49 protein-coding genes and 2 tRNA genes (1 of these 51 running past the window's edge) are annotated in these 57,671 nt (G+C 70.9%); 39 read left to right on the top strand and 12 right to left on the bottom strand.

The genetic code is table 11. The annotated features are described in order from the left end of the window. Positions 1-72 precede the first annotated feature (72 nt). The 10 genes from ACLHRZ_RS25690 (at position 73) to ACLHRZ_RS25735 (ending at position 7,576) form a co-directional block, all read left to right on the top strand. The gene (locus ACLHRZ_RS25690) at positions 73-462 is read left to right on the top strand and encodes a DUF6507 family protein (RefSeq protein WP_490420884.1); all 390 of its coding nucleotides are present in this window, start codon (positions 73-75) and stop codon (positions 460-462) included. Continuing rightward, complete coding sequence (locus tag ACLHRZ_RS25695) at positions 459-2,720, top strand: hypothetical protein (protein WP_490420885.1); 2,262 nt, start codon at positions 459-461, stop codon at positions 2,718-2,720. The genes ACLHRZ_RS25690 and ACLHRZ_RS25695 overlap by 4 nt, the downstream gene beginning before the upstream one ends. After that, complete coding sequence (locus ACLHRZ_RS25700) at positions 2,717-3,571, top strand: hypothetical protein (protein WP_490420886.1); 855 nt, start codon at positions 2,717-2,719, stop codon at positions 3,569-3,571. Before ACLHRZ_RS25695 ends, ACLHRZ_RS25700 begins: the two co-directional genes overlap by 4 nt. 97 nt (positions 3,572-3,668) lie before the next feature. Further along, the gene (locus ACLHRZ_RS25705; RefSeq protein ID WP_490420887.1) at positions 3,669-4,193 is read left to right on the top strand and encodes a hypothetical protein; all 525 of its coding nucleotides are present in this window, start codon (positions 3,669-3,671) and stop codon (positions 4,191-4,193) included. Positions 4,194-4,240: 47 nt separating this feature from the next. Then, the gene (locus ACLHRZ_RS25710) at positions 4,241-4,720 is read left to right on the top strand and encodes an SUKH-3 domain-containing protein (RefSeq protein WP_490420888.1); all 480 of its coding nucleotides are present in this window, start codon (positions 4,241-4,243) and stop codon (positions 4,718-4,720) included. A 13-nt stretch (positions 4,721-4,733) separates the two neighbouring features. Continuing rightward, positions 4,734-4,979, top strand: coding sequence for a hypothetical protein (locus ACLHRZ_RS25715; RefSeq protein WP_490420889.1), 246 nt, complete (start codon positions 4,734-4,736; stop codon positions 4,977-4,979). Continuing rightward, complete coding sequence (locus ACLHRZ_RS25720) at positions 4,969-5,250, top strand: hypothetical protein (RefSeq protein WP_490420890.1); 282 nt, start codon at positions 4,969-4,971, stop codon at positions 5,248-5,250. Before ACLHRZ_RS25715 ends, ACLHRZ_RS25720 begins: the two co-directional genes overlap by 11 nt. After that, the gene (locus ACLHRZ_RS25725) at positions 5,250-5,573 is read left to right on the top strand and encodes a hypothetical protein (protein ID WP_490420891.1); all 324 of its coding nucleotides are present in this window, start codon (positions 5,250-5,252) and stop codon (positions 5,571-5,573) included. Before ACLHRZ_RS25720 ends, ACLHRZ_RS25725 begins: the two co-directional genes overlap by 1 nt. Before the next feature lie 164 nt (positions 5,574-5,737). Next, positions 5,738-6,862, top strand: coding sequence for a DUF4132 domain-containing protein (locus ACLHRZ_RS25730; RefSeq protein WP_490420892.1), 1,125 nt, complete (start codon positions 5,738-5,740; stop codon positions 6,860-6,862). Between the two features lie 147 nt (positions 6,863-7,009). Then, complete coding sequence (locus ACLHRZ_RS25735) at positions 7,010-7,576, top strand: hypothetical protein (RefSeq protein WP_490420893.1); 567 nt, start codon at positions 7,010-7,012, stop codon at positions 7,574-7,576. A gap of 97 nt (positions 7,577-7,673) precedes the next feature. Here ACLHRZ_RS25735 and ACLHRZ_RS25740 read toward each other — a convergent pair whose 3' ends face one another. After that, positions 7,674-8,363, bottom strand: a complete 690-nt coding sequence (locus tag ACLHRZ_RS25740) for a TetR-like C-terminal domain-containing protein (protein WP_490420894.1) — start codon at positions 8,361-8,363, stop codon at positions 7,674-7,676. Positions 8,364-8,489: 126 nt separating this feature from the next. Here ACLHRZ_RS25740 and ACLHRZ_RS25745 point away from each other — a divergent pair, with 126 nt between their 5' ends. The 6 genes from ACLHRZ_RS25745 (at position 8,490) to ACLHRZ_RS25770 (ending at position 17,403) form a co-directional block, all read left to right on the top strand. Continuing rightward, positions 8,490-8,858 carry a hypothetical protein gene (locus tag ACLHRZ_RS25745; RefSeq protein ID WP_490420895.1) on the top strand — a complete coding sequence of 123 codons (369 nt, stop codon included), beginning with the start codon at positions 8,490-8,492 and terminating at the stop codon, positions 8,856-8,858. A gap of 224 nt (positions 8,859-9,082) precedes the next feature. Continuing rightward, complete coding sequence (locus ACLHRZ_RS25750; protein ID WP_490421076.1) at positions 9,083-9,421, top strand: hypothetical protein; 339 nt, start codon at positions 9,083-9,085, stop codon at positions 9,419-9,421. Positions 9,422-9,464: 43 nt separating this feature from the next. Continuing rightward, on the top strand, positions 9,465-10,802 hold the full coding sequence (gene eccD / locus ACLHRZ_RS25755; RefSeq protein WP_490420896.1) for a type VII secretion integral membrane protein EccD: 1,338 nt from the start codon (positions 9,465-9,467) through the stop codon (positions 10,800-10,802). 9 nt (positions 10,803-10,811) lie between these two features. Further along, a complete protein-coding gene (locus tag ACLHRZ_RS25760) occupies positions 10,812-11,975 on the top strand; it encodes a nucleotide-binding protein (protein WP_490420897.1) in 1,164 nt (387 codons plus the stop codon). Further along, on the top strand, positions 11,972-15,964 hold the full coding sequence (gene eccCa, locus ACLHRZ_RS25765) for a type VII secretion protein EccCa (RefSeq protein ID WP_490420898.1): 3,993 nt from the start codon (positions 11,972-11,974) through the stop codon (positions 15,962-15,964). The genes ACLHRZ_RS25760 and eccCa overlap by 4 nt, the downstream gene beginning before the upstream one ends. Further along, positions 15,964-17,403 carry a DUF6177 family protein gene (locus ACLHRZ_RS25770; RefSeq protein ID WP_490420899.1) on the top strand — a complete coding sequence of 480 codons (1,440 nt, stop codon included), beginning with the start codon at positions 15,964-15,966 and terminating at the stop codon, positions 17,401-17,403. The genes eccCa and ACLHRZ_RS25770 overlap by 1 nt, the downstream gene beginning before the upstream one ends. Here the strand turns inward: ACLHRZ_RS25770 and ACLHRZ_RS25775 are convergent. Next, complete coding sequence (locus ACLHRZ_RS25775; protein WP_490420900.1) at positions 17,384-18,454, bottom strand: acyltransferase family protein; 1,071 nt, start codon at positions 18,452-18,454, stop codon at positions 17,384-17,386. The two genes, ACLHRZ_RS25770 and ACLHRZ_RS25775, sit on opposite strands and share 20 nt — an antisense overlap. Positions 18,455-18,665: 211 nt before the next feature. Here ACLHRZ_RS25775 and ACLHRZ_RS25780 point away from each other — a divergent pair, with 211 nt between their 5' ends. Beyond that, on the top strand, positions 18,666-18,860 hold the full coding sequence (locus tag ACLHRZ_RS25780; protein ID WP_490420901.1) for a hypothetical protein: 195 nt from the start codon (positions 18,666-18,668) through the stop codon (positions 18,858-18,860). A 72-nt stretch (positions 18,861-18,932) separates the two neighbouring features. On the opposite strand, the gene ACLHRZ_RS25785 is transcribed toward ACLHRZ_RS25780, so the two are convergent. Next, positions 18,933-19,003 (bottom strand) — tRNA-Gly (locus tag ACLHRZ_RS25785). A 153-nt stretch (positions 19,004-19,156) separates the two neighbouring features. Here ACLHRZ_RS25785 and ACLHRZ_RS25790 point away from each other — a divergent pair. The 5 genes from ACLHRZ_RS25790 (at position 19,157) to clpX (ending at position 23,831) form a co-directional block, all read left to right on the top strand. Further along, positions 19,157-19,233, top strand: a tRNA-Pro gene (locus ACLHRZ_RS25790). Positions 19,234-19,369: 136 nt separating this feature from the next. Then, positions 19,370-20,752, top strand: coding sequence for a trigger factor (tig, locus tag ACLHRZ_RS25795; RefSeq protein WP_490420902.1), 1,383 nt, complete (start codon positions 19,370-19,372; stop codon positions 20,750-20,752). A 284-nt stretch (positions 20,753-21,036) separates the two neighbouring features. Beyond that, a complete protein-coding gene (locus ACLHRZ_RS25800; protein WP_490421077.1) occupies positions 21,037-21,642 on the top strand; it encodes an ATP-dependent Clp protease proteolytic subunit in 606 nt (201 codons plus the stop codon). A gap of 55 nt (positions 21,643-21,697) precedes the next feature. Next, positions 21,698-22,378, top strand: coding sequence for an ATP-dependent Clp protease proteolytic subunit (locus ACLHRZ_RS25805; RefSeq protein WP_490420903.1), 681 nt, complete (start codon positions 21,698-21,700; stop codon positions 22,376-22,378). 163 nt (positions 22,379-22,541) lie between these two features. Further along, a complete protein-coding gene (clpX, locus tag ACLHRZ_RS25810) occupies positions 22,542-23,831 on the top strand; it encodes an ATP-dependent Clp protease ATP-binding subunit ClpX (RefSeq protein WP_490420904.1) in 1,290 nt (429 codons plus the stop codon). Between the two features lie 70 nt (positions 23,832-23,901). Here clpX and ACLHRZ_RS25815 read toward each other — a convergent pair whose 3' ends face one another. The 3 genes from ACLHRZ_RS25815 to ACLHRZ_RS25825 form a co-directional block, all read right to left on the bottom strand. Continuing rightward, entirely contained in the window at positions 23,902-24,894 is a 993-nt protein-coding gene (locus ACLHRZ_RS25815; protein ID WP_490420905.1) for a hypothetical protein, read from the bottom strand. Between the two features lie 289 nt (positions 24,895-25,183). Continuing rightward, the gene (locus tag ACLHRZ_RS25820) at positions 25,184-25,582 is read right to left on the bottom strand and encodes a PIN domain-containing protein (protein WP_490420906.1); all 399 of its coding nucleotides are present in this window, start codon (positions 25,580-25,582) and stop codon (positions 25,184-25,186) included. Next, positions 25,579-25,845: a hypothetical protein gene (locus ACLHRZ_RS25825; protein WP_490420907.1), complete on the bottom strand. Its 267-nt coding sequence runs from the start codon at positions 25,843-25,845 to the stop codon at positions 25,579-25,581. Before ACLHRZ_RS25825 ends, ACLHRZ_RS25820 begins: the two co-directional genes overlap by 4 nt. A 98-nt stretch (positions 25,846-25,943) precedes the next feature. Between ACLHRZ_RS25825 and ACLHRZ_RS25830 the strand changes: the two genes are divergently transcribed. After that, positions 25,944-28,565, top strand: a complete 2,622-nt coding sequence (locus ACLHRZ_RS25830; RefSeq protein WP_490420908.1) for a valine--tRNA ligase — start codon at positions 25,944-25,946, stop codon at positions 28,563-28,565. 159 nt (positions 28,566-28,724) lie between these two features. On the opposite strand, the gene ACLHRZ_RS25835 is transcribed toward ACLHRZ_RS25830, so the two are convergent. The 5 genes from ACLHRZ_RS25835 to ACLHRZ_RS25855 all read right to left on the bottom strand — a co-directional run bounded on the left by ACLHRZ_RS25835 (position 28,725) and on the right by ACLHRZ_RS25855 (position 34,643). Beyond that, positions 28,725-29,933 (bottom strand): hypothetical protein, encoded by a 1,209-nt coding sequence (locus tag ACLHRZ_RS25835; protein WP_490420909.1) that lies wholly within the window; start codon positions 29,931-29,933, stop codon positions 28,725-28,727. 117 nt (positions 29,934-30,050) lie between these two features. Then, entirely contained in the window at positions 30,051-31,415 is a 1,365-nt protein-coding gene (locus ACLHRZ_RS25840; RefSeq protein ID WP_490420910.1) for an XrtP-associated glycosyltransferase, read from the bottom strand. 51 nt (positions 31,416-31,466) lie between these two features. Continuing rightward, complete coding sequence (gene wecB, locus ACLHRZ_RS25845) at positions 31,467-32,594, bottom strand: non-hydrolyzing UDP-N-acetylglucosamine 2-epimerase (RefSeq protein ID WP_490420911.1); 1,128 nt, start codon at positions 32,592-32,594, stop codon at positions 31,467-31,469. Between the two features lie 208 nt (positions 32,595-32,802). Then, positions 32,803-33,489 (bottom strand): response regulator transcription factor, encoded by a 687-nt coding sequence (locus ACLHRZ_RS25850; RefSeq protein ID WP_490420912.1) that lies wholly within the window; start codon positions 33,487-33,489, stop codon positions 32,803-32,805. After that, positions 33,486-34,643 (bottom strand): sensor histidine kinase, encoded by a 1,158-nt coding sequence (locus ACLHRZ_RS25855; RefSeq protein WP_490420913.1) that lies wholly within the window; start codon positions 34,641-34,643, stop codon positions 33,486-33,488. Before ACLHRZ_RS25855 ends, ACLHRZ_RS25850 begins: the two co-directional genes overlap by 4 nt. A 101-nt stretch (positions 34,644-34,744) precedes the next feature. Here ACLHRZ_RS25855 and folC point away from each other — a divergent pair, with 101 nt between their 5' ends. The 15 genes from folC to obgE all read left to right on the top strand — a co-directional run bounded on the left by folC (position 34,745) and on the right by obgE (position 55,227). Beyond that, positions 34,745-36,283: a bifunctional tetrahydrofolate synthase/dihydrofolate synthase gene (gene folC / locus ACLHRZ_RS25860; RefSeq protein ID WP_490420914.1), complete on the top strand. Its 1,539-nt coding sequence runs from the start codon at positions 34,745-34,747 to the stop codon at positions 36,281-36,283. A 1-nt stretch (position 36,284) separates the two neighbouring features. Further along, positions 36,285-36,641 carry a DUF4233 domain-containing protein gene (locus ACLHRZ_RS25865; RefSeq protein WP_490420915.1) on the top strand — a complete coding sequence of 119 codons (357 nt, stop codon included), beginning with the start codon at positions 36,285-36,287 and terminating at the stop codon, positions 36,639-36,641. 160 nt (positions 36,642-36,801) lie between these two features. Further along, entirely contained in the window at positions 36,802-37,215 is a 414-nt protein-coding gene (gene ndk / locus ACLHRZ_RS25870) for a nucleoside-diphosphate kinase (protein ID WP_490420916.1), read from the top strand. A 287-nt stretch (positions 37,216-37,502) separates the two neighbouring features. Next, complete coding sequence (locus tag ACLHRZ_RS25875; protein WP_004950903.1) at positions 37,503-38,522, top strand: rod shape-determining protein; 1,020 nt, start codon at positions 37,503-37,505, stop codon at positions 38,520-38,522. A 163-nt stretch (positions 38,523-38,685) separates the two neighbouring features. Beyond that, complete coding sequence (gene mreC, locus ACLHRZ_RS25880; RefSeq protein ID WP_490420917.1) at positions 38,686-39,618, top strand: rod shape-determining protein MreC; 933 nt, start codon at positions 38,686-38,688, stop codon at positions 39,616-39,618. Positions 39,619-39,631: 13 nt separating this feature from the next. Further along, positions 39,632-40,375, top strand: coding sequence for a rod shape-determining protein MreD (gene mreD, locus ACLHRZ_RS25885; protein ID WP_490420918.1), 744 nt, complete (start codon positions 39,632-39,634; stop codon positions 40,373-40,375). Between the two features lie 5 nt (positions 40,376-40,380). Continuing rightward, the gene (gene mrdA, locus ACLHRZ_RS25890; RefSeq protein WP_490421078.1) at positions 40,381-42,582 is read left to right on the top strand and encodes a penicillin-binding protein 2; all 2,202 of its coding nucleotides are present in this window, start codon (positions 40,381-40,383) and stop codon (positions 42,580-42,582) included. Next, entirely contained in the window at positions 42,579-43,778 is a 1,200-nt protein-coding gene (gene rodA, locus ACLHRZ_RS25895; RefSeq protein WP_490420919.1) for a rod shape-determining protein RodA, read from the top strand. Before mrdA ends, rodA begins: the two co-directional genes overlap by 4 nt. 40 nt (positions 43,779-43,818) lie before the next feature. Then, positions 43,819-45,339: a CYTH and CHAD domain-containing protein gene (locus ACLHRZ_RS25900; protein WP_490420920.1), complete on the top strand. Its 1,521-nt coding sequence runs from the start codon at positions 43,819-43,821 to the stop codon at positions 45,337-45,339. A 70-nt stretch (positions 45,340-45,409) separates the two neighbouring features. Continuing rightward, the gene (locus ACLHRZ_RS25905; RefSeq protein WP_490421079.1) at positions 45,410-47,335 is read left to right on the top strand and encodes a TIGR03960 family B12-binding radical SAM protein; all 1,926 of its coding nucleotides are present in this window, start codon (positions 45,410-45,412) and stop codon (positions 47,333-47,335) included. A 217-nt stretch (positions 47,336-47,552) separates the two neighbouring features. After that, positions 47,553-48,332, top strand: coding sequence for a TIGR03936 family radical SAM-associated protein (locus ACLHRZ_RS25910; protein WP_490420921.1), 780 nt, complete (start codon positions 47,553-47,555; stop codon positions 48,330-48,332). Between the two features lie 224 nt (positions 48,333-48,556). Continuing rightward, a complete protein-coding gene (locus tag ACLHRZ_RS25915) occupies positions 48,557-52,780 on the top strand; it encodes an Rne/Rng family ribonuclease (protein ID WP_490420922.1) in 4,224 nt (1,407 codons plus the stop codon). Positions 52,781-53,028: 248 nt separating this feature from the next. Continuing rightward, the gene (gene rplU, locus ACLHRZ_RS25920; RefSeq protein ID WP_018538042.1) at positions 53,029-53,349 is read left to right on the top strand and encodes a 50S ribosomal protein L21; all 321 of its coding nucleotides are present in this window, start codon (positions 53,029-53,031) and stop codon (positions 53,347-53,349) included. 14 nt (positions 53,350-53,363) lie between these two features. After that, positions 53,364-53,618, top strand: coding sequence for a 50S ribosomal protein L27 (gene rpmA / locus ACLHRZ_RS25925; RefSeq protein WP_114036862.1), 255 nt, complete (start codon positions 53,364-53,366; stop codon positions 53,616-53,618). Positions 53,619-53,784: 166 nt separating this feature from the next. Then, positions 53,785-55,227, top strand: a complete 1,443-nt coding sequence (gene obgE / locus ACLHRZ_RS25930) for a GTPase ObgE (RefSeq protein WP_490420923.1) — start codon at positions 53,785-53,787, stop codon at positions 55,225-55,227. 70 nt (positions 55,228-55,297) lie between these two features. Here obgE and ACLHRZ_RS25935 read toward each other — a convergent pair whose 3' ends face one another. Beyond that, entirely contained in the window at positions 55,298-57,343 is a 2,046-nt protein-coding gene (locus tag ACLHRZ_RS25935) for a hypothetical protein (RefSeq protein ID WP_490420924.1), read from the bottom strand. Between the two features lie 256 nt (positions 57,344-57,599). On the opposite strand from ACLHRZ_RS25935, the gene proB reads away from it, so the two are divergent. Further along, positions 57,600-57,671: the beginning of a glutamate 5-kinase gene (proB, locus tag ACLHRZ_RS25940; protein ID WP_490420925.1), read on the top strand. Its footprint extends 1,092 nt past the window's final position; 72 of the gene's 1,164 nt are visible here — the first part of the coding sequence; it begins with the start codon at positions 57,600-57,602; the stop codon falls past the right edge of the window.

The following is a 57,671-nucleotide window of genomic DNA, read 5'->3' on the forward strand; positions in this document are numbered from 1 at the left end:
CAAGGCCGCCGTCGACGGCATCGGCTGAGTAGAGCAAGAACTTTGTAGGGGCATGGAGGGGGAGGGCACGTCATGCCTGGGTGGGACATCAAGCCGGACGCGGTGCGTGTGGTGCTGGGCAACACGCGGGACAAGGCCGAGAAGCTCGGGGAAGAGCTGCAGGCCTACGCCAAAACCATGGAGAGCGCGGCGAAGTCGGCCGGCACGATGATCCAGGGTGAGGCCCCCAAGGACGGTGCTTTCGGCCCGGTGGCCGGAGCACTGGGCGAGTTCGGCAAGAACACGCAGGACGACCTGAAGTTCCTGATGGTCCGCTCGGCCAAGTCCATAACCGGTGCTGCGCAGGCCACGCGCTGCTACGAGAACGGTGCACTGGAGATGGCGCAGAACGCCCAGACCGAGGCGGCCAAGGCGCCGACTCCCGAGGAGCTGAGCGGGAAGAAGGGCAAGGCCGAGAAGTGATCGAGCCCGAGAAGATACCCCACTGCACCAGCAACTTCGACCAGCTGGAGAAGGATGCCGCGGCGCTGAAGAAGACAGCGTCCAGCATCCGGACCACTGGTGGTGACATCCATAGCACTTTCCAGGGCTTGGACCCGGTCTACGAGGCCCCGGAGAAGGGCCCGTTGCTGCACACGACCGTGCCGGTGCGCGAGGGGGCGGACCACTTCGCGTCGAAGCTGGAGACGGTCGGGGGCGCGCTGTCCGACTTCGCCCACACCGGGCGCCCGCTGGCCAAGCGAATGGACGAACTCCGGCGCGAGGCCGAGACCTTCGCAAAGTCGGTGGCGGACGACAAGCACTGGCAGCGCGACGACAAGAAGCAGAAGGAGAACGCCCACCTGGTCCACGAAGTGGGCCGCGTATGGGGCGAGTTCCAGGAGGCCGAGCTCTCCACCGCGAACAAGATCAGCGCACTGGTCGGAAACACCCGCTGGATGCCGGACGACGGCTCGCACAAGCCGGGCATGTACGGCTTCGCCACGGACGACGCGGCCAAGGCCGACAAGACGCCGTGGGGAACGGTCGACGCGCGTGAATACACGGGTGTGAAGTGGCTCTGGCACCACGGGACCCACTTCGTGGGCGGCCTGGTGACGGGCTTCGTCAAGGACGGCTTCCTGGACACAGTGAAGGGGCTTGGCCACATGGTCAACTTCTTCGACTGGGACACGTTCAAGAAGACATGGAGCGGTGTCGGTGACGTTGTCACCGGTATCGGCCTGTACACGGTCAGGCCGTTCGAGCTTGCCATGACCGCCATGGGCCTGCCCGACAAGCCGGACCCGGACAGTGACCGTGCAAGGAAGGCGGCTCGGGAGTTCGGCAAGTCCCTGGTCGCCTGGGACGAGTGGAAGAAGAACCCGGGACGGGCCATCGGTACCGTCGTGTTCAACGGCCTCACCCTGGGCGCAGGCCCCCTGCTCAAGCTCGGCAAAGCAGGCGAGCTCGGCAACATGGGCAAGGCAGGCGAAGCCGGCGGCACCACAGCCAAGGTGGCGGGCGCATTGGGCAGGGTCGGCCAGCTCGTGGACCCGATGACCTATATAGGCGGAGCGACCAAATACGCAAAGGTCCAGGTCGGTGACCTCCTGACCTCCCTGAAGGAAACCCACACAGGCCCCACCGGAGACTTCCTCAAGGGCGCATCGAAACCCTCGGGTGCGCTGGCCGATGTTCCCAAGGGCTTCGAGTACGTCAATCACGAGGGCCAGCTCCGCGTCATCACCGATGACGGGAAAATCCTCGACGAACACGGCAAGCCGGCCGAACCGCCTGCCGTCAAGGAACCCCACAAGGACGACCTGCCCAACGTCCACGAAACCAGCCCGTCTGACCACCGTGTTCCTGTCGGCGTGGGTGCTTCGCACTCCCAGGCCTCTGCCCACGTGGGAGGCGGAGCCGCTGAAAGCACTGGCTCGCACGCGGGCGGTCACGCCGGCGAATCCGCGGGCTATTCAGGAAGTGCTTCGCACACGCCGAACGTGCAGGGCGGCGGCCACAGCACGTCGATCCACCCCGGGCACGGTGCCCCGAGCGCAGGCTCGGGTGGCCACGGCACGGGTAGCGGCGGGGGGCACTACGACCACGAGCTCACTCCGCACGGTCAGGATGAGCCCCGTCACGCAGACGACAATCCGCCGCATGACGGTAGGCATCACCATGCCGCAGAAGACGTGTCCGACTCGCCTTCGCACGATGCCTCGGACGTCACTGGTCCAGGGGACCATGGGAATCACGGAACTCCGCCGGGCAACCCCGGGGAATCAGGAAAGCATGGGTGGCACGGTGGAGAGAATGTCGTCGGACCTGCCCGTGGTAAGACGTTGCTGCCGCCTCACAGGAGGCACAGCTTGGGCGGCGTCAAGAGCGGTCTGCTGAATACTGAAAACACCCTGATTCTTCCGGAAGCTGCAGGCAAGGTGTCGGATGACCTTGCCGAGATCGCTGCCGGGAAGGCAGAGTTCGACAAGCATACTCAGCTTTACACGGTCAACGGAAGAAGCTATGGAGTGGAGCCCAACGGAAGGACGTTCCCTGCTCGTGGTGACGGATTTCTTCCCATGACTCGAACTGAGTACAAGGCTTTGCAGAGCATCATAAAGGCGGACGGCGACATGAGCAGGCTGGAAAAAATGTTCCAGAATGCGCCGGACTTCAAGAGGGAGCCGCACGCCGCCGAGAAGGCGCTTGATCTGTATCGGAAGTACTACTCGTGATGTACATTTTCTTGACCATCGGCCAAGGTGTGCTGCCCCGACTGGCGGAAGCAGTGGCGCAGGCTTTCGATGTGCCCGTGGACAGCGTGGACGTTTCGGACAGCAGTGAGTGGGATTCCCGCAACTGGGATGCCAAGGTCTTCTGCGAGTACGACAGGCTCGTCGGCGACCTGGACTGGTCCTTCTCCGTTTCGCCCGCGGACGACGTGGACGTGCGGCCATCGGAGGAGGATCTGGCGGCCCACCTTGCCCGGCACCTGGGTACACCCGTGCTGTTTCCGTCGGATGTCGCGATGCCGAGCCTGCGCCGGCTCGTGACACCGGAAGGTGATTTCACGTATGCGCACATTCGTGAGCCGGAAGAAGAGGGAGGCGAAGTCGCAGTCGAGGCCGTAGAGCGCCCGGTGAGGGAGTTCACTCGTGCTGCTGTCCACAATTTCCCTGAGTTGGTCAGGCTCTACAAGGTTGCCACTCCAGTCACTGACGCTCATGCAGGAGGAGCACCTCAGAAGGGGACCTTCTACTACGACCTATTCGACTGGGAACGCTTGGTCGTACGTATGGCCGCCGGTTGGCCGCCATCGGCCTGGTACCCCGCAACCATGTATGCCGAGGATCTCGAGATTCGCGACCAGCTCGAGGGCTGGTTGGGGCAGCTTCCCGAGCCGGAACAGTCCACTGCGCGCCAGGCCCTTGGCGAGATCGATGCCGCTTATCATCGCCTCACTGTGGACGATGGCGGGCAAGCGCTTTCAGAAGCAATCGGCCCTCAGCGTGTCATCGGTTCCCAGCATCCTTGGTACTGGAAGCGTCGCCCGATTGCGCTTCCGTGGGAGGGCAAGGGCAAGTGATCTCTGTTCCTTGTATGTAGTGGAGTTGGCGCTTCCGATGTCAGAAGCCAGCACCAGGCGCCTAGCAGGTCGTTGGTTTTCGACACCGGAAGCGGTGATGGAACGACTCCTGGCCATCGACTGGGCAGACTGCGTGGCGGGCGACAGGAATGCCCGCTCACGAACCCTGCTCATGAGCGAGTACCTGCGCCGTGCAGCCTCCTGGGTGGAGTGGCTCGGCGGCAGTGGTAGGTGGCCATTCATCGACATCGCGGAACGTGTCGACCCTTCCGTGCGTGCTGACGCGAAGCTGATTGAGCAGCTGGATGAATTCACGGAAGAGAGTATTCCGGAGTTCAAAGCTCGTCGTATGTGCCGTGCAATGGTTCACTGGGCTGCACTCAGGCAAGAGTCAGAGGTTCAACTCCCTGATTTGCCGGACCCGTTCGAACCGCTGATTGTGCTATATGAACGTGGCGGCGTGTTCTTCACGGAAAACGGGGTTGCCGACTTCGAGCTGCGTCGCGTCCCGATCCGCACCTGGCAGGCGAACGTCGCGGCAGAGCCGGTCGTTGAACTCGACCGGGCGGTGCTCGACGCTTTGGACGGCGAAGCCAGTTGGCCTCAGGCGCTGGGCGTGTGATCTAGCATGCCCTCTGCTGGCGGGGGGCGAACCGGGCCTTTCTATTCATGACCTTGAACACTCATACGCCCGATGTCGAGCGCTGGCTGTCCGCGCACGGGTGGTTTCCGGGCCGGGACATCGGCGAACGGGCTGACGAACTCGTATCCCTGCGTGTACACGGCGTGATGGAGCAGGGATCGTCCCTGGTGCCGGTCGAGGCAGCCACTCGCACCATCCGGTCGTACGGAGGGCTCGAACTTCCCTACCCCGGAGCCAAGCCGGAAATGACCTTGATGGTGGACCCCACCATCAGCTTCCGCGGGGACGCTCAGCAGATCGCGAAGCTCTCCGAGGGGTTGGGCTCGCCAGTCTTCCCGGTGGCCTTCGAAACCTATGAGAACGGCGTCTGGCTGGTGGACGAGACAGGGCGTTTCTTCTACCTACACCACACCGGGGGATATTTCCTCGGGCAGAACGAGTTCGAAGCTTTCGTGAACGCGCTCAGCGGAGACACCCTTGCTGACGCGGAGGATTACTTTGTCTGACATCTGCCCTTCCGTGGCCTCTTCCCTGCTCATCCGGGACACGATCGTCAGCCACACCAGCCTGTTCGGTGAGGGCATCCCGAGCCTGCACCCGGCTGTGCAGGCATTCTTCGGCTCCCTGCTGCCCGACCAGCGCGAGCGATTCATCGGTACGTGTGCCGAGTCCGCCTTGACCTTCGACCAGTTCTGGGCACTCGATGCGGAGCGCTGTGGCGACTTGCTTCGGCATCAAGGAAGTCACGCACGAAGTGACTTTTGAGGTGCAGGGCACCGGGAAGACCCAGGTCTGCTACGACCTGGACACGAACAAGGGCGAGGGAGTCTCCCTCCCCTGGCAGAGGACGGCCAAGGTCTCGGTGGTCGGCGCGGAGCACAGGGTCGGGCACCTGGTGACCCTTGCGCCGGGTTCGACGCAGGCCCCCGATGGCACGCTCCGGGCGGCTTCGTGTGTCATCAAGGCCGACGGTAAGAAGGTCGCGGACAACCAGGGCGGAAAGTTTGGCAAGCCGTGCGAGTACACACTGAAGTAGTGCGTGATCACGGCCTTCTGGAGGGTGCTTTCGTGAATCAAGAACTGCGAACCATCATCACCGGTTACCTGGACATCGAGCAGGGCTACGACGTGGGCCGGGGGCTCCGGCGGACCCTGCACTCCTTCAGACCGGAGTTCGTTGAGGCTGTCCGCGAGGGGCTGGCCGAAGTGATCGCGTCGCGCGAGTTGTCCGTCGCTGATTATGACGGACTGACGCAAGGGATCGAGTTCGAAGACGAGGACTCCCTCTATGTGTACCTGGGAGAGATGGACGAGTATCTCTTCGGCAGCCGGGTCCAGCAGCCGCTTCCACCTGGCTGAACGCTGCTGACCCTGGGGAGCAGGGCTGTTGTGGGCGAGCCGACGCTTCCGGCAGCGGAATCCCCGCCTGTCCGGTCCCGGAACTGAGGATTTCTGCTGCCGGAATCAGGTGTTCCGATTGTGTCCGCCCGCCGTTGTCAGTGCCCCTTGGCAGGATCGTCGGCATGAGTGATCTTGTGGCCGGCCTGCTCGACGCCGGTAACGACTGGAGCAACCGTACGCGGCACCGTGTAACGGGCCTGTCGCCGGAACTCTCGGACCTTGTCCTGCACTTGGGGGCTGCCTCCCAGTTCTGGGACCACCGCTACAAGGCCGACACTGCCTGGAAACGCCGCACCAAGGCTCTGCTCAAGGCTGACGGTGCAGCTGGGCTCGTTCAGTTCCTGGTTCGGGAGCTGGCCCGGGGCGGCTCCTTCCACGGGGTGAGCGACCCCAGGCAGGTGATGCGGGAGTTCGGGCAGAACAAGCCGTCGTCTCCCGCCCGGAGCCTTGCGATCGGGGTGACCCTCGCCGCCGGCTGGCTCGGTGGGGACACCAGTGGCCTGGCCGCCGACCTTGCCGTCGTTGCACGGAAGAACGTCCAGGCCATGGACACCTACTACCGCGTGGACGACCGTCTCGCCGGTGCCGCGTTCACGGCCCTCGGCGAGCTGCGCGGCCCGGCCGCCATGGAGGAGTTGTGGGTGCTGCACTACTGGGTTTCCCCTACCCGACCCCCGCACAAGGTCCTGGTGAAGTCCGTGAAAAAGGCTGCGGCCCGCCTCGACGTGCCGCCGCACGTGGTGGCCGAACGCACCGTGCCCCGCCACGGGTTGGAGCCTGACGGGACGCTGACGATCGGCTGGATCGGGCGTGGGGCACTGTGGTGGAACTCCGCGTTCGACGCCGTCGTCATCGTGCACGACACCGGCCAGGTGACCGTCGACTGGATCGACGACGACGGCACCACCACGCGCACCACGGCGCCGTTCCGGTCGCCCACCGGTTACAAGACCCAAGTCCGCGCCGACGGCGTCGACTGCCTGCGGCGTCACGCCCAGCGGATCGAGGCGACCCTGACCGCCGAGCGGCTCCGGCTCGCCGCGCTGGCCGGTGAAGACCGCACGTGGCTCTGGCCGGACTGGGTTCGCTACTACCGCGACCACCCCATCACCGGTGTGCTCGCGCGTGCGCTGGAGTGGGAGTACGACGTGTCCGACGGGTGTGGATACCGCCGCCTCGACGCCGGGGGCGTGCCGCCCACTGCACGGGTCCGGCTGCGGCCGCGCGGAACTCCTCCCGGGGTCTGACCGGTGGCCCGCCGTGCGGCTGAGTGGTGATCAGTCCGCGGCGCGATGTGCCGAAGGCATGCCGGGCGGGAGTGTGGAGCGCGGCCGGAGAAGCCGGTCGGCAGACCCTTCGGCCGACCCCGTCGCTGATGCACACAAGGACTCGTCATGACCCGTTTCACCATGCCCCGTAACCGCACCCGCATCGCCGCCCTGGGTGCCGCACTCCTCATCGCCACGGCCGCCGCCGGTACGGCAGTTGCCTCCGACGGCGCGGGCCGGGGCCACCGGCCGCAGCGCGAGGCCGCCTCGCTCACCGGTACCGGCAAGCTGTACCGATCCGCCGGGGACGACATCCACTTCACGTTCGACGCGCACCTGGACGCCAAGGACCTGATGGCTCCGGACAAGGCTCACGGCACCTTCCGCTTCAGTCACTACCTGCACGGCAAGGGGGCCTCGGCCGAGGGGCGGATCGACTGTCTGGTCACGGGTGGCAAGGTGGCCGTGGCCACCGGTGTCATCACCAAGTCCGACCTGGGCGGCGCCGTGGGGAAGCGGGTCGGCTTCACCGTCGACGACAGAGGCCGACGCGGCGACCGCCTCGGCTACAGCTGGGCGGCCACGGGCAGTCCGCGCGACACCAACGACCTGCCCAAGTGCGTGAGTTCCGCGCCGTTCGAAAAGGTGGAGAGCGGTGACTTCACGGTGGTCCCGTGGGAACCCCGGCTGTAGGGCGGGCACTCGCCCGGGCCTTCTGCCGGCGTCTTCTGTGGCGCAAATCTTCAGCCTCACAGGGGAGGGCCGAAGGTTTGCGCCAGCAGGATCGGGCCTACTCGACGACCGTGAGTCCCACGCCCTCCGCCGTCACTGCCACCGCGAAGTCGAAGAAGGCGGACTGGTCCCTGACGCTGTCATGGGTACGGCTGAAGACCTCGAACGCCAGCAGCCCGATCAGGTTGCTCCACAGCACGATGCCGCGCTCGACGAGGTCCTCGAACGGTGCGGCGGGCACGCTGCCGAACAGGGCCGCCGCCTCCGGGCGGATCAGCGGCGGGCCGGGCACCGCGCGCCGGGGCGGGGTGAGTTCGCCGGCCTCCAGCGCGTCACGCAGGATGCCGGCCAGTACGGCGGGGGTGCGCGAGGCGGGCGGCACCGTGTTCTGCGGGGCGTGGTAGCCCGGCACGGGCGAGCCGTGGACCAGCGCGAATTCGGCCGGGTTGGCGGTCGACCACTGCCGCAGGGCGCGGGCCGCCGCGAGGAGGCGGGTCCCTGCCGGTGCGCCGCCGTCCCGGGCCGCCCGGTCGGCCTGCTCCATGGCGGCGCCCGACTCGTCGTAGGCGTCGATGAGCAGCGCGGTCAGCAGGTCGTCCCGGTGCGGGAAGGCGGATGCGACATCGGTGACCGCCAGACCGCTGCCCTGGGCCACGGCTTCCAGGGACAGGCCGCCGGCGCCCAGTTCCGTGAGGAGGCGGCGCGCAGTGGCCTTGACGGCGGCCGGGAGGTCGCGGGGTATGTCCATGAACCGACCGTACCCGCCGCGTTGCCAGCCCTTGGCCATGGATCGCCCCGTAATTCCCCGCAGAACTCCGTACTCTTGCGGGCTGACACGCGTGCAACACGAGATGCAGGAGGAGGCTGCCGTCGCATGAGCGCCTCGCACACCGACGGGCCGGGAGACCTCATCCCGCGGCCCGCCACGACCTTCCCCGCGCTGCGCACGGCCCTCGCGCGGCTCGATCCGTCGCGGCTGCCCGAGTACCAGGCCGACCGGGACCAGGCGTTCAGCCTCGCCACGCGGCACGCCTCGTTCCACCCCATCCGCGTCTTCCTCACCAAGTGGGCCACGGAGATCGAGATCGAGCGCCGTCCGGCGGTGGCCGCCCGGTACCACGCCGCGCTCGACGCCGCGAACACCCTCGACGGGGACGACCCCGCCTGGCGGGCGGCGATGGACGAGTGCCTGGCCATCCACAACGAGGCCCGCGCCGCCCAGGCCCCGCCTTTGTCGCCGTGAGCCGGGGAAATCGCCGTGATCGCCGTGATCGCCGTGATCAAGTAATGCGTGCGTAACGGATATTCCGTCGGGGCCCTCCCCGCCCCGCCCTGTCGGACCCACGGGCTAAGCTGAACAAACTCCCGGCGCCGGTCCCGAACCGGACCGGGCTGCCACCGTGGGGGTGGTCGCCGGATCGCGAAGCAAGCGCGGCAGGCCCGGTGCACCGGGCAAGACGGGGAATGATGGCGAAGGATTACGACAGTCAGCTGCTGGAGTCGGTGTCCGTGCGGCGCCGCCGTATGCGGGATGCGCTGCTCTACGGGGCCCAGCGGGCCCGCCGCTCCGCGGACGAGAAGCTCGGCAAGGTATTTGCCGGAATTGCCATTGCTGCGGTGCTGTGCGCCGGATGTGTCGGGTGGTCGTTCATTCAGCACACCCTCGCCAAGCAGAAAGAGCAGCAGAAGCAGCAACAGCAGCGGTATGCGCCCGTTGCGCCCACGCCTGCTTCCACTCCCGCCACCCCCACACCCACCCCCGAATCAACGCACAAAGCGCACAAAGTGACGGAGTCGGCCCAGTGATAGGTTCTGCCGCGTGAACGTGGGGGCAAAACAGCGTACGGAATTGAGCAGGATCACTCTCGTCGGCGAACGGCGCCGGGTGGATCTTGTTTTGCCCGCGGACGAACCCATCGGGAGGCTGCTCCCGGACGTCCTGCGGCTGCTCGACGACCGGGTCGCCGAACGGCCCGCAGCCCGGCACCTGGTGACCGCCGACGGCGCCGTCCTGCCCCAGGACGGCAGCCTCGCCGAGGCGGGTGTGCCGGACGGCGCGATCCTCCGGCTCGTCCGGTCCCACGACGCTCCGTCCGCGCCCGTCGTCCACGACGTCACCGATGAAGTCGCGGAAGACCTCGACGTACGCGCCTGGCGCTGGCGCCCCGAGGCCCGGCAGTGGACCGCCGGTGCCGCCACCGTCCTCCTCGCCCTCGTCGCCGGCGTGCTGGCCCGCAGCAGCCTCGGCTCCGCCGCCGTGCCGGCCGGGATCGCAGGGGCCGCCGCGCTCATGGCCGTCGTCGGCGCTGTCGTCGGCAAGGCCGGGCGGCGCGACCTCGGCACCATCCTGATGGTGGCCGGCGGCACCCTCGGCGTGCTCGCCGCCTGGACCGCCGCCGACGCACACGCTTGGAACGGGCCCGCGCGCCTCGCCGCGACCGCGGCCGCGCTGGCCGTCACCCTCGCGCTGCTCGGGCTGTTCTCGCCGCTCGGCCGCGGCGGCCTCGTCGGTGCCGCGGCCGTGGTCGCAACGACCGCTGTGTGGGAGGCGGTTGCCGCCTTCCAGAGCGACGCCGCCCGCGTCGGCTCGGTCCTCGCCGTCGTCTCCGTCGTCGTCCTCGGACTGCTGCCCCGCCTCGCGCTGATGGCCGCCGGGCTCACCGGGCTCGACGACCGCCGTTCCGGCGGCGCGTCCGTCAGCCGGCACGAGGTCGAGACCGCCCTCGCCGCGACGCACCGCGGGCTGACCCTCGCCACGGTCGTCGTCGCCGCGTCCGCCACCGCGGGCGGCATCCTCGCCGTCGGCGACCCGTCCCCCTGGACGGTCGGCCTCACCGCCGTGCTCGCCGTCGTGCTGCTCTCCCGCTCGCGGGCCTTCCCGCTGGTGGCCGAGGTCGTGGCGCTGATGGCCGCGGCCCTGGTGCTGCTCGTCCGGCTCACCGTCCTCTGGATCGACCACGGCGGCCACACGCACGGCACCGGAACGGCCACCCCCTACGGGCCGCTCGCCGTGCTCGCGCTCGCCGCAGTCGTGCCGCTCGGCGTCCTCGCCGTCCGGCCGCCCGAGCACGTACGCGTCCGGCTGCGCCGCGCCGTCGACCTCGTCGAGACCTTCGGCGTGATCGCCCTGTTCCCGCTCGCGGTCGGGGTGTTCGGCGTGTACGTACGCCTGCTGCACCAGTTCTAGGAGAGTCACATGTCCCAGGACCAGCAAGGCCGGAGCGACTGGCAGGGCGACCTGCTGCGCAACCTGCGCAATCTGACCGGCGAGCTCGACGAGCTGGCCGCCAAGCAGGAAGCCAAGCAGGAAGCCGACCGGGAAGCCGAGCAGGAGGCGGCCACCGAGCCCGCCGACGCCGTCCCGCCCCAGGCGGACCCGGCCCCGCAACCCGCCCCCTACCGCCCCGCCCCCCGGAAGCCCCTCCCCACCCCCGTCACCACCGAGATCGAGCTCCCCGAGGAGCTCGTCAAGGGGAAGCCGCTCAGCGGGGATTCGGCCGCCAGGCGCACCAGCCGTTCCCTTCGCCGCCTCGTGGGGTCCTCGGCGACGCGCGAGGTCGAGGAGGCAACCCGCGTCGCGCAGGCGCTGCAGCAGCCACTCACCACCGGGCGGCAGATCGTCGTCACCAGCATCCGCGGCGGCGCCGGCAAGACCACCGTCACCGCGCTGCTCGGGCGCACCTTCGCGCACTACCGGCAGGACCCCGTCCTGATGCTGGAGGCCGACGCCGCGCTCGGCACGCTGCCCGCGCGCCTCGGCGCGGCCAAGGTGCGCTGGACGACCGCGGACCTCGCGCGGATCATCGAGCCCTCGATGCAGCTGACGGACGTCGTCGGCTATCTCGTCCAACTGCCCGAGCGCGGCGGCTGGCTGCTGCCCGGCAGCCAGGGCCGGGTGGGCAGTCGGCTGGAGCTGGACGAGTACCGCTCGGTCATGGTCGCGCTGCGCCGCTACTTCGGCATCACCGTCGTCGACTCCGAGACGCTGCCCAGCGAGCTGTCCCGCACCGCCCTCGTCGCCGCGCAGGCGCGGGTGCTCGTCACCCCCGCCACCGCCGAGGGCGTCACCGGCACCCGTGCGGTGCTGGAGTGGATGGCGTCCCTCGGGCGGCCGCAGCTGATGGCGAAGACCGTCGTGGTCCTCGCCGCGTCCTCCCCGCACACGACGCTCGACGTGGCCGCGGCGAGCGGCCACCTCCAGCTGGACGGCGTCAAGGTGCTGACGCTCCCGTACGACCGGCACCTCGCCGCAGGCGGCCCGATCCGCACCGAACTGCTGGGCCAGGCCACCCGCGAGGCCGCCACCGAACTCGCCGCCGACGTCCTCACCCGAGCCATGAGCAGGCGAAGCCCCCGATGACCACGCGCATAGTCCACCGCCCCGCCCGCACCACGCGCCCCCTGGCCGTCCCGGACGCGCGCACCATCGAGCCGCCGCCCAACCTGCCCGAGGGCAAGACCGGCGGCGCCCTGCACACCCTCATGCCCATTGCGGGCGTGATGAGTTCCGTCGTGATGATGACGGTCGTGCGCAACAGCCAGTTCGCCGGGCTCGGCGCCATCGTGCTGGTCGTCACCGTCATCGGCTCGGTCGGCATGCTGCTGTCGCAGCGCGGCAAGGCGCAGCGCACCCGGCGTGCGCAGCGCGAGCGCTACCTGGAGTACCTGGAGGAGCTCCGCGAGGAGCTGGGCGCCGAGGAGCGGGAGCGCCGCGAGGCCGCCCGCGTGCTCGACCCGGCTCCGGAGGCGCTCTACGACGTCGTGCGCGATCCGGCCCGGCTGTGGGAACGGCGGCGCGCGGACGGCGACTTCCTGCGCGTGCGCATCGGCACCGGCCGCATGCCCGCCCGCCCGCTGACCGTCGGACAGCAGGGCAGCAGCGTGCTCACCCCGCCGGACCGGTTCATGCTCAACGAGGCCGGTGCGCTCAAGGCCCGTTTCGGCACGGCCGCCGACCTGCCGCTGACCGTGCCGCTGGACCGCGCGGGCAACGTCAGCATCGTGGGTGACCGTGACGGCGTGCTGCGCGTCGTGCGTGCCCTCCTGTGCCAGACCGCCGTCGCCCACGCGCCCGACGACGTCGCGTTCGCCCTCGCCGCGCCCGGCGACCGGATGGCGGCCGACTGGGAGTGGGTGAAGTGGCTGCCGCACACCCTCGACCCGGAGGAGCACGACGGGCCCGTCTCCGCCCGCCGCATCGCCCCCGAACTCGGGCAGCTCGCCCGGCTGATCAGCCGGGACCTGCGCGAGCGCGCCTCCTACGCGGCCGAGGTGCGCCGTGGTCTGGCCGGCAAGGACGCGCTGCAGATGCAGAGCCGTCTGCTCGTCGTCAGCGACGAGTACGGTGCGGACGCCCGTGAACTGCCGTGCCCCGACGAGGCCGTGGGCCTGTCCGAGATGGGCGTCACCGTGCTGCACCTGGTCGCCGAGCGCGTCCAGGAGCCCGGCCACGTCGCGCTGCGTATCACCGTCGACGGCGATCAGGTGCACGTCGAGGACCTGCGCACCCCCGAGCCCGTCGTCGTCGAGGGCACCGCCGACCCGGTCGGCGCGGCCGGTGCGGAGGGCCTCGCGCGGCTGATCGCCCCGCTGCGGCTGTCCGCCGAGTCGCTCGCCGACGCACCGCTGTCGGGCCCCGTCGGCTTCACCGAGATGCTCGGCATCGACGACCCGGCGCAGCTCGACGTCGCCGCCCTGTGGCAGCCGCGCGGCGAACGCGCCTTCCTGCGCGTGCCGATCGGCATGGGGGACAGCCACCAGCCGGTGCTGCTCGACCTCAAGGAGTCCTCCGAACTCGGCATGGGCCCGCACGGCCTGTGCGTCGGCGCCACCGGCTCCGGCAAGAGCGAGCTGCTGCGCACGCTCGTCCTCGCGCTGGTGGCGAGCCACCCGCCGGAGGACCTGGCGATGGTCCTCGTCGACTACAAGGGCGGTGCCACCTTCGCGCCGTTCGCCGGACTGCCGCACGTCGCCGGTGTCATCACCAACCTGGAGAACCAGGCCGGTCTCGTCGAGCGCGTCCACTCCTCCCTCGCGGGCGAGGTCCAGCGCCGTCAGCAGGTGCTCAAGGACGCCGGGAACGTCGCCGACATCGGCCACTACGCGGCGCTGCGCGAGACCCGGCCCGACCTGGAGCCGCTGCCGCACCTGTTCGTCGTCATCGACGAGTTCGGCGAACTGCTCACCGCCAAGCCGGACTTCATCGACCTCTTCCTGTCCATCGGCCGCATCGGCCGCTCCATCGGCGTGCATCTGCTGCTCTCCAGCCAGCGCATCGAGGGCGGCAAGCTGAAGGGCCTGGACACCTACCTGTCGTACCGGCTCGGCCTGCGCACGTTCTCGGCCGACGAGTCGCGCACCGTCCTGGACACCACGGACGCCTTCCACCTGCCGCCCATCCCGGGCTTCGGCTACCTGAAGGTCGACACCAGCGCCTACGAGCGCTTCAAGGCGGGTTTCGTGTCCGGGCCGTACAAGGGACCGGCCCTGCGCGACGTGGAGGATGCGGCTCCGCTGGCGCTGCCGTACCCGGCCTTCAACACGCTCGACGGCCCCGAGGACGGCTCCGGCGACGACGGACCGGCCATGCGCACCCGCAACCCGGGCCCCAGCGTCATGTCCGTCATGGTCGACCAGCTGCGGGACGCCGCCGCGCCCACGCGCTCCATCTGGCTGCCGCCGCTGCCCTCCGCCATCGCGCTCGACACCTCGGCCGGACCCGTCCAGGCGGACGCCCGCGGCATGCAACTGTCCGTCCGGCCGGGCGCGATGAAGGTGCCGCTCGGCCTGCTCGACGACCCGGCCCGGCAGTGGCAGGGCCAGTGGGTCCTCGACCTCACCGTCGCGGGCGGCCACGCCGCCGTCATCGGCGGCCCGCAGTCCGGCAAGACGACGCTGCTGCGCACCCTCGCGCTCTCGCTGGCCATGACGCACACCCCGCGTGAGGTCGGTATCTACGGGCTCGACCTGGTCGGCGGCGGCCTCGCGGCCCTCGCCGGGCTGCCGCACGTCGGCGGCATCGCCGGACGCGCCGACCGTGAACGCGCCGCACGCACCGTCGAAGAGGTGCGCGGCATGCTCGCCGCGCGCGAGGAGCTCTTCCGCGAGCACGGCATCGACTCCGTCGAGCGGCTGCGCGAGATGCGCGCGGAGGGCAGGCTGCCGGAACTCTCCTCCACCGAGATCGTGTTGGTCATCGACGGGTTCGGCGCCCTGCGCGACGACTTCGAGATGATCGAGGACGCCGTCACCGACCTGCTCAAGCGCGGCGGCGGCTACGGCATCCACGTCGTCGCCGGCATGCTGCGCTGGAACGACGTGCGCATCGCCACGCAGGCGATGTTCGGTACGCGGATGGAGCTGCGGCTCAACGACCCGGGCGACTCCAGCATCGACCGCAAGCTCGCCGAGACCATCGCCGCGGACGAGCCCGGCCGCGTGCTGACCGACGGCAAGCTGTTCGCCCAGGCCGCGCTGCCGCGCATCGACGGCCTCGCCTCGACCGCCGAACTCGGCGCGGCCGTCGAGCAGGCCGCCATGGTCGTCCGCTCGTCCTGGTCCGGCGACGGCGCCCAGCGCGTCCGCGTGCTGCCCGCCCGGATCCCGGCGGCCTCGCTGCCGCAGGTGACGGCCGAGCCCAACCGGGTGCCGATCGGCCTCGACCAGACGGCCCTGGCGCCCGTCCTGCTCGACCTGTTCAAGCGCGACCAGCACCTGATCGTCCTGGGCGACAGCGAGTGCGGCAAGACGAACCTGCTGCGCCTGATCACCCAGGGGCTCATGGAGCGCTACTCCGACGAGGAGATCGTCTTCGCGGTCATGGACCCGCGGCGCGGCCTGCGCAAGCTGGTGCCCGAGGAGTACCGCGGCGGCTACGCGCACAACTCCAAGCTCTGCGGCGCCCTCGCCACCGGCATCGCCACCGAGCTGGAGAAGCGCATGCCGGACGACCTGGCCGCGCAGGACGCCCTCGCGTCCGGCACCTGGTACTCCGGGCCGCGCATCGTCATCCTCATCGACGACTACGACATCCTCACCACCGCAGGACAGCAACCCCTCGCGCCCTTCCTGCCGTTCATCCCCTCCGCCCAGGACATCGGCCTGCACTTCGTGGTCACGCGGCGCGTGGCCGGTGCGTCGCGGGCGCTGTACGAGCCGTTCCTGATGACGCTCCGGGAGAGCGGTACGGCGGCGGTCGTGATGACGGGTGACCGGCAGGAGGGCCAGCTCTTCCCCGGTGTGTACGCCGCCGCCCAGCCGCCCGGCAGGGGCACGCTCGTCCGCCGGGGCGAGGCGACGCGGCTGATCCAGACGGCGCTTGCCGCAGAAGACAACGGGGGTAACGGCTGATGACCAAAGACGTGATCGCGCTCACCGAGCGGATGCCGGACGCCTGGAGCGTCCTGGCCGGCCTGCTCTCCGGCGGCCCCGACCTGCACGTGCAGGCGGCCGGGGACGGTGCCGTGGTCCAGCTCTGCGACGCGGAGGGACGGCCGCTGGTCTCGATCGAGGCCCCCCTGCTGCTGCAGGTGCCGGGCGAGGCGGTCCGGCTGCTCGGTGCGCACGTACCGGGTGACGGCCCTGTGTGGTGGACCGAGGCACGCGCGTCAACTGCCGTGCCGCAGGCGGCGGAACTGGCGGGCACCTTCGCGGCCCGGCTGCAGATGCTGCTGGGCGGCAGCGTGTGGCCGCAGGACGCGCCGGGCACGGCCGACCCGTCCAAGCCGGTCGACACCTCCGGCATCACCGCCGTGCCCGCGCAGGCGGCCGCACAGCCGGCCGTCGACGTGCTGACGGAGCACGTCGCCGTGATCCTCCAGGACCGGCCGGTCGTCGCCATGACGAGCTGGCTGTCGGAGGCCCTGCGGGCCACGCTGGAGAGCAACCGCGGACTGCAGATCGTCACGCCGGGCCACTGCCGCCTGTCGCTGCCGACACGGTCGTTGATGACGACGGCCATGCCGTCGCGCTGGGTCGTCCAGGACGAGAAGGTCGGCTACTACGACGGCCTGTCGGGCGCGGTGCTCCGGTGGCAGGACGGCATGTTCGTCGCGGCGACGGACGAGAACGGCGAGACCGCGGTGGCGCCGGCCTTCACCGACGTGGAACGCACGGACGAGCGCCAGGTCTCGGTGTCCTTCCGCACCCTGCACCAGCCCGAGGCGCACCTCGTGCTCGGCGGCGCGCTGGAGGCCGCCTGGCAGGCGCTGACCGGCGGGCTCCCCGCGGGCTGGGGCACGGCCGAGCCGGCCAACCTGCCGTGGTCGCGACGGCAGTTGACGGACCTCGCGTACGAGCGGGCGCCGCAGCCGACGTGGACCGTGGTGGTCGGCGGCCCGGAGCGCCCCGCCGTCGCCACGCTGCGGGTCGTGCGCACGCCGGACGGCGTGGAGGAGGACATCACCCTGACGGTCGGCTACGGGGCCGGCGAGAAGCCGCCGCTGGACGCGGTGCCGCAGCTCGCGGAGGAGCTGGCGACGCGGTACGGGCTGCGGTCGATGCTGTGCCACCTGCGCGAGGCACGGCGCGACCTCGGAGTGCCGCCGTGCTTCGAACGGCCGCCGGTTCCGTTCGCGTTCGCACTGGGCGCGGGCGAGGTCCGCGAGCTCGGCACCGCGCGCGCCGGGCGGACGCCGCTGGCGGAGGCACCGGTGAGGCTGGGCGCGGAGGCGCGCCCGGGCTTCTACTACCCGCTGGGCGACGGGGAGACGGTGGAGGGGTGGACGGCGCTGGAGACGCTGATGCGGCACCTGAAGGGGGCCGCGCCCCTTACGGGGCGCTGCGCCTGAACGCCCACTCCATGCGCGGCTCCAGCGCGAAGCGCAGCACGCGCCGCACCGGCGCGGTGCACAGCACCGTGATCATGATCACGGCCAGGAGGGTCACCACGACCATGCCGACGGGTTGCCGGATCCACCCGGCGAGGTCGTACCAGCCCCACCACCGCGACAACTTGATCACGAACCCGTGCAGCAGGAACCCGGAGATCGTCCCGGCCCCCAGCGCCGTGAACCACGTCCTCCTCCGCGGCACCCACGCGAAGAAGCCCGCCGTCAGCACCGCGGCGCAGCCGAACAGGGCCAGGCCCATCACCGGGGCCGTCCACAGCGGCTGGTGCAGGTCCTGGACGGCGTCGTTCCGGTAGAACCACCCGGAGTCGATCCGGGGCGCGAGGAGCCACGCCACCGCGATCGCGCACGCGAACACCGGCACCGCCGCGATCCGCACCCACCGCTTCCGCACCAGCTCGAAGTGCTCCGGCTTCATCCGCAGCCCGATCACGAAGAAGGGCAGGAACTGCAGCACCCGCATCAGGTCGAAGTCCGGCCCGGTGTGCGGCGCGAGCATCGCACCGATCGAGACGGCGAGCGCGATCGGCACGGGCCGGCGGAGTACCTGCCACACCGGCGTCGTCAGCCGCCAGACGAACAGCGCGGCCAGGAACCAGTTCAGGTACCAGGGGTTGGTCAGCGTGAACGGGTCCGGCGGGGCGTCGTCCTCCGCCCAGTGCTGGAAGAGGATGTAGCCGGTCTGGAAGATCAGATACGGCACGGCGACCCCGGTGACCAGCCGCTTGATCTTCGCGGGAGTGAAGTCGAAACCCCGGGAGAAATAGCCGGACATGAGGATGAAGGCCGGCATGTGGAACGTGAACACCGTGAGGTAGAGCGCCAGTGCCGTACGGCTGGTGTGGGTGAGCGGCTCCCAGGCGTGCCCGACGGCGACCAGCACGATCGCGAGGTACTTCGCGTTGTCGAAGAAGGGGTCGCGGGCGGAGTCCGCAGGGGAGGGTGGCGAAGGTGCGGTGGCCACCGGGCGGGAGGTGGCGGTGGGGGACATTCGAGGAACCCTAGCCGCGCGGGCAGAGGCCGGTAAACCGGCCGGGACGTACCCGGCGGACCAGGTCCGTACCACTCCGTACCAGGTGATTCGGACCTGGGAATTCCCTGAGAGGCCCCTGGTAATACCCCGAGGAATCGTCACGTCACCTGTCGTGTGCACGAGTTGGTGGCACGATGGTGGTCAGTCTCCGACCGAAGGTGTGATCAGCGTGGCGATTTCACTGTCCGTGGTGCTGCTCCTGGCGATCGTCCTGGTGGTGATGATCCGTGCCAACAACATCAAGGCAGGGCCCGCGATCGTCGCGATCCTCTTCGGGTTCTTCCTCGCCTCCACGGGCATGGCCCCGTCGATCCACCGGTTCCTGGACTCGATCATGCAGACGATAAACGGCATCCGGATCTGAGCCGTTCCCGGCAGGGAACGGGCGCGGTGCACATACAAAAACGCCCCCGGCCGGAGCCGGAGGCGTCATCGGAGCGGGCGACGGGAATCGAACCCGCGTAGCCAGTTTGGAAGACTGGGGCTCTACCATTGAGCTACGCCCGCGCGCGCCGGAAAGTCCGTGAGGACCGCGCGGCACGGTGAGCATCGTAGCGGGTCGGGGCGGTGCACCGCACGCCACCCCTCCTCACCCCCTGCGCCCCCGCTTTTCCGTGTCCCCCGCACCCCCGCGGCCATGTACCCTACGTCTCGCACTTACGGGGTGTGGCGCAGCTTGGTAGCGCGTCCGCTTTGGGAGCGGAAGGTCGTCGGTTCGAATCCGGCCACCCCGACCAGCAAGATCACATTGTGGGGCTCATCCTGCTTGCGGTTACTATGCAAGCTGCGCGTCTGTGTGTCTTCTCTACCGCGCGCGATCCGCTGAACATCATCAGCAGAAACCCAAGCAGTCAGCCCCAAGGAGACCGAACCGTGAAGAGCGCCGTGGAGACCCTGAACCCGACCCGGGTTCGGCTCACTGTCGAGGTGCCCTTCGAGGAGCTCAAGGCCAGCCTCGACGCGGCGTACAAGAAGATCAACCAGCAGGTCACGGTGAAGGGCTTCCGCAAGGGCAAGATCCCCGCCCGCGTGATCGACCAGCGCTTCGGCCGTGGCGCGGTGCTGGAGGAGGCCGTCAACGACGCGCTTCCGAAGTTCTACACCGAGGCGGTCAACGAGGCCGAGCTGAGCCCGCTGGGCCAGCCCGAGGTCGACATCACCGAGCTCAAGGACAACGAGCTGCTGGCCTTCACCGCCGAGGTGGACATCCGCCCCGCGCTGGAGATCCCGGACTACTCCGGCATCGAGGTCACCGTCGACGTCGCCGAGGTGACCGACGAGGACATCGAGAAGTCCGTCGAGCAGCTGCGTGAGCGCTTCGCCACCACCGCCCCCGTCGAGCGCGCCGCCGCCGAGGGCGACATCGTCACGGTGGACCTCGAGGCCAAGGTCGACGGCGAGGTCCTGGAGGACGGCGTCGCCAAGGGCATCGACTACACCATCGGTTCCGGCCAGCTGCTGGACGGCATCGACGAGGCCGTCACCGGTCTCGAGGCCGGCGGCACCGCGACCTTCACCTCCGAGCTCAAGGGCGGCTCCGCCGAGGGCAAGGAGGCCGAGGTCAAGGTCGACGTCACCGCGGTGAAGTCCCGTGAACTGCCCGCGCTGGACGACGACTTCGCGCAGCTGGCGAGCGAGTTCGACACGCTGGACGAGCTCAAGGCCGACAGCCGCAAGCGCCTCGCCCGCATGAAGAAGTTCGACCAGGCCACCCAGGCCCAGGAGAAGGTGCTCGAGGAGCTCCTGAAGCTGGTCGAGGTCCCGATGCCCGAGAAGCTTCTCGAGGACGAGATCAAGACCCGCAAGCACAACCTCGAGCACCACCAGCTCGGCCAGATGGGCATGAACCTGGAGAAGTACCTGGAGATCCAGGGCAAGTCCGCCGAGGAGTTCGACGCCGAGCTCAAGGAGCAGGCCGAGAAGGGCATCAAGACCCAGTTCGTCCTCGACGAGATCGTCAGCAAGGAGGAGGTCGGCGTCGACCAGGAGGAGCTCACCGAGCACCTCATGCGCCGCGCCCAGTCCTCCGGCATGAGCCCCGACCAGTTCGCCCAGGCTGTCGTCGAGGGTGGCCAGGTGCCGATGCTCGTCGGCGAGGTCGCCCGCGGCAAGGCGCTGGCCACCGTCGTCGAGGCCGCCACGGTCAAGGACACCGAGGGCAACGTCGTCGACCTGGAGGACGAAGACGAGGCTGCCGAGATCGCCGAGTCCGCCACCGAGGTCGCCGAGGCCGCCGCCGAGGGCACCGAGGCCTGATCCTCGCCGCTCTTCGTACGGGCCCGGACCGCACCCCCGCAGGGGTGGCGGCCCGGGCCCGTCGCGCTTCCCGGAGCCCTGGGGGAACCTGCGCTCAGAGCGAACAGTTACGGATGCGGGATGGCGCCTGCCGACCAGCGCGTTAGGGTCCGTAGATACGAGGGCAGGGGAGACTCCGGCAGCGCGCGGGAAGCAGTCCGGCCGCGCCGGTCCCGGCCCTCAGAGAAGACGCGGAGACGGCCCGTTGCCGTCAGAGACGAGCAGGTGGATACGTGACGAATCTGATGCCTTCCGCCGCCGGTGAGATCGCCATCGGTGGTGGCCTCGGCGACCAGGTCTACAACCGGCTGCTCGGGGAGCGGATCATCTTCCTCGGCCAGCAGGTCGACGACGAGATCGCGAACAAGATCACCGCGCAGATGCTCCTCCTGGCAGCCGACCCGACCAAGGACATCTACCTCTACATCAACAGCCCCGGCGGCTCGGTGACGGCCGGCATGGCGGTCTACGACACCATGCAGTACATCCCGAACGACGTGGTCACGATCGGCATGGGCCTCGCGGCCTCGATGGGCCAGTTCCTGCTGACCGGTGGCACCGCGGGCAAGCGCTTCGCCCTCCCGAACACCGACATCCTCATGCACCAGGGCTCCGCGGGCCTCGGCGGCACCGCCTCGGACATCAAGATCCAGGCCGAGCAGCTGCTCCGCACCAAGGAGCGCATGGCCAAGATCACGGCCGAGCACACCGGCCAGACGGTGGAGACGATCATCCGCGACGGTGACCGTGACCGCTGGTTCACGGCCGAGGAGGCCAAGGAGTACGGGATCATCGACGAGATCATCACGCACGCCTCCGGCGTTCCGGGCGGCGGCGGCACCGGGGCCTGACGGCCTCGCGAGTACCGCCGGAAAGCCACCTCCCAGCCCACCGACCGCCACCAGGATGGTGAACACCCGCATGAACATCTCGTCCCCCCTGGCCTCCGCCAGCGGCCTCTACACCGGCCCCCAGGCCGAGGCCCGTTACGTCGTCCCGCGCTTCGTCGAGCGCACCTCCCAGGGCGTCCGCGAGTACGACCCTTACGCGAAGCTCTTCGAGGAGCGCGTGATCTTCCTGGGCGTGCAGATCGACGACGCCTCCGCCAACGACGTCATGGCGCAGCTGCTGTGCCTGGAGTCGATGGACCCGGACCGGGACATCTCGATCTACATCAACAGCCCCGGCGGCTCGTTCACGGCCCTGACGGCCATCTACGACACGATGCAGTTCGTGAAGCCGGACATCCAGACGGTCTGCATGGGCCAGGCCGCCTCCGCCGCCGCGATCCTGCTGGCCGCCGGCACCCCCGGCAAGCGCATGGCGCTGCCCAACGCCCGTGTGCTGATCCACCAGCCGTCCAGCCAGACGGGCCGCGAGCAGCTCTCCGACCTGGAGATCGCCGCCAAGGAGATCATGCGCATGCGCACGCAGCTGGAGGAGATGCTGGCCAAGCACTCCACCCAGCCCATCGATAAGATCCGCGACGATATCGAGCGCGACAAGATCCTCACCGCCGAGGACGCGCTGGCGTACGGTCTGGTGGACCAGATCGTCACCACGCGCAAGTCGTCCGTGGCGGTCTGAGAGACCGGCCCGGGCCTCACTCCCGGGCAGTGTGCCGCCGGTACCCCCCTTGGCCGAGTAGGTCCAAGGGGGGCCCGCACGGGGGGCCCGGCAAGGTACCGTCGATAGGCAAGCACTCGGGTCCGCGGAACTGGGCGGATCCCAGGCGAAGGGGAAGCACCTCGTGGCACGCATCGGTGACGGCGGCGATCTGCTCAAGTGCTCGTTCTGCGGCAAGAGCCAGAAGCAGGTGAAGAAGCTCATCGCGGGTCCTGGTGTCTACATCTGCGACGAGTGCATCGACCTCTGCAACGAGATCATCGAGGAAGAGCTCGCGGAGACCTCCGAGGTGCGCTGGGAGGAACTCCCCAAGCCCCGTGAGATCTACGAGTTCCTCGAGGGCTACGTGGTCGGCCAGGAGGCCGCCAAGAAGGCCCTCTCCGTCGCCGTCTACAACCATTACAAGCGCGTCCAGGCCGGCGAGAACGGCGGCCACAACCGCGACGACGGCATCGAACTGGCCAAGTCCAACATCCTGCTGCTCGGCCCCACGGGCTCCGGCAAGACGCTGCTCGCGCAGACGCTGGCCCGCATGCTCAACGTCCCGTTCGCCATCGCCGACGCCACGGCCCTGACGGAGGCCGGCTATGTCGGCGAGGACGTCGAGAACATCCTCCTGAAGCTGATCCAGGCCGCCGACTACGACGTCAAGAAGGCCGAGACCGGCATCATCTACATCGACGAGATCGACAAGGTCGCCCGAAAGAGCGAAAATCCGTCGATCACACGGGACGTGTCGGGCGAGGGCGTCCAGCAGGCGCTGCTGAAGATCCTGGAAGGCACGACGGCGTCGGTGCCCCCGCAGGGCGGCCGCAAGCACCCGCATCAGGAGTTCATCCAGATCGACACGACGAACGTCCTGTTCATCGTGGGCGGCGCGTTCTCCGGCCTGGAGAAGATCATCGAGTCGCGGGCCGGCGCGAAGGGCATCGGCTTCGGCGCCACGATCCGCTCCAAGCGCGAGATCGAGGCGAGCGACCAGTTCCAGGAGGTCATGCCGGAGGACCTGGTGAAGTTCGGGATGATCCCGGAGTTCATCGGCCGCCTCCCGGTCATCACATCGGTCCACAACCTGGACCGCGAGGCCCTGCTCCAGATTCTGGTGGAGCCGCGCAACGCGCTGGTGAAGCAGTACCAGCGCTTGTTTGAACTCGACGGTGTCGAGCTGGACTTCGACCGCCCGGCGCTCGAAGCGATCGCGGACCAGGCGATCCTGCGCGGCACGGGTGCGCGCGGCCTGCGTGCCATCATGGAGGAAGTCCTGATGTCCGTGATGTACGAGGTCCCGTCGCGCAAGGACGTGGCGCGGGTCGTCATCACCGAGGACGTCGTCCACTCGAACGTGAACCCGACGCTGGTGCCGCGGGAGCCGCGCATCGTGCGCAAGGACGAGCGGCACGAGAAGAGCGCGTAGCGCTTGCCGTTGCTGAGCAGAAACGTATGAGGGGGCGCCCGGTGGGCGCCCCCTCCACTGTTGTGCGGGGTTACTTGTCCTTGCGGACTGCGGTGCGGATCTTGGCCGTTGCGTCGGAGAGGTCCTTGGGGGACATCACGTCACCGGTGGCGCCCGCGCCGCCCGCACCCATGCCGCCGGCGATGCCTCCGGAGACCTTCGGCACCGTGTGCTGGACGATGCCGACGGCGCTGCTGTCGGCCCAAATGCAGGTGCTGGTCTCGGCGTTGCTGGTCATGGTGCCCATGGAGATGGTGGTCTTCTTGGACAGGCACTTCATCACCGCGCCGTCGAAGCCGCCGGGGTGGTACTCGGTGGCGGGCGAGGTCGTGTCGTAGGTGGCGTGGTACTGGGCGCCGGCCTTCTTCTCGTTCTCGTCCATCTGGGCGAGCGCGGCGTCGACCGTCTTCGCCGGGTCGGGGACGTCGCCGTAGGCCCCGGCCACCGTCAGCCTCTGCTTCTGGGTGTTGGTGTAACCACCAGAGACGGCTGTGGCGTTGTCGATGCCGAGGGCTTTGGTCTTCTCGTTGTTGGAGAGGTCCTGGGTGGTCTGGCTGCCGGGGGGCGTGGGCGCCTTGGTGAACTGCCCGTCCAGCAGCGAGTCCGGCAGGACGATCGTGTACGGCTTCACCTTGCCGCCGCCGCTGCCGCCGCCGGAGAAGAACACGATGCCGCCGATGACCGCGCCCACAACCACCAGCGCGCCCACCGCGATCGCGATGCCCTTGCCGGCGCCGCCGCTCTTCGGGGGCTGGGGCTGGGCGTACGGACCCGGCATGCCCGGCTGGCCCCAGCCGCCCTGCTGCGGGGGCTGCGGGGGCTGGCCCCAACCGCCCTGCTGGGGCTGCTGCGGGGCGCCGTACGGCGGCTGGACCGGCGGGGCGGCGTAGGGGGACTGCGGCGGCGGGGCCTGCTGCGGGTAGCCGTAGCCGGGCTGGCCGGGGGCGCCGCCCTGGCCGTACGGGTTGGGCCCCTGGGGCGGCTGCGGGGGCTGGCCGTACGGGCCCGGCTGGTTGTAGCTCATTGATTCCTCTTCGACTCTTCGGCTCGACGCAGGTCTCTCGCGCGACAGTTCCGAGCCATCCTTCCCGATGGCTTATTCCGGACTTACGTCGGGGCGGCAACGGTTCTGGAACATTCGAGGGATCAGTTCGGGATTTCCACCCGCATGTCGTGACGCACCTTCGCCGCGAAGGCGCCCGCCTCGTCGGCGGTGGGGGGTACACGTTCCGGCACTTGAGTACGGCGCCGCCCTCGACCGTCGGCCGGGCCCTCTTCGGGGCGTCGGCCGACGCCAGGGGCGAGGGTGACGGCTATTGCCCGGGATGCACGGCTTGCACGCCGGTGCCGTTGTACAACTCGGGATCCAGAGTGAGCAGGAAGCGCCCATCGGGGAACCGGGCGGAAGGGCGTGCCATGTGCACTGCGTGTGCTGTTGCCCAGCCGTGTCCGGCGCGGACGAGCTCGGTGGCGGTGGTGGCGGCGTCGGTGTCGAGCGGCTCGGTGGTGATGAAGCGCAGGCCGGTGATGTAGGGCAGGACGCCGGGGCGGGTGATGTCGGCGGCGGCCAGAGCGAGGACGGGTGCGTAGAGGGTGCCGAGGCCGCCGGAAGCCTGCACGTAGAACGCGGCCACTGCTTCGTTGGCCGGGTCCTTGGGGTCGTGGAGGGCGGTCGAGGTCGTGTGGTCGAGGACGACCGCGATGGGGTTCACGCGGCCTTCGTCCCCCGCCCGGCGGCGAGGCGCTGCAGCAGGACGCGGGCGTTGGTCTCGGCCTCGGCGCTGACGGTGACGCCGAGGGCGGCGGCGAGTTCGGCGCGGGCCTGCTCGGCGCGCTCAAGGAGCTCGTCCTGGGTGGGTTCCGCCTGGGCGAGCTCATCGACCAGGCTGCGAATGGTGGTGTTGTGCTCGGCGGCCAGGGCCGCCAGGCGGTCGCGTGTGCTCACGCTCACCTTGATGCTTGTTTCGTCTGCCATAAACCCACTCTACTGACGGTAGAGGAGGTCTCGCAGGGGAACGCCCGAGGTCGGAAACGGGTTCGTGAGCCTCCGCCCCCGCCCCGTAGAATTCCCCCGTGACCGATAACACTCAGCAGCAACCGCACAGCGTCCCCGAACTGCCGACCCAGTACGCGCCGGCCGAAGTAGAGGGGCCGCTGTACGAGCGCTGGGTAGAGCGGGGCTACTTCGAGGCCGACGCGCAGAGCGACAAAGAGCCGTACACGATCGTCATCCCGCCGCCGAACGTCACGGGCTCCCTCCACCTCGGCCACGCGTTCGAGCACACGCTGATCGACGCGCTCACGCGCCGCAAGCGCATGCAGGGCTTCGAGGTGCTGTGGCAGCCCGGCATGGACCACGCCGGCATCGCCACGCAGAACGTGGTCGAGCGCGAGCTGGCCAAGGAGGGCAAGTCCCGGCACGACCTCGGCCGCGAGGCGTTCGTCGAGCGCGTCTGGCAGTGGAAGGCGGAGTCCGGCGGGCAGATCTCCGGCCAGATGCGCCGCCTCGGTGACGGTGTCGCCTGGTCGCGCGAGCGCTTCACCATGGACGAGGGTCTCTCCAAAGCCGTCCAGACGATCTTCAAGAAGCTCTACGACGACGAGCTGATCTACCGCGCCGAGCGCATCATCAACTGGTGCCCGCGCTGCCTCACCGCCATCTCGGACATCGAGGTGGAGTACCAGGACGACGACGGCGAGCTCGTCTCGATCACCTACGGCGAGGGGGACGCCTCCATCGTCGTCGCGACGACCCGCGCCGAGACGATGCTCGGTGACACCGCCGTCGCCGTCCACCCCGAGGACGAGCGCTACCGGCACCTCATCGGCACCGAGATCGAGCTGCCGCTGACCGGCCGCCGCATCCCGGTCGTCGCCGACGAGCACGTCGACCCCGAGTTCGGCACGGGCGCCGTCAAGGTCACCCCGGCCCACGACCCGAACGACTTCGAGATCGGCCGCCGGCACGACCTGCCCTCGCTGACCGTCCTCGACGAGCACGGCGTCATCACCGTCCACGGCCCCTTCCTCGGCCTGGACCGCTTCGAGGCCCGCTCCGCGATCGTCGGCGCCCTGCGCGCCGAGGGCCGGATCGTCGCCGAGAAGCGCCCGTACACCCACTCCGTGGGCCACTGCTCGCGCTGCAAGACGACGCTCGAGCCGCGCCAGTCCATGCAGTGGTGGGTCAGGACCGCCCCGCTGGCCAAGGCCGCGGCCGACGCCGTCCGCGGGGGCAAGGTCAGGATCCACCCCCAGGAGATGGAGAAGCGCTACTTCGAGTGGGTCGACAACCTGCACGACTGGTGCATCTCGCGCCAGCTGTGGTGGGGCCACCGCATCCCGGTCTGGTACGGCCCGGACGGCGAGATGGTCTGCGTCGGCCCGGACGAGCAGCCTCCGGCGGGCGAGGGCTGGCACCAGGAGACCGACGTCCTGGACACCTGGTTCTCCTCCGGCCTGTGGCCGTTCTCCACGCTCGGCTGGCCCGAGCAGACCGAGAGCGTCCAGAAGTTCTACCCGAACTCCGTCCTCGTCACCGGCTACGACATCCTCTTCTTCTGGGTCGTCCGGATGATGATGTTCGGCCTCTACGCGATGGACGGCACCCCGCCGTTCCACACCATCGCCCTGCACGGCATGGTCCGCGACCAGTTCGGCAAGAAGATGTCGAAGTCCTTCGGCAACGCGGTCAACCCGCTTGACTGGATGGACAAGTACGGCTCCGACGCCGTCCGCTTCACCCTCGCCCGCGGCGCCAACCCCGGTGTGGACGTGCCGATCGGCGAGGACTGGGTCCAGGGCTCGCGCAACTTCGCCAACAAGGTGTGGAACGCGACGCGCTTCGCGCTGATGAACGGTGCCACCGTCGAGGGTGAACTGCCGTCCGCGGAGCAGATGTCGGCCACCGACCGCTGGATCCTCTCGCGGCTCAACTCCGTCGTGGCCGAGGTCGACGCGTACTACGACGACTACCAGTTCGCGAAGCTCACGGACACGCTCTTCCACTTCGCGTGGGACGAGGTCTTCGACTGGTACGTCGAGCTGTCCAAGACCACGTTCATGGGCGGCGGCGAGCCGGCCAAGGTCTCGGCGCGCGTCCTCGGCGAGGTCCTGGACGTCACGCTGCGCCTGCTGCACCCGGTCGTCCCGTTCGTCACCGAGACGCTGTGGACCGCGCTCACCGGCAAGGAGTCGGTCGTCGTCGCCGAGTGGCCGGCCGACAGCGGCTTCCGCGACGCCGCCGCCGAGCGGGAGATCGAGGAGCTGCAGCGGGTCATCACCGAGGTGCGGCGCTTCCGCTCGGACCAGGGGCTGCAGCCGGGTCAGAAGGTTCCGGCGCAGCTGGAGCTGTCCGGCACGGCGCTCGCGGCCCACGAGGCCGCGATCCGTCAGCTGCTGCGGCTGCAGCCGGCCGGGGAGGGCTTCCAGGCCACCGCGACCCTGCCGGTGGCCGGGGCCACCGTTGCCCTCGACCTCTCGGGCGTGATCGACTTCGAGGCCGAGCGGAAGCGGCTGGCGAAGGATCTCGCTGCCGCGGAGAAGGAGCTTTCGCAGGCGAACGCCAAGCTGGGGAACGAGGCGTTCCTGGCCAAGGCGCCGGACGCGGTCAAGGAGAAGATCCAGAAGCGGAAGGCTGCCGCCGAGGCCGACATCGAGCGGATCAGCGGGCAGCTGGCGGCGTTGCCGCAGGCGTAGTTCGTCGGCTGCGGGCCGGCTGTGGCCGGTCGCGCAGTTCCCCGCGCCCCTTCGGGGCGCAGGATGCGGCTACGTGCAGGTAACCCCCGCGCCCCTGACGGGGCACGGGATCCGGATGCAACAATCCCCGCGCCCCCTTACGGGGCGCGGGGATTTCCCTTATCGGCTTCGTGCGTCCCACGGCCTCGTCCTGCCCGGGTCCCACATCGGCCCCCACGGGCCCTCCACAGGCTCCTCCTCCAGGCGGTTGAGGGGTCTGTCCTTGTTGCGCTCGCGGCGGTCGCGGACCGGGGCGAAGAGGACGTACAGCGTGGTGACCGCCACGAAGACGAGGCGGATGAATCCGCGTGCCGAGTCGTCCGGCACGACGAACACGCTGCCGTAGAGCACGATCAGAGCGATCCAGCTCCACCACGGCACCAGGCGCCGCTGCCCGCACACGTCCCACAGCAGGGTGCCGAGCAGCACGGAGGCCGTGTAGTAGGTGTAGACGCTCGGGTCGAGGACGATGCGGGCGTTGGCGCCCAGCAGGACGACCGCCGCCCAGCGGCCCCGCCACACCGCGATCGCGCCCAGTGCGAGGCCCAGTGCGGCCTGCGCGGGGCGGGCCCAGTCGGGCGTCTCGGGGTCGTTGGCGCCCAGCCAACGCAGCGCGGACGCCGGGTTGTTGGGGATGGTGAACTTCGCGGCCGCGAAGGAGTGCGGGTCCATGATGAAGAACGGCAGCCAGGCGACGGCCACCAGGCCCACGCACCACAGCACCGCCCGCATCCAGCGTTCCCGGGGCAGGGCGAGGATCAGCGGCAGGAAGGCCAGTGCGGTCGGCTTGGAGTCCATCGCCAGGGCGAGGCAGGCGCCGACGGCGGCGGCGTTGCAGCGCGTCAGGAACCACACGGCCAACGCCGTGAAGAACAGGGCGAGTACGTCGTCGAGGTGTCCGAAGCGGACCGAGACCTCGATCCACATGGGGATGAACGCCGCCCCGGCGATCAGCACGCGCTGCCGCAGCCGTTGGTGGTTGGTGCCCGTGCCGAGGAAGTGGGTGGCGGCGCTGCGCCCGGCCAGCACCACGATCACCAGGCCGAGGGCGGACATCAGCGCGGCCGCGAGGAACTGGCCGGCGTGCTCCGAGAAGGGGTTGAACACTCCCGCGACCAGGAAGCTGATCGGGCCCATCTGGAGCTCGGGGTGGTGGGCGTAGAGGTTGAGCCCGCCCGTGCCGCCGGACCCGTCGTAGATCAGCTCGCCGCCGGTGCGCAAGTAGTGCCAGGAGAAGCCGCCGTTGGGCTCCACCACGGCGAACCACAGCACGGTCCACGCAGTCAGCAGCAGCAAGTGCATCCGATTGCTGAGTTGTCGGGTGCGCACAACGCTCCGTTCCGCCACCCGGAACCGGTCCCGGGCATGAATATCACCGGCGGTCAGATGGCGGAACGGAGGTGGAGGTTGCCTCGATCGGCGAAGAAGTGACTCACGTCATTCCGGTCAGGCCTCGATGGCGACCGGGCCCGACTCGACCGTCTCGGCGTTGCGCCGCGTCTTCGCCCAGCCGTTGCGGCCGCGCAGCATCCGGACGAAGCCGCGGGCGGAGGCGGGGAAGAGGTGGTACGCGTACAGCCACAGCGCCAGGCCCCACAGCAGGGCGGCCAGGAACGAGGCATCGGACGCGCGGTCCCGGCGGTAGACCGGGCCCCACAGCACGAACGGCATGACCGAGACCACGGCCAGGGCGAGCACCAGCGGCCACAGCGCCAGCATGCCGCCGAACGCCTCGCCGGGGCCGTCCTCGGCGGCGGTCAGGCCGAGGAGGACGAACATCACGGCGCAGAGCGCGAGCGTGACCAGGTGGGCGACCGGCTGGAGGAAGGTGTACAGCGTCTCCAGGACGCCCTTGCCGCCGTAGTGGCGCGAGGAGACGATGCGCGGCGCGTAGCGGACGCACTGCAGGTTGCCCTGCGCCCAGCGGGTGCGCTGGGTGAGGAAGCGGCGGCCGTGCGGCAGGCCCTCCTGGGAGACCCAGGTGTCGGCTATGTGGGATATGCGGTCACCGGTGAGGATCATGTGCAGGCCGAGCTCGTAGTCCTCCAGCAGGGCGCCGCGCTGCCAGGGGCGCCGCTCGGCGGCGGCGATGCGGTCCAGGGAGGCGAGACGGGTGAACTGCCCGTTGCCGCCGAGACCGACGGAGCCGGTGCGGCCGCGCAGCAGCTGCATGCCGGCGTTGGAGACGGAGAACTCCATGTCCTGCATGCGGACCAGGAGCCGGGCGAAGGCGTTGCGCACGCGGCCGCGGTCCGGGAGCGGGCGGGGGTCGCCGGCGTTGCGCATCCGGACGCTGACCTGCACGCCGCCGGTCTCGGGGTCGCCGAAGCCGGCCGGGCCGCTGACGATGTCCAGGGCGTTCGGGTCGAGCTGGCCGTCGGCGTCGATGACGCACACGACGACGCGCTCGCGGTCGGTGTGCTTCGACAGGAACTGGTTCAGCTCGTCGTACGCGGCATTGAGCGCCGCGCCCTTGCCCTGGCGGGCGTTGGGGCGGTGGCGGCGCACGAGGTGGACGCGGCGGTCCTCCTCGGCGAGCCCGGCCACGATGGTGCCGGTGCGGTCGTCGCTGTCGTCGTCGATGACCCAGACGTGCGCGCGGGGGTGGTCGGCGCGCAGCCGGCCGACGGTCGTGCCGACGACCGCCTCCTCGTCCCGGCAGGGCACGAAGAAGTGCCAGTCGAGGGCGTCGGCGTCGCCGGGCTCGGCCTCGGGCCGCCGCAGGTAGGCGTGACGGGCGCCGGCCCAGTAGAGGAGGAAGCAGAGGAGGAGGAAGAAGGGGAACGCGAGCAGGAAGGGGCTGGAGAACATGCGGGGGTAAAACTCCGGGGAGGGTGTGAACGTGCGTCGGTGGGGCGGCGGTTACGCGGCGGCGGCCAGCTGCTGCGGGGCGGTGACGGTCGTCAGCAGCGCGACGATCCGCTCGGACGCGGTGCCGTCCCCGAAGGGGCTCGGCAGGGCGGCCAGGCGGGCCAGGCCCGCGGGGCCCTCCGCCAGTCGCCGGCGGGCGGCCTCACCGATCGCCGGGCCGGGCTCGACCAGGTCCGCGAAGTCGGCCATGGCCTCGGGCCGTTCGGTCGAGCGGCGCACGACGACCAGCGGGCGGCCCAGCACGGTGCACTCCTCCTGGATGCCGCCGGAGTCGGACACCAGCAGCGCGGAGTGCCGGGCCAGGGCGAGGAACTCGGAGTAGCCCAGCGGGGCGCTCACGGTGAGCGGGGCGAGCAGGTCCGTCAGCCCGGCGGCCTCGACACGGGCCCGGGTGCGCGGGTGCAGCGGCAGCACGACCGGGCGCTCGGCCGTGGCCAGGGCGCCGAGCTCGGTGAGGATGGCGCGCAGGGCGTCGGCGGAGTCGGTGTTCTCGGGGCGGTGGACGGTCGCCAGGACGTACGCGTCGGCGGTCAGCCCGTGCCGCGCGAGCAGCGCCGACCGCTCGGCGGCGGCCGGGAGCCGGCCGTGCACGGCCTCGACCACGGTGTTGCCGGTGACGGCGATGCGTGCGTCGTCGATGCCCTCGGCGAGCAGGTTGGCGCGGTTGTCCTCGGTGGCGGCGCACAGCACGTCGGCGATGCGGTCGATGAGCACGCGGTTGTGCTCCTCGGGCATGTTGCGGTCGTGGCTGCGCAGCCCGGCCTCGACGTGCAGCAGGGGGATGCCGTGGGCGTTGGCGGCCAGCGCGCCGGCGAGGGAGGCGTTGGTGTCGCCCTGGACGACGACGGCGAGCGGCGGCTCGGCGGTGAACAGCTCGTCGAGCTGGCCGAGCGCGGCGGATATCTGCACGGCGCGCGGCTGCCCGCCGACGCCGGTGAGGAAGGTGGGCTCGGGCAGCCCGAGCTCGGTCAGGAAGCGGCCCGACAGCGCCTCGTCGTAGTGCTGCCCGGTGTGGATCAGGTGGGCGGCGGGTCCCAGGAGACGGCAGAGGTCCGTGAGCTTGACGAGCTCGGGGCGGGTGCCGAGGACGATGACGATGCTGCGGGGCGGCAGGGACATGCGGGGGCTCTCCTGGGGCTGGCGGGGGCGGTGACAGCTCCAGAGCCTGAGGGGCGACGGTTGCGTCGCCGGATGAGGTTCGGTTGCCGGACGGTAGCGGTTTTTTGGGGCGGGGCGGGGCGTCCCGTAAGGGGTGCGGGGAACTGCGCGACCAGCCACAGTCGGCCCGCACAGGACAACCGGGTCCGGGGGCGGAGCCCCCAGGACGTCAGCCCCGGTATCGGTACCCCAAGCCCCTGACCGCCTCCAGGGGGTCCGCCGCTTCGTCACCGGCCGCCTGGCGCAGTTTGCGCCGCAACCGCATCACGGCGAACTTCACCCGCTCCCGCCCCGTCCCCTCCGGGTCGTCCCAGACCCGGTCCAGCAGCTGGTCCGTCGTGAGCACGCGGCCCCGGTTGCGGACGAGCAGCTGCAGCAGCCGGTACTCGATGTCGCTGAGCCGCGCCTCCTGGCCCTGCCACACCGCCGAGCGGCGTTCCGGCACGAGCCGCAGCCCGTCCTCGCCGAAGGAGTCGCCGGCCCAGCCGGCGGCGGGCGCGCTGCGCCGCAGCAGCGCCTCGACCCGGGCCAGCAGCTCGTCGTTGCCGAACGGCTTCGGCAGGTAGTCGTCCGCCCCGGCCCGCAGGCCGCGCACCCGGTCGGTCTCGGCGCCCCGCGCCGTCAGCAGCAGGACGGGCAGGTCGCTCATGTCCCGGGTGCGCTCCAGCACCTGCCAGCCGTCGATCCCGGGCAGTTCGATGTCGAGGAGCATCAGCGCGGGCCGCTCGGCGAAGAGCAGGCGGAGCCCGTCGCGCCCGTTGCCGGCGTGGACGACCTCGTACCCCGCGCGCGTCAGCAGGGTGCGCAGCGCGAGTGCGAGGTCGGGGTCGTCCTCGACGACGAGCACCCGGGTCATGCCGGCCCCCCGACGGGCAGCCCGATGGTGAAGACCGCGCCCTCGCCCTCCCGGCCGCCGGCGGTCAGCGTGCCGCCGTGCTGCTCCACGACCGTCCGGCTGATCGCGAGGCCCAGCCCGGTGCCCGGGTAGTCGCCGCTCCGGGCGTTGGGCGCCCGGACGAAGCCGTTGAAGATCTCCGCGCGGGACGCCTCGGGGATGCCGATCCCGGTGTCGGCGACCTCGATCCGCCAGTGGCCTTCGTGCGGCGCCGCCGTGACGGTGATCCGCCCGCCGGGCGGGGTGAACTTGGCCGCGTTCTCCAGCAGGTTGCCCAGTACGTGCTGGAGCCGGTGCCGGTCCCCGCGCAGGACGGGGCCGGGCGTGCAGTCCAGGACGGTGAAGACGTGGGAGGTGCTGCCTGCGCTCCGGGCCATGTGGTCCATGACCGCGTCCTGCAGCATCGCGGGCACGTCGACGGGCCCGAACTCCAGCGGCGGCCCGGTGGCCCGCATCCGGGTGGTGAGCAGCAGGTCGGCGATGACGCGCTGCATCCGGTCCGCGTTGCGGTGGACGGCGTCGAGGAGTCGGGACTGCTCGTCGCCGAGCGCACCGAAGTTCGGGTCCCGCAGCAGGTCGCAGAAGCTGAGGATCGAGGAGAGCGGGGTGCGCAGCTCGTGCGAGGCGGCGGCGGTGAAGGAGTTGCGCTGCCGGGCCAGCTCGGTGAGCTCCACGTTGTCGCGTTCGGCGTCGCGCTCGCGGCGTTTGTGCTCGGTGATGTCGGTGAACAGCCACATCCCGCCGAGGTACTCCTCGCCGCGGCGCAGCGGCTCGACCTGGCGGCGGATGACGCGCCCGTCGACGAGGGGGATCTCGGCGACCCGGTGGACGTGCCGGCGGGCGAGGATCTCGCCCGGGGTGCGGGGGCCCTCGAAGCCGGCGGTGAAGAAGGCCCGGACGAGGGGGACGAGCGGCCGCATGGAGGCGCCGGGGGAGAGGTCGGCCCGGCCCTCCAGGTCGAACATCTCGACGAACCGGCGGTTGACGGCCAGCACCTCGTCCTCCGGGCTCTGCAGGACCGCTCCGGAGGGCAGCGCCTCCAGGACCGCCTGCAGGCGGTCCCGGTGCTCGCAGCCGTGCGGGCCACAGCCGCGTGGACTTTTCTCCTCATCCACGGACAAAAACCTAGGGCATTCCGGAACGTCCTGCTCCGCTTGGACGGCTCCGGGAGCGGCCCTTGCCGGGTCTGTCGGCCCGGCTCCGTAGACTGGTCGGCGTGAGCGAGCGCCCCCTGAACGACGAGACCGGCGACCATGAATCCGGCAACTCCGGCGAAGCCGACGAGTTTGCCGAAATCACTGAAGCCGAGACGAACCGCGACCCCGACCTGGCCGTGATCGAGGCCGGGAGCCGCACCCTGCGCACCATGGCCGGGCCGCCTCAGGGCGATGCCGTTCCGGCCCGCCCGGAGGACCCGGAGGTGGACCGGGCGCTGCGCGAGGTGGAGGCCGAGCTGGCGGGGCGCTGGGGCGAGACCAAGCTCGACCCCTCGCTGTCGCGCATCGAGGCGCTGATGGACGTCCTCGGCGAGCCGCAGCGCGCCTACCCGTCGATCCACATCACCGGCACCAACGGCAAGACCAGCACCGCCCGCATGATCGAGGCCCTGCTGGCCGCCTTCGACCTGCGCACCGGCCGCTACACCAGCCCGCACGTCCAGTCCGTGACCGAGCGCATAAGCCTGGACGGCGCCCCGATCGCGGCCGAGCGCTTCATCGAGACGTACCGCGACATCCTGCCGTACGTCCAGATGGTCGACGAGCGCGAGGAGCACCGCCTCTCCTTCTTCGAGGTGCTCACCGGCATGGCCTACGCGGCCTTCGCCGACGCCCCGGTGGACGTGGCGGTCGTCGAGGTCGGCATGGGCGGCTCGTGGGACGCGACGAACGTCGTGGACGGCACGGTCGCCGTCGTCACCCCGATCGCCCTCGACCACACCGACCGGCTCGGCTCCACGCCCGGCGAGATCGCCCAGGAGAAGGGCGGGATCATCAAGCCCGACGCCACGGTGGTGCTCGCCCAGCAGCCGGTGGACGCCGCGCAGGTGCTCCTCAAGCGCGCGGTCGAGGTCGACGCCACGGTGGCCCGCGAGGGCATGGAGTTCGGCGTCACCGCCCGCGAGGTCGCCGTCGGCGGCCAGCTGCTGACGCTGCGCGGCCTCGGCGGCGACTACCCGGAGGTCTTCCTCCCGCTCTACGGCGCGCACCAGGCGCACAACGCCGCCGTCGCGCTGGCCGCGGTCGAGGCGTTCTTCGGCATCGGCTCGGAGCACGCCCGCACGCTCGACCTCGACACCGTGCGCCGGGCCTTCGCCTCGGTCACCTCGCCGGGCCGTCTCGAAGTGGTGCGCCGCAGCCCCACGGTGGTGCTGGACGCCGCGCACAACCCCGCGGGCGCCCGTGCAACCGCCGAGGCGGTGGGCGAGGCGTTCGGTTTCAGCCGTCTCATCGGCGTGATCGGCGCCAGCGCCGACAAGGACGTGCGCGGCCTGCTGGAGGCCTTCGAGCCGGTCTTCGCCGAGGTCGTCATCACCCGCAACTCCACCCAGCGCGCGATGGACGCCGACGAGCTCGCCGCGGTGGCGGTGGAGGTCTTCGGCGCCGAGCGGGTGCAGGTCGAACCGCGCTTGGACGACGCCCTGGAGGCGGCGATCACCCTCGCCGAGGAGGAGGACGAGTACGCGGGCGCCGGTGTGCTGGTGGCCGGTTCGGTGATCACGGTCGGCGAGGCCCGGCTGCTCCTGGGAAGGAAGTGAGATGCGGACGCTGTGCGCGAGCACTCTGATCGGTGAATTCTTCGTCATCGGATTCGCCGGTCTGGTGGCCATGAAGGACCCGGGCCTGTCGACGGCCACGGTCTGGGCGGTCTGCGGGACCACGATGGTGCTGAGCGTGCTGCTCTGCGGAATGATCACCAGGCCGGGCGGGATAGTGCTGGGCTGGGCGCTGCAGGCCGCATTGATCGCGAGCGGTTTCGTGGTCCCGGTGATGTTCATCCTCGGCGTCGTCTTCGCCGGCCTGTGGTGGTGCTCGGTCCATTTCGGCCGCAAGATCGACGAAGCGAAGGCGCGCTTCGCGCGCATGAGCGAGGAGGCGGCGCCGGAAACGGCGTGACCATCGTGGGCGGCTGCGGGCCGGCTTCGGCCGATCGCGCGGTTCCCCGCGCCCCTTCGGGGCGCGGTACTCGTCTGACCTGCGCAGGGACCCGGTACCGGCCGTGCCGGGTGCCCCTGTACCCTCTGCGGCAACCGCACTGATCACAAGGAGCCGCCACATGAGCCAGCGCACCCTCGTCCTTCTCAAGCCCGACGCCGTCCGGCGTGGCCTGATCGGCGAGATCGTCGGCCGGATCGAGCGCAAGGCGGGCTGGACGATCGGCGCGCTGGAGCTGCGCACCCTGGACCGCGCGACCCTGGAGCAGCACTACGCCGAGCACGAGGGCCGCGACTTCTACGAGCCGCTGATGGGCTTCATGGCCTCCGGCCCGGTCGTCGCCATGGTCGTCGAGGGCGAGCGCGTGATCGAGGGCGTCCGCGCCCTGGCCGGCCCGACGGACCCGATCGCGGCGGCCCCCGGCTCGATCCGTGGCGACTTCGGCACCATCACCCGCGAGAACCTCATCCACGCCTCGGACTCCGAGGAGTCCGCAGAGCGGGAAATCAAGATTTTCTTTCCTGGCCTCGCCTGATAGCCGATCAGAGATGCACCCATTCTGATCAGGGGCGACCGATTAATTGTCGGTCGCCCCCTGGCATATGCGGAGCGAACGAGGGAACCTCTCACTCCGACACGACGTCACCATTACGGGGGCGCGCTTGTGTTCTGCCGACAATGGCGGAGGAACCCTCGCGCCGCGCCCCACCGCCGCGCGAGACTACGATGAAGTGCTCCCGCGCCCGCAGCGCACCACCTGCCGACCTCAAGTAAGCAATCGCTCCAGTTGGGAAGGCCAGACGTATCCTCATGGGGAACAATATGTCGTTCATCGGCCGTGACATGGCTGTCGACCTCGGGACCGCCAACACGCTGGTGTACGTCAGAGGCCGCGGGATCGTCCTCAACGAGCCGTCTGTCGTCGCCATCAACACCAACACCGGCGGCATCCTCGCAGTGGGCGCCGAGGCCAAGAAGATGATCGGCCGCACCCCGGGGAACATCGTCGCCGTCCGTCCGCTCAAGGACGGCGTGATCGCCGACTTCGAGATCACCGAGCGGATGCTCCGCTACTTCATCCTCAAGATCCACAAGCGTCGCTGGATGGCCCGTCCGCGCGTGGTGGTCTGTGTGCCCTCCGGCATCACCGGGGTCGAGCGCCGGGCCGTGATCGAGGCCTCCACCCAGGCCGGTGCCCGCCAGGTGCACATCATCGAGGAGCCGATGGCCGCCGCGATCGGCTCGGGCCTGCCCGTCCACGAGGCCACCGGCAACATGGTCGTCGACATCGGCGGCGGCACCACCGAGGTCGCGGTCATCTCGCTCGGCGGCATCGTCACGGCCCAGTCCATCCGGGTCGCGGGCGACGAGCTGGACAACGCGATCATCCAGCACATCAAGAAGGAGTACAGCCTCCTCCTCGGCGAGCGCACCGCCGAGCAGATCAAGATCACCATCGGCTCGGCGTACGACCTGGAGCAGGACGAGCACACCGAGATCCGCGGCCGCGACCTGGTCAGCGGTCTGCCCAAGACCGTGGTGATTTCGGCGGCCGAGGTCCGCAAGGCCATCGAGGAGCCCGTCAACTCCATCGTCGACGCGGTCAAGACCACCCTCGACAAGTGCCCGCCCGAGCTGTCGGGTGACGTCATGGACCGCGGCATCGTTCTTACCGGCGGGGGTGCCCTGCTGCGCGGCCTGGACGAGCGGCTGCGCCGCGAGACGGGCATGCCGATCCACATCGCCGAGGACCCGCTGGACTCGGTCGCCCTCGGCTCCGGCAAGTGCGTCGAGGAGTTCGAGGCCCTGCAGCAGGTCCTGGACGCCCAGCCCCGGCGGTGAGGCAGCGGGTCCGCCCGTCGCCGAGCCGGCGGCGGGCGGCGGTCACCGCGGCGCCCGGCGCACCCCCGCCGCCGGGAAACAACCTGATATACAGGCAGAACGCTTCCGATGACCGTCCGTACCCGCAGCGGAACGGTCCGACGAGAAGGGCACGCCGCCGCACGTGAGGGACACACGAGAGAGCCGGCTGCTGCTGGTGCTGCTGATCGCGATCGCCTTTGCGCTGATCACGGTGGACATCCGCGGCGGTGAGCAGTCCCCGCTCGACGGTGCCCGGCATGCCGCCGCCTCCGCCTTCGGCCCCGTGGAGAAAGGTGTCGCCGCCGCCGTCGACCCCGTCGGCAACGCCCTGGCCGCCGTGCGGGACTCCGGCGACCGCAGCCGCCGCATCACCGCCCTGGAGCGCGAGAACACCGCGCTCAAGCAGCGGCTCGGCAGCGACGACCGCAACAAGGGCCGGCTCCGCGACCTGGACCGCCTGCTGAAGACCGCGGGCGCCGGGCAGTACGGCATCAAGGGCGCCCAGGTCATCGCCATAGGAGCGGCCCAGGGCTTCTCCTGGACCGTCACGATCGACATCGGCAGCAACGACGGCGTCAGGCGCGACATGACCGTCATCAACGGCGACGGCCTCGTCGGCCGCGTCACCACCGTCGCCCCCTCCACCTCCACCGTGCTGCTCGCCAGCGACCCCAAGTTCACCGTCGGCACCCGCATGGAGAAGAGCGGCGAACTCGGCTTCGCCAACGGCCAGGGCGACAGCACCCTGCGCGTCGAACTCCTCAACGGCAAGGCCTCCGTGCACCGCGGCGACCGCCTGGTGACCTTCGGCTCCAGCAGGGACAAGCCCTTCGTCCCCGGTGTCCCGGTCGGCGAGGTCGTCCGCGTCGAGCCCTCCGGCGGCGGCCTGACCCGCACCCTCCAGGTGCGCCCCTTCGTCGGCTTCAGCAAGCTCGACCTCGTCGGCGTCGTCGTCCAGCCGCCCCGCGAGGACCCGCGCGACAGCGTCCTGCCGCCCAAGCCGGAAGCCCCCAAGCCCACCCCCACCGTGACCGTCACGGCTTCCCCCGCACCCTCCGCGTCTCCCAGCGACTGACCCAGGACTGACGATGCGTCTCAACCGGATCCTGCTCTCGACGGTGCTCGTGATGGTGGCCCTCGTCGTGCAGGTGAGCGTCTTCGCCCGGCTGCATCTGCCCGGAGCCGTCCCCGACCTGCTGCTCCTCGTGGTCGTCGGGCTCGGCCTGGTCTACGGGCACACCGCCGGCGCCCTCGTCGGCTTCGGCGCCGGGCTGCTCGCCGACCTCGCGCCGCCCGCCGACCACGCCACCGGCCGCTACGCCCTGGTGCTGTGCGTGGTCGGCTACCTCGTGGGCCTCGCCAAACCCGAGAGCGGGCAGCTGCGTTCGGCCACTCTGCCCATGGTCGTCGTGGCCGGCGCGGCCGTCGTCTCCACCCTGCTCTACGCGGGTGTCGGCGCCCTCGTCGGCGACACCGCCGCCCGCCACGTGGGCCTGACCGGGCTGGTGCTCACCGCCGCGCTCTACGATCTGCTGCTCGCCCCCTTCACGGTGCCGGTGATCATGGCGCTGGCCCGGCGCACCGTGGGCGACTCGCTCACCGGCGACGGCACGCCCGTCACGGCGGCCGCGGGCGACGGCGGGTACGGCCGGATGTCCGGCGGCAGCTTCCGGGTCTCCACCGGCGGCTTCCGCGGCGGACTGCGCAGCGCCTTCCGCGGCGGCCGGGGCGGCGGCATCGGCGGCCGGCGCAGCCCGGGCATGCTCACCTCGGTGCGCAAGCCGGGGCGGATCAAGGGGATCAAAGGTGTGAAGGGGGTCAAGAAGCTGTGAGCAAGGTGCCCAAGGTGCCGGAGAGCGGACGGGCCTCACGGGTCACGATCCGCCTGATCATCCTTCAGATCCTCGTCGTCTCGCTCCTGCTCACCCTCGGCGGCCGCCTCTGGTACCTGCAGATCCGCAACGGCGACCAGTACACCGCCGAGGCCGCCAACAACCACATCCAGCAGGTCGTCGCCCCCGCCACCCGCGGCTCGATCCTCGACGCCCGCGGCGTGCCGCTCGCCGACAACGAGACCCGCCTGGTCGTCTCCGCCAACCGCACCGACCTGATGCGGATGAAGGACAAGGGCAGAACCGTCCTCGCCCGCCTCGCCGGGGTGCTGGGCATGCCGCCCGAGGAGCTCGCCGCCAAGGTGCGGCTGTGCGACGCCAAGACGCCCAAGCCCTGCTGGGCCGGCTCCCCGTACCAGCCCATCCCGGTCACCGACCAGGCCACCACCCAGCAGGCCCTGCAGATCCGCGAGCGCGCCGAGGACTTCCCCGGCATCACCGCCGAACCCACCGCCGTGCGCCGCTACAGCGGCCCCGGCGGCTCCAACACGGCCCAGGTCCTCGGCTACCTCTCGCCCGTCACCGACGACGAGGTGAAGGAGGCCAAGAAGACCAGCACCCCGCTGATGAGCTCCGACCAGGTCGGCCGCTCGGGCCTGGAGCGACAGTACGACTCCGAGCTGCGCGGCAAGGCCGGCGTCACCCGCTACGAGGTCGACAACCTCGGCCGCGTCATCGGCAAGGCCAGGAGCGACAAGGCCGTGCCCGGTGCCAACGTCGTCACCAGCATCGACGCCCGCGTGCAGGCCATAGCGGAACGCGAGCTGGACCAGGCGATGAAGGACGCCCGCAAGGAGACCGACCGCAACACCGGCACCAACTACAAGGCCGACGCCGGGGCCGTCGTCGTCATGGAGTCGAAGACCGGGCGCGTGGTGGCCATGGCCTCCAACCCCGCCTACGACCCCAACGCCTGGGTCGGCGGCATCTCCGCCAAGGACTACAAGGCGCTCACCGGGCCGGACTCCGACTACCCGCTGCTCAACCGGGCCATCCAGGGCCAGGCGGCCCCCGGCTCCATCTTCAAGGTGGTCTCCACGACGGCCGCCGTCGCCGCCGGCAACGCGTTCACCGACCACTACAACTGCTCCAGCTCGTACAGCATCGGCAACCAGGTCTTCCAGAACTACGAGTCCAAGGGCTACGGCCCCATCGACCTCGGCCAGGCACTGGAGGTCTCCTGCGACACCGTCTTCTACGACCTGGCCTACCGCCAGTGGCAGAAGGACGGCGGCAACAACCCCAAGCACCCCGCGGACTGGTTCTACAAGACGGCCCACCGGTTCGGCCTCGGCAAGGAGACCGGCATCGACCTGCCGGGCGAGGTCCGCGGCCGGGTCCCGGACCGCGAGTGGAAGAAGCGGTACTGGGACGCCAACCAGGAGTCCTGGTGCAAGCAGGGCAAGACCGACGACAGTTACGCCGGGAAGATCGCCAAGGAGAACTGCGAGTCCGGCATGCGGATGCGCGCCGGTGACTCCGTCAACTACTCGATCGGCCAGGGCGACACGCTCGTCACGCCCGTCCAGATGGCCGACATCTACGCGGCCATCAGCAACGGCGGCACCCTCTACAACCCCACCGTCGGCAAGGCCATCGTCAGCCCCGACGGCAAGCACGTCCGCGAGATCAAGCCCACCGCGCACGGCCGGCTGCCCTTCGACGCCAAGCTGCGCGACCAGATCGACGGGGCGCTCGCGGGCGTGGCCACCCAGGGCACCGCGGCCTGGCGCTTCCAGGGCTGGCCGCAGAAGCAGATCCCCATGCACGCCAAGACCGGTACCGCAGAGGTCTACGGCAAGCAGACCACCTCCTGGTTCGCCACCTACACCTCCGACTACACGGTCGTGATGACGATCTCCCAGGGCGGCACCGGCTCCGGCGCCTCCGGGCCCGCCGTGCGCAACATCTACAACGCCCTCTACGGGGTCGACGAGCAGGGCAAGGTCAACGAGAAGAAGGCGCTCCTGCCGCACCCGGAGGCCCGGCTGCCGAAGATCGAGAAGGACGGCAGCATCGAGGCCCAGCACATCGACGCGCCCTCGCCGTCGCCCTCCGCGTCCTCCTCCGACGCCCCGGCCTCCGGCTCCCCGTCCCCGTCCGACGGCCCGTCCGCCTCGCCCGGCAGAAGGGAGGACGACCGGTGACCCTCCTGGGCCACGCCCCGGTCCGCCGGACCGCACCCGAACGCGGCATCTGGTCCCGGCTCACCGCCCGCGACTCCGTCCTGCGCCGCCTCGACTGGGTGATGCTGCTCGCCGCCCTCGCCCTCTCCGGCATCAGCACCCTGCTGGTCTACTCCGCCACCCGCGGGCGCACCGAGCTCACCCACGGCGACCCCTCCTACTTCCTGCTGCGCAACGTCCTCAACACCGGCATCGGGCTCGCCCTCGCCTTCGGCGTCGTCCGGATCGGCCACCACCGGCTGCGCGGTGCCGTGCCGCTGCTCTACGCGGTCTCGGTGCTCTTCACCGCCGCCGTGCTCACCCCGCTCGGCGCCACCATCAACGGCGCCCGCTCCTGGATCCAGCTGGGCGGCGGATTCTCCGTCCAGCCCTCCGAGTTCACGAAGATCACCATCGCGCTGGGCATGGCGATGCTGCTGGCCGCCAAGGTGGACGCCGGCGAACAGCGCCACCCCGACGGCCGCGCCGTCCTCCGGGCCCTGGGCGTGGCCGCCCTGCCCACGCTCGTCATCCTGCTGATGCCCGACCTGGGCTCCGTGATGGTGCTCGTGGTGATCGTGCTCGCCGTACTGCTCGCCTCCGGCGCCTCCCGGCGCTGGCTCGCGGGCCTGCTCGGGGCCGGCGTCGCGGGGTGCCTGCTCATCTGGCAGCTCGGGATCCTCGACTCCTACCAGATCAATCGTTTCGCCGCCTTCGCCAACCCCGCCCTCGACCCCACCGGCGTCGGCTACAACACCAACCAGGCCCGGATCGCCATCGGTTCGGGCGGCCTGACCGGCTCCGGCCTCTTCCACGGCTCCCAGACCACCGGCCGGTTCGTCCCCGAGCAGCAGACCGACTTCATCTTCACCGTGGCGGGGGAGGAGCTCGGCTTCATCGGCGCAGGCGCCGTCATCCTGCTGCTCGGCGTCGTGCTCTGGCGCGCCTGCCGGATCGCCCGCGGGACCACCGAGCTCTACGGCGCGATCGTGGCCGCCGGGATCGTCGCCTGGTTCGCCTTCCAGAGCTTCGAGAACATCGGCATGACGCTCGGCATCATGCCCGTGACGGGCCTGCCGCTGCCCTTCGTCTCCTACGGCGGCTCCTCCATGTTCGCCGCCTGGATCGCCGTCGGCCTGCTCCAGTCGATCCGGGTGCAGCGGCCCGTGACGGCATAGGGTCTGCCGTCCGGGCTTCCGGAGCATTAGATTCACTGTCATGGCGGACACCGTGCGAGAGATCGAGCGGAAGTACGAAGCCGGAGACGATACGGGCGCGGCCCGGTTCCCCGACCTGGGCGGGACCGCGCCCGTCGCCGGCGTCGCCGACCGGGGGACGCAGGAGCTGGACGCCGTCTACTACGACACCGCCGACCGCCGGCTCCTCGCCGCGGGCATCACCCTGCGCCGCCGCACCGGCGGCACCGACGCGGGCTGGCACCTCAAACTCCCCGTCGCCGAGGGAGTCCGCGACGAGATCCGCGCCCCCCTCGCCACCCGCGTCCCCCGCACCCTCGCCGCCCTCGTCCGCTCCCGCACCCGCGACTCCGCCCTCACCCCGCTCGTCCGCATCACCAGCCGCCGCCGGGTGCTGCACCTGCTGGACGAGCACGGCACACTGCTCGCCGAGGCGACCGAGGACCGCGTGCGCGCCGTCCGCCTCCGGGAGGACGAGAAAGTCACCGAGTGGACGGAGTACGAGGTCGAGCTGGCCGAGGGCACCGGCCCCGCCCTCTTCGACGCGCTCGAACCCCGCCTGCGCAAGGCCGGCCTGCGCCGCTCGAAGGCCCCCTCCAAGCTCTCCCGCGCCCTGGGCACCGCCCCCGCGGCCGAGGAGCGCAGGCCCGGCAGGGGCAGCGCCTCCGCGGGCGACCACGTCCTGGACTACCTGCGGCAGCAGGCCGAGGCCGTCGTCGCCCTGGACCCCGGCGCCCGCCGCGGCACCGAGGACGCCGTCCACCAGATGCGGGTCGCCACCAGGCGGCTGCGCGGCGCCTTCCGCTCGTACCGCAAGGTCCTCGACCGGCGGGCCACGGACCCGATCGGCGAGGAGCTCAAGTGGCTCGCCGCCGAGCTGGGCGTCGACCGCGACCGCGAAGTCCTCGCCGACCGGCTGCGGCAGCGCCTGGACGAGGTGCCGCGCGCCCTCGTCCGCGGCCCCGCCCGCGCCCGGCTGCGCACCTGGTCCGGCGGCCGCCGCGCCGGCTCGCGGCGCCGGCTGGCCGAGGTGCTCGACAGCAAGCGCTACCTCGCTCTGCTCGACGCGCTCGACGCCCTCCTCGCCGACCCGCCGCTGCGCCCGGCCGCCGCCCGTCCGCCGCAGCCCGTCCTGGCCAAGGCCGTCCTCGGCGACTACGGCCGGCTGGCCGTCCGCATCGACGCGGCCCTCGCCGCGGGCCCCGGGCCCGGCCGCGACAGCGCCCTGCACGACGCCCGCAAGGCCGCCAAGCGCGCCCGCTACGCGGCCGAGGCGGCCACCCCGGCGCTGGGCGGGGCGGCCCGGCGCTTCGCGCGGCAGATGAAGTCCGTCCAGACGCTCCTGGGCGACCACCAGGACAGCGTGATGGCCCGGGGCGCCCTGCGCGAGATAGCCGACCAGGCGCACGGGGCCGGGGAGCCGACGTTCACGTTCGGGCTGCTGTACGGCCGCGAGGAGCAGCAGGCCGCGCAGGACGAGGGCGAGCTGCCCGCCCTGTGGGCCGAGGCCTCGGACAAGCGGTGGCGGGCGGGGCTCGCCTGACGCGTCAGGGCGACTTCTGCGGCGCGTTACTCTTGAGGGTCACCCCTGTCCGCTCATGAGAGACATCGCGATGCCTGTCGAGTCGGTCTTCCCGCGCCTGGAAGCGCTTCTTCCGCACGTCCAGAAGCCCATCCAGTACGTCGGCGGAGAGCTCAACTCCACCGTCAAGCCCTGGGACGAGTGCGACGTGCGCTGGGCGCTCATGTACCCCGACGCCTACGAGGTCGGACTGCCCAACCAGGGCGTCATGATCCTGTACGAGGTCCTCAACGAGCGCGAGGGCGTCCTCGCCGAGCGCACCTACAGCGTGTGGCCGGACCTCGAGGCGCTGATGCGCGAGCACGGCGTGCCGCAGTTCACCGTGGACGCGCACCGGCCGGTCAAGGACTTCGACGTCTTCGGCCTGAGCTTCTCGACCGAGCTCGGCTACACCAACATGCTCGCGGCCCTGGACCTGTCCGGCATCCCGCTGGAGGCCAAGGACCGCGGCCTCGACGACCCGGTCGTGCTGGCGGGCGGCCACGCCGCGTTCAACCCCGAGCCGATCGCCGACTTCATCGACTGCGCCGTCATCGGCGACGGCGAGCAGGCCGTCCTGGAGATCACCGAGATCGTCCGGGCCTGGAAGGCCGAGGGCCGCCCGGGCGGGCGCGACGAACTGCTGTTCCGTCTCGCGCGGACGGGCGGCGTGTACGTCCCCCGGTTCTACGACGTGGAGTACCTGGCCGACGGCCGTATCGGCCGCGTCGTGCCCAACCGCTCCGGCGTGCCGTGGCGCGTGTCCAAGCACACCGTCATGGACCTCGACGAGTGGCCCTACCCCAAGCAGCCGCTCGTCCCGCTCGCCGAGACCGTGCACGAGCGGATGTCCGTCGAGATCTTCCGCGGCTGCACCCGCGGCTGCCGCTTCTGCCAGGCCGGCATGATCACGCGCCCGGTGCGCGAGCGCAGCATCACCGGCATCGGCGAGATGGTCGACAAGGGCCTCAAGGCGACCGGCTTCGAGGAGGTCGGCCTGCTGTCGCTGTCCTCGGCCGACCACACCGAGATCGGCGACGTCGCCAAGGGCCTGGCCGACCGGTACGAGGACGACAAGATCGGTCTCTCCCTGCCGTCGACCCGCGTGGACGCCTTCAACGTCGACCTCGCCAACGAGCTGACCCGCAACGGCCGTCGCTCCGGTCTGACCTTCGCCCCCGAGGGCGGCTCCGAGCGCATGCGCAAGGTCATCAACAAGATGGTCTCGGAAGAGGACCTCATCCGGACCGTCGCGACCGCGTACGGCAACGGCTGGCGCCAGGTGAAGCTGTACTTCATGTGCGGCCTGCCCACCGAGACCGACGAGGACGTGCTGCAGATCGCCGACATGGCGATGAACGTCATCCAGAAGGGCCGCGAGGTCTCGAAGGCCAACGACATCCGCTGCACGGTGTCGATCGGCGGCTTCGTGCCCAAGCCGCACACGCCGTTCCAGTGGGCGCCGCAGCTGTCCGCCGAGGAGACCGACGCGCGCCTGGCGAAGCTGCGCGACAAGATCCGCGGTGACAAGAAGTACGGCCGCTCGATCGGCTTCCGCTACCACGACGGCAAGCCCGGCATCGTCGAGGGCCTGCTCTCCCGCGGCGACCGCCGCCTCGGCTCGGTCATCCGCGCGGTCTACGAGTCCGGCGGGCGCTTCGACGGCTGGCGCGAGCACTTCTCGTACGACCGCTGGATGGAGTGCGCCGAGAAGACGCTGCCCCCGCAGGGCGTGGACGTCGACTGGTACACGACCCGCGAGCGCACGTACGAGGAGGTCCTGCCCTGGGACCACCTGGACTCCGGTCTCGACAAGGACTGGCTCTGGGAGGACTGGCAGGACGCCCTCGACGAGACCGAGGTCGACGACTGCCGCTGGACCCCCTGCTTCGACTGCGGCGTGTGCCCGCAGATGCAGACCGAGATCCAGATCGGCCCGACCGGCAAGAAGCTGCTGCCGCTGACGGTGGTGAAGTGACGTACGGTAGCTGTGTGCTGACCGCCTTCCCTGCTGGCGCGGGAGTGGGCCGTTGCTGCCGCTGAGCGTGGTCGGGTAGCACCGATGTTCCTGCAAAGGCCCCGCCGGACCGGCGGGGCCTTTGTGGCACGTACTCTAGGTAGCAGTACGACCTCACTCACGAAGGACTAAGACACTGGGCAAGCGACAGCCCGAAGGCCCGCCGCCCGCACCCGCGGTGCAGCGCATCCGTCTGCGCTACACCAAGCGCGGCCGCCTCCGGTTCACCAGCCACCGCGACTTCCAGCGCGCCTTCGAGCGGGCACTGCGCCGGGCCGAGGTGCCCATGGCGTACTCGGCAGGCTTCACCCCGCACCCGAAGGTGTCGTACGCGAACGCCGCCCCGACCGGTACCGGCAGCGAGGCCGAGTACCTGGAGATCCAGCTCGCCGAGGTGCGCGACCCCGCCCGCCTGCGCGAGCTGCTCGACGAGTCGCTGCCCGACGGGCTCGACATCGTCGACGCGGTGGAGGCCCGCACCTCCGCCTTCGCCGACCGGCTGCAGGCCTCGGTGTGGGAGCTGCGGCTCGACGGCGTCGAGCCGGCCGAGGCCGGGCGCGCCGTGGCCGCCTTCCTCGCGGCGGAGAGTGTGGAGGTCCAGCGCCGTACCAAAAACGGGTTGCGGACCTTCGACGCCCGGGCTGCGGTGACCCGACTCGAGGCGCTCGAAGCTCCGGCCGATAGGCCCGGTGACGCAGCCTGTGCGATACTGCGGCTGGTTGTTCGGCATGACACACCCGCCGTACGACCCGACGACGTCCTGTCCGGTCTCCGCGCTGTGGCCGACCTGGCGCCGCCGGTCCCCGCAGCGGTGACCAGGCTGGCGCAGGGGCTGCTCGATGAGGAGTCCGGCACGGTGACCGATCCGCTCGCGCCCGACCGCGACGCCACCCCGGCCGCCCCACCCACGGCCGCCGGACCGAGCGCCGCGCAGCAGGTGCCGGAAGGTTCCGCGTAAGGACGGCCGTCGAACGCGCCGCCGATCCACCAGGGAGCCACCCGGTCCGGCCGGCGCACTGACCAGGAGACTTTCGCCGGTGCCGACGAGACTCGGCCCCGGCGAGCGAGACGACAGCTCCCGTGCGGCGACCGCGCCCCGGACGGCGGTTCCGCGCTCATCACGCGGGCCGACGGGCCGGAACACGACGCGGCGCCCGGGAGCGTGACGGGAGAACCGCCCGCATGCTCGAATCCATTGAGCCCACCGAGACCGGTGGCGCCTCCGGCGCCCCGGCCGGTCCCACCGATACGACCTCCGCGTCGCCTAGCGACACGTTGCCCCCGCGGCGCCGCCGCCGGGTGGCCTCGCGGCCGGCCGGGACGCCGGAGGCGTCCGCAGCCGACCCTGCGGTCCCTGCCGACCCCGTGGCCCCCGCGGCGGACGCCGCCGAGGAGAAGCCGGCGCGTACGCGCCGCCGGACCACGCGCAAGGCCGCCGAGGCGGAGCCGGCAGGCACCGAGGCCGCCGAGGCCGCCGAAGCCCCCGAGGAGAAGCCCGCTCGCACGCGCCGCCGTGCGACCCGTGCGGTTGCCGCGCCCGAGGCGCCTGCGGCCGAGCCCGCGGCCGAGGAGGCCGCCGAGCCCGCCCGTACGCGCCGTCGCGCGACGCGCAAGGCCGCTGCTCCCGCCGAGCCCGAGACCGAGGCCGTGACGGCCGAGGTCGCTGAGGCCGCTGAAGAGACCCCTGCCCGTCCGCGTCGCCGTGCGACCCGTCGGGCGACCGCGCCGGCCGGTGCCCCGCAGGGTGCGGAGGAGGCTGTGACGGCCGACGCCGCCGAGGAGACGCCCTCCCGTACGCGTCGCCGGGCCGCGCGCCCCGCGACCGCGCCGGAGGCTGTGGAGGAGGCTGCCGAGGCCCCCGAGATCCCTGAGGCCCCCGCCCGTACGCGTCGTCGCGCCACCCGCCGCGCGACCGCTCCGGCCGGTGCGCCTGAGGCCGCCGAGGCTGCAGTTGCCGAGGTCGAGGCCGCCGCCGAGCAGGCCGGGGTCGTCGAGCCGGTTGCCGAAGAGGTTGCCGAGGAGCCGGAGGCCGTTGTCGAGGCCCCCGTCGCGGCGCCCGCCCGTGGCCGTCGCCGGGCGACCCGCCCGGTCGCCGCGCCCGTGGCCGTCGCGGAGACCGCCGAGTCCGTTGTCGCCGAGCCGGCTGCCGTTGCCGCGGTCCCCGCAGAGGAGCCGCAGGCCCAGCAGGTCGTCGCCGCGCCGGTGCGTCCGCGCCGCCGTGCCACCGCGCCCGCCGGCGCGCCCCAGGCCGCCGAGGAGGCGCAGGTGCAGGAGACCCGCGAGGAGGCCACCGAGGCCGCAGCTGCGGAGGCGCCGCGTCGCCGTCGTGTGACCCGCCGGGTGACCTCTCCGGCCGGTGCGCCGGAGGCCGCCGAGGCCGCTGTTGCGGAGGAGCCGCAGGCCGAGGAGGCCGTGGAGGAGCCGCGTCGCCGTCGTGCGACCCGTCGCGCCACCGCCGCGGCCGGTGCGCCGCAGGCCGTCGAGGAGGCCGCTGCCGAGGAGGCGGAGATGCCCGCCGAGGGCCGTTCCCGCCGCCGTGCGGTGCGTCGTGCCGGCGCGCCCGCCGGTGCCCCGCAGGCCGCCGAGACCGTCGCCGGTGAGCCGGAGGCCGTGGAGGCCGAGGAGACCGCGGAGGCCGTGGAGGAGCCGCGTCGCCGCCGTACGGCCCGTCGCACCGCCGCCCCTGCCGAGGAGACCGCCGGGGAGACCGGCGCACCCGAAGGCCGCACCCGCCGGCGGGCCGTGCGGCCGCCGACGGCCATGTTCCAGGCGCCGGTCTTCGCCGAGCCGATGTTCCAGACGCCCGAGACCGCCGCTGCCGCTGCCGCCGTCGTGCCGGAGGAGCCGGCCGAGGAGGAGGCCGTCGCCGAGGTCCCGGCGCCCGCCGAGAGCGGACGCCGCCGTCGCCGCCGCCGTGGCGAGCCCGTCGAGGCGCCGGCCGTCGAGCTGGCCGCCGAGGAGGAGCCGCAGGAGGCCGAGGCCGCCGAGGAGGCGGAGGAGGAGCAGGGCGAGCGCCCGTCGCGCCGTCGCCGCCGTGGTGGCCGCCGCCGTCGCCGGGGCGAGGCCGCGGAGGCCGAGGGCACCGAGGAGGAGCCGGAGGCCGAGGACGAGGAGCCCGAGGCCGCCGAGGAGGAGGCCGACGAGGACGAGGAGGCCGGCGTCTCCGCGTCCGCCGGCAGCCGTCGCCGTCGTCGCCGCCGGCGCCGCAGCGGCGAGGCCGTCGAGGCCGAGCCGGGTTCCGACGAGCCCGAGCGCACCGTCGTCAAGGTCCGCGAGCCGCGTCCGCGGACCGAGGGCGGCACGGGCTTCGACGAGGTGCAGTCCATCAAGGGCTCGACCCGCATGGAGGCCAAGAAGCAGCGTCGCCGCGAGGGGCGCGAGCAGGGCCGCCGCCGGGTGCCGATCATCACGGAGGCCGAGTTCCTGGCCCGCCGTGAGGCCGTCGAGCGCGTGATGGTCGTCCGCGAGAACGGCGACCGCACCCAGATCGGCGTGCTGGAGGACAACGTCCTCGTCGAGCACTTCGTCAACAAGGAGCAGGCCGCCAGCTACGTCGGCAACGTCTACCTGGGCAAGGTCCAGAACGTCCTGCCGTCCATGGAGGCCGCGTTCGTCGACATCGGCAAGGGCCGCAACGCGGTCCTGTACGCGGGCGAGGTCAACTTCGAGGCGCTCGGCATGGGCAGCGGCCCGCGCCGCATCGAGACCGCGCTGAAGTCCGGCCAGTCCGTGCTCGTCCAGGTCACCAAGGACCCGATCGGCCACAAGGGCGCCCGGCTCACCAGCCAGGTCTCGCTGCCCGGCCGCTACCTGGTCTACGTGCCCGAGGGCTCGATGACCGGCATCAGCCGCAAGCTGCCCGACACCGAGCGGGCGCGCCTGAAGACCATCCTCAAGAAGATCGTCCCCGAGGACGCGGGCGTCATCGTGCGCACCGCCGCCGAGGGCGCGAGCGAGGACGAGCTGCGCCGTGACGTCGAGCGTCTGCAGGCGCAGTGGGAGGAGATCCAGAAGAAGGCGAAGAGCGGCAACGCCCCGACCCTGCTGTACGGCGAGCCGGACATGACGGTCCGGGTCGTCCGCGACATCTTCAACGAGGACTTCTCCAAGGTCATCGTCAGCGGCGACAACGCCTGGGAGACCATCCACGGCTACGTCTCGCAGGTCGCGCCCGACCTCGCGGACCGGCTGCAGAAGTGGACGTCGGACGTCGACGTCTTCGCCACGTACCGGATCGACGAGCAGCTGATGAAGGCGCTGGACCGCAAGGTCTGGCTGCCGAGCGGCGGTTCGCTCGTCATCGACCGGACCGAGGCGATGGTCGTGGTCGACGTCAACACCGGCAAGTTCACCGGCCAGGGCGGCAACCTGGAGGAGACGGTCACCAGGAACAACCTGGAGGCGGCCGAGGAGATCGTGCGCCAGCTGCGGCTGCGCGACCTCGGCGGCATCATCGTGATCGACTTCATCGACATGGTGCTCGAGTCCAACCGGGACCTGGTGCTGCGGCGCCTGCTGGAGTGCCTGGGCCGGGACCGCACGAAGCACCAGGTCGCCGAGGTGACCTCGCTGGGTCTGGTCCAGATGACCCGCAAGCGGGTGGGCCAGGGCCTGCTGGAGTCCTTCTCCGAGCAGTGCGTGCACTGCAACGGCCGTGGCGTCATCGTCCACATGGACCAGCCGACCACGGTCGGCGGCGGTGGCGGCGGCAAGCGCGGCAAGAAGAAGGGCAAGGCGGCGCCCGCTCCGCAGGCTCCGGAGGCCGTCGAGGCTCCCGAGGCCGCGCCCGAGCTGGAGCCCGTCCCGGTGACGGAGGCGGAGCTCGTGCCGTCCGTCTCCGGCGAGGACGAGTGGTTCAGCAGCCCTGCTGAGGCGGAGGCCGCCGCGGCCGCCCGTGGCGGCCGTACGCGGCGCCGGGCGACCCGCAAGGTGTCGGCCCCGGCGGCGCCGGCGGAGCCCGAGGTCGTCGTGGCTGCTGCTCCGGCCCCGGCCCCGGCCGAGCCCGAGGTGCCGGCCGCCGAGCCCGAGCCGGAGCCCGAGGCCCCGGTGGCGGCGCCCCGTGCGCGGCGCCGGGCGACCCGCAAGGCGTCCGCTCCGGCGGGTGCGCCGGAGGGCGCCGGGGAGACGGCCGTCGTGGTCGTCGGTGCACCGGCCGCGGAGCCGGAGGCCGAGCCGGAGCCCGTGCAGGCCGAGGCGGAGGTCGGGGCGGAAGCCGTCGAGGAGGCCGCTCCGGCCAAGAAGACGGCCCGTAAGACGGCCGCCAAGAAGGCCACGGCGAAGAAGACGACGGCGAAGAAGGCAGCCGCCAAGAAGACGACGACTGCCAAGAAGACGACGGCGAAGAAGGCCACGGCCAAGAAGACCGCCGCCAAGAAGACGGCGAAGAAGGCCGTCGCCGAGGACTGAGTCCCGAGGCCGGGGGCCGGGGAGAATTCCCCGACCCCCGGCCCGGGGGCCCGGTTTGACCCCCTGGTCAAGGCCCCGTAACCTTGACCGTCGGTGTCTGTGCAAACCTGTGCGACACCGAAACCCCTGAGCAAACACCTCCCGGCTCCGCCGGGGGAGGCCGCTCGTCCCCACAAGGATCGTCATGGGCTCTGCCCGTGCGAGCGGCTGGCATCAGAGGTCCCGTTCCTAGCGAGAGAGAGTTCCGCGTGTACGCGATCGTGCGCACCGGCGGCCGTCAGCAGAAGGTTGCTGTCGGCGACGTCATCGAGGTTGACCGTATTTCCACCAGCAAGGTCGGCGACACCGTCGAGCTCTCCACGCTGCTGGTCGTCGACGGTGACGCTGTCACCAGCGACCCGTGGGTCCTGGCCGGCGTGAAGGTCCAGGCCGAGGTTGTCGACCACCACAAGGGCGACAAGATCCGGATCCAGAAGTACAAGAACAAGACCGGTTACAAGAAGCGCATCGGCCACCGCCAGCTGCACACCGCGCTGAAGATCACCGGCATCGACGCTCCGGCGAAGTAAGGGACTGAGAACACATGGCACACAAGAAGGGCGCATCGTCCACCCGGAACGGTCGCGACTCGAATGCCCAGCGGCTCGGTGTGAAGCGCTTCGGCGGTCAGACCGTGCTCGCCGGTGAGATCCTGGTCCGCCAGCGCGGCACCCACTTCCACCCGGGCGCCGGCGTCGGCCGTGGTGGCGACGACACGCTGTTCGCGCTGCAGGCCGGTGCGGTGCAGTTCGGCACCCACCGTGGCCGCAAGGTCGTCAACATCGTTCCGGTTGCCTGATCACTCACCTGATACAGGCTCCGTAGAGCGATAGCGAGGGCGGACCTCCCTTCCCCGGCCCCGGGGAAGCGGGTCCGCCCTCGCTGCGTTACAACAAAGACATTCCGTATACATCCCGTACTCCCCCAGCCTTCGGCCGGGGGGACCCCCACAGGAGGCACACGCTATGACCACCTTCGTGGACCGCGTCGAGCTGCACGTCGCCGCGGGTAACGGAGGCCACGGCTGCGCCTCCGTCCACCGTGAGAAGTTCAAGCCGCTCGGCGGCCCCGACGGCGGCAACGGCGGCCGTGGCGGGGACGTGATCCTGGTCGTCGACCAGTCCGTCACCACGCTCCTGGACTATCACCACAGCCCGCACCGCAAGGCCACCAACGGCAAGCCCGGCGAGGGCGGCAACCGCTCCGGCAAGGACGGCACGGACCTCGTGCTGCCCGTCCCGGACGGCACCGTCGTCCAGGACCGCCACGGCAACGTGCTCGCCGACCTCGTCGGCCAGGGCACCCGGTTCATCGCCGCCCAGGGCGGCCGTGGCGGCCTCGGCAACGCCGCGCTGGCCTCGGCCCGCCGCAAGGCGCCCGGCTTCGCGCTGCTGGGCGTGCCCGGCGACGCCCAGGACATCGTCCTGGAGCTGAAGACCGTCGCCGACGTGGCCCTCGTGGGCTACCCGAGCGCGGGCAAGTCCTCGCTGATCTCGGTGCTGTCGGCCGCCAAGCCGAAGATCGCGGACTACCCGTTCACCACCCTGGTGCCGAACCTCGGCGTGGTCACGGCCGGTTCCACCGTCTACACCATCGCCGACGTCCCCGGTCTGATCCCCGGTGCCAGCCAGGGCAAGGGCCTGGGCCTGGAGTTCCTGCGGCACGTCGAGCGCTGCTCGGTGCTCGTGCACGTGCTGGACACGGCCACGCTGGAGTCCGAGCGCGACCCGCTGACCGACCTCGACGTCATCGAGGCCGAGCTCAAGGAGTACGGCGGCCTGGACGACCGGCCGCGCCTCGTCGTCCTCAACAAGGTCGACATCCCCGACGGCCGGGACCTCGCCGAGATGATCCGCCCCGAGCTGGAGGGCCGCGGCTACCGCATCTTCGAGGTGTCGGCGGTCTCCCGCGAGGGCCTGAAGGAGCTCTCCTTCGCCCTGGCCGGCATCGTCGCGGAGGCGCGTGCCGCCAAGCCGAAGGAGGAGGCGACCCGGATCGTCATCCGCCCGAAGGCGGTGGACGACGCGGGCTTCACGGTCACCCTGGAGGACGACGGCATCTACCGCGTGCGCGGTGAGAAGCCGGAGCGCTGGGTGCGCCAGACCGACTTCAGCAACGACGAGGCCGTCGGCTACCTGGCCGACCGCCTCAACCGCCTCGGTGTCGAGGAGGAGTTGATGAAGTCCGGTGCGCGGGCCGGCGACGGCGTCGCGATCGGCAGCGAGGAGGACGCGGTCGTCTTCGACTGGGAGCCGTCGATGGCCGCCGGTGCGGAGATGCTGGGCCGCCGTGGCGAGGACCACCGCTTCGAGGCCCCGCGCCCGGCCGCCCAGCGCCGCCGCGACCGCGAGGCCGAGCGGGACGACGTGCAGAACGAGTACGAGGGCTTCAACCCCTTCGGGGAGTAGGTCCGTTGAACGCCGGAGGGGCGGGACGACATGAGTCGTCCCGCCCCTCCGGCGTTCGCCGTACGGAAGTTCAGCCCCGCTGCCCGGCCTCCACGGCCTCCCGCGGTGCGGGCACGGCCGAGGCCCGCTCGGCCATCCGCGCCTGCCGTGCGTCGGCCTCGGCCGCCAGGTCCAGCGCCGCCCGGTTGAACCGCACCAGCGACGGCGGGTCCGACGGGCCCAGCAGCTGCACCTTCAACTCGCTGCGCGCGGCGGCCAGTCCGTCCTGCGCCGGGTCGCGCACGGCGGCCAGCAGCCCGGCGATCCCGTCCGCCTCCGGGGTGAGGACCGTCGCCGCGCTGACGGTCGGGAAGTTCGCCCGGAACTCGTCCTCGCTCATCCCGCTCGTGTTCGCGACCGCGTACGGCTTCTCGCTGATCAGGTAGTCCGAGACCACGCTCGACACGTCGCTGACGAGCAGCCGCGCCTGGTTGAAGCAACTGAAGAGGGACGGCCGCGCGTCCGTGATGATCTGGTGCTCCCACTCCGGCAGCGAGGCCCAATAGGCCGCCTCCCAGGCCGCGGTGGCGTCCGCGACGCCCGCCGCGCGGCCCGGCTCCGGGGTGCCCTGCAGCAGCATGCGCTCCACTTCGTCCGCACTGTCGCGGAAGGAGCTGGTGGTCAGGGCCTCCAGCTCGGCCGCGCGGCGGGCCGGCCCGGCCGCGGCCTCCGGGCCGGGACGGGGGCCGCCGCGGCGGGAGTTGGCCTCGCGGATCATGGCCTGGATGCGCTCGTCGGCCTGCCCGGCGCGGGGGTCGACGGAGCCGGTCATCGGGTGCGGCTTGTACAGCAGCCGGACCTTGGGGTCGGCCAGCAGCCCGCGGACGATGTTCTCGCCGGCGAGCATGACGGACGTGTTGCCCGGGTTGCCGTCCCAGCCCTCCCAGGTGGGCGCGTACAGCACGGTGACGTACTCGTCCTCGCCGGGAGGCGTCGTGCTGCACGGCAGGATCGGGGCGAGCTGCGGGCGGCCGACCTCGACGACGTCCTTGTCCTCGACGCCGATGTCGGCGAGCTGGTAGCGCTCGCGGGCGGCGGGGCCGGCGACCCAGACCTCGTCGTAGGCCTTGGAGTAGGGGTTGCAGCTGGAGAGCTTGTCGCTCTCGCCGTGGTTGGTGAAGGCGTGCTTGATCGACGGCATCCGCAGCACCTGCGAGGTCTTGCCGGAGTTCGCGGGGTGCAGCATGATCTTGAGTGTCGACTTCTCCAGGGCCATCAGGTGGACGACCTTGGGGATGCAGACGATGGGCACGTCCGTGGCCTCGATCTTCTGCACCATGAACCGCTCGCGCAGCACGATGACGGGCCTGCCGTCGAGCTCGGCGAGCGTGGAGAGCCACATGTTGGCCTGGTAGGCCGAGGTGGTGCCGCCGGAGAAGTACATGCCGACGGTGGGCTTGTAGTCCGCGAGCCACCGGTCGAGCCACTCCAGCGCCTGCTTCTCGTCGGCGATGCGCCGCTCCGGCTTGAGCCAGCCCGCGAGGTGCACGGTGCCGGCGACGGCGAGCAGCACGCCCGCGGCGACTCCGCTCTCGGCCCACACGGTGTCCGAGGTGGCCACGGTGAGCAGCAGGCCGACGGTGGGGGCGCCGGCGAAGCGCAGCAGCCGCCGGCCGTGCTGGCGGTACAGCAGGCGCGGTGGCGCGGCGGTCAGGTGCAGTCCGTCGGTGTCGACGTTGCGGGTGACGAACGGCAGGGTGCGGGTGCGCTTGACGATGATCGCGAGCGCCTGGCAGGCGAGGTGCGCGCCGTAGAAGAGGACCAGCCCGGAGACGACCGTGGTGTAGCCGCGCAGGGAGTTGTCGCTGTTGAGGCGCAGGAGCCCGACCAGGATCAGGACGTCGCGCAGCAGCTGCCGCACCATGACGTCGAAGCGGATCTTGCCGAGCAGCGAGAGCAGGCCGGGGTCGCGGTGCTGCAGGTAGAGGTCGAGGGCGAGGCCCGCTGTCGAGGCTGCGATCAGCAGGGCCGCCTGGGGCAGCAGCGCCCCCACGAACTGGGCGGCGAAGAACGCCAGCATCGCGAGCAGCGCCGCGAGCTGCACTGCTCGGCGGGAGGCTGTTCCGGCAGAAGGCACTGGGAGGGCTCCTGGCAGGAGGACTGGAGACGGAGATATAGGAGACGTTTGGATATTTGTGGGGGATTTGTTCCGACGTTGCGCAGAGACGGAACGACGGGGTCGACCACCGACCGTATGACGGGCGCCGGTCCCGGAGCAATCTTCCGATGCCGCAGCAGCCGTCAAACAGGGTCGAACGTCGACATCTCGTCAACGGGTAGATTTGCCTGCCTGCAGCACACAGCATGACCGGCGACCACAGGGGTGTACGTACGTGACAGGGGCAGGGGAGCAGCGGGGGACGCGGCAGGAAGTCCTGGACGCCCGCCGGATCGTGGTCAAGGTG

This window comes from Streptomyces sp. AM25 (assembly GCF_058146165.1).

Bases quoted from the DNA above. Each gene is read 5' to 3' on its own strand.
- ACLHRZ_RS25770 (WP_490420899.1), top strand. From the start codon at position 15,964: ATGACCAAAGACGTGATCGCGCTCACCGAGCGGATGCCGGACGCCTGG.
- obgE (WP_490420923.1), top strand. From the start codon at position 53,785: ATGACCACCTTCGTGGACCGCGTCGAGCTGCACGTCGCCGCGGGTAAC.
- ACLHRZ_RS25775 (WP_490420900.1), bottom strand. From the start codon at position 18,454: ATGTCCCCCACCGCCACCTCCCGCCCGGTGGCCACCGCACCTTCGCCA.
- ACLHRZ_RS25750 (WP_490421076.1), top strand. From the start codon at position 9,083: ATGGCGAAGGATTACGACAGTCAGCTGCTGGAGTCGGTGTCCGTGCGG.
- ACLHRZ_RS25840 (WP_490420910.1), bottom strand. From the start codon at position 31,415: ATGTTCTCCAGCCCCTTCCTGCTCGCGTTCCCCTTCTTCCTCCTCCTC.
- ndk (WP_490420916.1), top strand. From the start codon at position 36,802: ATGAGCCAGCGCACCCTCGTCCTTCTCAAGCCCGACGCCGTCCGGCGT.
- ACLHRZ_RS25760 (WP_490420897.1), top strand. From the start codon at position 10,812: ATGTCCCAGGACCAGCAAGGCCGGAGCGACTGGCAGGGCGACCTGCTG.
- ACLHRZ_RS25905 (WP_490421079.1), top strand. From the start codon at position 45,410: ATGCCTGTCGAGTCGGTCTTCCCGCGCCTGGAAGCGCTTCTTCCGCAC.
- ACLHRZ_RS25690 (WP_490420884.1), top strand. From the start codon at position 73: ATGCCTGGGTGGGACATCAAGCCGGACGCGGTGCGTGTGGTGCTGGGC.
- ACLHRZ_RS25865 (WP_490420915.1), top strand. From the start codon at position 36,285: ATGCGGACGCTGTGCGCGAGCACTCTGATCGGTGAATTCTTCGTCATC.
- ACLHRZ_RS25800 (WP_490421077.1), top strand. From the start codon at position 21,037: ATGCCTTCCGCCGCCGGTGAGATCGCCATCGGTGGTGGCCTCGGCGAC.
- ACLHRZ_RS25915 (WP_490420922.1), top strand. From the start codon at position 48,557: ATGCTCGAATCCATTGAGCCCACCGAGACCGGTGGCGCCTCCGGCGCC.
- ACLHRZ_RS25740 (WP_490420894.1), bottom strand. From the start codon at position 8,363: ATGGACATACCCCGCGACCTCCCGGCCGCCGTCAAGGCCACTGCGCGC.
- ACLHRZ_RS25815 (WP_490420905.1), bottom strand. From the start codon at position 24,894: ATGAGCTACAACCAGCCGGGCCCGTACGGCCAGCCCCCGCAGCCGCCC.
- ACLHRZ_RS25745 (WP_490420895.1), top strand. From the start codon at position 8,490: ATGAGCGCCTCGCACACCGACGGGCCGGGAGACCTCATCCCGCGGCCC.
- ACLHRZ_RS25710 (WP_490420888.1), top strand. From the start codon at position 4,241: ATGACCTTGAACACTCATACGCCCGATGTCGAGCGCTGGCTGTCCGCG.
- ACLHRZ_RS25805 (WP_490420903.1), top strand. From the start codon at position 21,698: ATGGTGAACACCCGCATGAACATCTCGTCCCCCCTGGCCTCCGCCAGC.
- ACLHRZ_RS25735 (WP_490420893.1), top strand. From the start codon at position 7,010: ATGACCCGTTTCACCATGCCCCGTAACCGCACCCGCATCGCCGCCCTG.
- ACLHRZ_RS25850 (WP_490420912.1), bottom strand. From the start codon at position 33,489: ATGACCCGGGTGCTCGTCGTCGAGGACGACCCCGACCTCGCACTCGCG.
- mreD (WP_490420918.1), top strand. From the start codon at position 39,632: ATGCGTCTCAACCGGATCCTGCTCTCGACGGTGCTCGTGATGGTGGCC.
- ACLHRZ_RS25730 (WP_490420892.1), top strand. From the start codon at position 5,738: ATGAGTGATCTTGTGGCCGGCCTGCTCGACGCCGGTAACGACTGGAGC.
- ACLHRZ_RS25705 (WP_490420887.1), top strand. From the start codon at position 3,669: ATGGAACGACTCCTGGCCATCGACTGGGCAGACTGCGTGGCGGGCGAC.
- ACLHRZ_RS25825 (WP_490420907.1), bottom strand. From the start codon at position 25,845: ATGGCAGACGAAACAAGCATCAAGGTGAGCGTGAGCACACGCGACCGC.
- ACLHRZ_RS25875 (WP_004950903.1), top strand. From the start codon at position 37,503: ATGTCGTTCATCGGCCGTGACATGGCTGTCGACCTCGGGACCGCCAAC.
- rpmA (WP_114036862.1), top strand. From the start codon at position 53,364: ATGGCACACAAGAAGGGCGCATCGTCCACCCGGAACGGTCGCGACTCG.
- wecB (WP_490420911.1), bottom strand. From the start codon at position 32,594: ATGTCCCTGCCGCCCCGCAGCATCGTCATCGTCCTCGGCACCCGCCCC.
- ACLHRZ_RS25900 (WP_490420920.1), top strand. From the start codon at position 43,819: ATGGCGGACACCGTGCGAGAGATCGAGCGGAAGTACGAAGCCGGAGAC.
- eccCa (WP_490420898.1), top strand. From the start codon at position 11,972: ATGACCACGCGCATAGTCCACCGCCCCGCCCGCACCACGCGCCCCCTG.